We start from the raw sequence: 45,732 nt of genomic DNA on the forward strand, positions 1-45,732 counted from the left end.
TTTTACTAAAGAAACTTCGTTTTACTAAAGAAACTTCGTTTTACTAAAGAAACTTCGTTTTACTAAAGAAACTTCGTTTTACTAAAGAAACTTCGTTTTGTTATCTTAGCGTGGCTATTTTTGTTGTGTCTTAGCTCCACTTGTCATTCTTGAACCTGCTAAAGCCTCAGAATGATAAGAGCAAGACTCAATATAATAAAGTGAGTAAAAATATAATAGCTTTTAAATTCTACCATTTAGGTATTTAAGCACATTTAATAATCATTTAATGCCCTTGAAAATGCACTTTCAAGAACTTTTTATACATAATATAATATTTTATAAAGGAATGTGTAGGATTCTTTTTACAATATATAAAATACTATACAAATCAAAACTTTAGCTCTCGCTTTGATTTTATATAATACTTTATAATATCTACCCCACTTATTAAATCAATAAATATCTATCTATAAGAATATTTTGCTTGTAGAGTAGAAATAAATTTTGAATGTTGCATAAAATAGCCATTTATATCAACACTTTAATTTTAACTTCTATAAGTCTTAGATAGAACTAATATAAAATTAGTCAATAATCGCTAATCCTGTTGATGTCTATAATATGCTGGAGCATCTAAGTCATCTTCATTATAATCGGAGTTGCTTACTCTAATTGTGGAGCTATTGTATATATCTGGCTGATGAGAGAACAAATCTGCCTGCGATGAGATAATGTTGCTCTTGGCTTTAGGCTCTTGAACTGATGGTTCTGTTTGCGGACTGTGTGCTATTGGTGTTTGAGCCATTGTATTGTGTTGCTGTGCTGCTTGTTGAAAGCCTGTTGCTATAATGGATACTCTAACTCTCTTTTCTGTGAATTCCGGATTAGGAACTGTTCCAAATATAATATCTGCATTTTCATCTGCAACTTCTTCTAGATTCTCAACTACTTGAGTAATTTGGACAAAAGGAAACTTAGGATTTACTTCAAAACTTATTAATATTGCCATAGAACCCTTAATAGATATATCTTCAAAAAGAGGAGATTCTATAGCATTAGAAACTGCTTTTTGTGCTGCATCATCTCCCTCTGCCTCACCAATACTCATTAGTGCAAGTCCTTTGCCAGCGACAACAGTTCGCAAGTCAGCAAAGTCAAGGTTTATGCCATCTCCAGAATCAGTTAATATAATACTAGCAATTCCATTTACAGCTCTTGCTAATACATCATCCACATATGACATACTCTCTTCATAGCTAGTATTTTTATCTATCATATTTAAAAGGCGTTGGTTTGGAATGATGATTATAGAATCGCAAACCTCTTTTAGTAGCACAAGGCTTTCTTGTGCCAGCTTTGCTCTCTTTTTACCTTCCATTTTAAATGGAGTAGTAACTACGGCTATTGTTAAAGCTCCTACTTCTTTTGCAGCACTAGCAATAATTGGTGTAGCCCCTGTTCCTGTTCCGCCACCAAGTCCAGCAGATATTATTACTAGATCAGAGCCATTAAAGATTTCTTTTAGTTTGTCATAGCTTTCTTCTGCCGCCTTTCTTCCAATTTCGGGCCTCATTCCAGCACCCAAACCCTGGGTTGTTTTTTCTCCCAGTAGTATATGTGTTTGTGCTCGATTATTTTTCATATGCTGCGAGTCTGTGTTAGCAATAACTAGACGAATGTTTGGGAAAGTGCCTATTTCGCAAAGATGGTTTATCATATTACTGCCACCACCACCAACGCCAACTGCTGTTATTATGGCATTATCGGCTTTTTGTGTGATTGATTCTGTTTTCATTTCTTTTAAATCAATATCTGCTGATGTTAAATTTATATTTGCACTGCTATTCATAAATCTTCCCTTATCCAAATAATTTTTGTGCCACTTTAGCTACTTTCCCAAAAAATGAATCTTGCTTTATTGTGTCTTCTTGCTCTTTTTGGTCTAAATTTTCTTCCACTTTCAAATCCTCTAAGTTTATTTTATTAATTTCATTATTTTCATAAGTATCGTTTGTATAATCTGATTGTAACATATTTGCATTCTCATATTTACTCCTAATGACATTTTGTGAATCTTTTTCGTAGTTCGTAAAATGTCCAGCCCCATATAAAAGTAAACCTACTGCTACCGCGCTACTTGGATCTTTTAAAGTTGCAAATAATCCACCAACTTCTGCAGGTTGAGCTAAGCGGACAGATAGTGGATTAAAAAGCACTGCAGCAAAATCTCTAATTCCTTTTAGATTCACCATTCCACCAGTTAATACAACACCGTTAATTTTATCAGATAGCCCGCTTGCTTCAATAGATCGTTTTAAAATTACAAGTGTTTCGGAAACTCTAGCATAGACAATATTGTGCACTAAATCTAGTCCTACTTCGGTCTTTTCTCCAGTATTACCTATCTTTGGAATCTCAATAGATCCTTCTTCGTTTGGTATAAGATTGCCATATTCTTTTTTTATTGCTTCTGCAATCTCTATAGGAGTACTTAAGATCCTTGCTATATCATTTGAGATATGATTTGAACCAACTCCTAAGAAATCATTATATCGCATTGAATTACCTTTGTAAATCATTAGTTCGCAAGTATTAGCACCCATATCCACGCATGCTATTCCAAGCTGCCTTTCATCTTCATTTAGGACAGATATAGATGCAGCATAAGAAGATAGGACAATATTCTCTATCTTAATGCCTGCTAATATAATGGATTTCTTTAGATTATCCAAACTTGCTTTTTGAACAGTAACAATATGTGCATCAACCTGTAAGCTTCTGCCCGTCATACCAATTGGATCGTCTATATCATTGTCTTGTTCGTCGAGTTTAAATCGATAGGGTAGAACATGTACAACTTCATAGTCTCTAGGAATATTTGCACCGTGGACAGCATTGTCTAATACCATATTTATAGAATCGAGCTTAACTTCTTTATCAACTACATTTACAAGCCCTCTAGCATTAAAACTTTTTGTATGTGTACCAGAAAGAGAAATAATTGCACCAGGCAATGGCACACCTGTAATCCTCTTAGCATCTTCAACGCTTTCCCGAATAGCACGACTTGCTAGGTCAATATTGGTAACAGCACCTTTTTTTATTCCTCTTGATTTGGAATAACCAGTTCCTATGATTTGCACTGTAGAATCTTTTAATTCAGCAACAACGGAACAAATTTTACTTGAGCCAATATCAACTGCTAAAATAATCTTGCTCAATCTTTCCTCCTATAATCGATGATTCTATACTTCGAGGTAGCATATTCAAAAAGTGCATTTCGCATATCTCTTGTTTTGTATTGAGTTATTTCATCTATTGCATTATTAGACGCATTGAACAACTCATCAAGCTTTGGCATATTTTGCTGATTGATAACATATAGCAAGGTCTTTTCATCATTTAAAAATATTAATCCTTGTTTATTGTTATTCCTAAAAATTTGAGCTATAGCATTCTTTAGCTCGAAATCTTTCAATGAATGCACTTTTATATTATTTCTAGCAGGTATAATAGAATTTTGGTTTTGCTGTGTTGAATCTGCCAAGCTTACAAAGCCAAGATGCTGCATAGAACTGATATTGCTATTATTTTGAATAATTTCATTTAACTTTAATTGTGCAATATCATTAAACTTAGTTTGCATTTGATGCTCAAGTAAATCATTTTTAACCCTATCTTTGACTTCAGAAAATTCTAAAGGAATCCTACCTACTTTTGTTATAAAATGCGGGACAATTATAATATTATCCCCCTCTATTATATCCATATTAGATGTTTTGCTAGTTTTATGTTTATTTGTATTTGACATTGCTAAATTGTTTAATAATTGGATATATACATTTTTATTGTCTTCAGCAAGCTCTGCATATCTAATTGGAATCATGCCCTTTTCCATCTGAGCTCCACTAATAAATGATTCCCGGAGTTTATTTATAGATTCTAAATTTAATACACTAAAACTATTATTATCAACAATTTTATCCATATCTTGACTATTTGGATTTGAATCCAAGTAGTTATCTATAAAAGTAGATGCAAATTGAGCATAAATCTTTGCTTGCTCAATTTTATAATCATTCAATAGGCTTTCATCATTTTCATCAAACGCATTATCGGCATATTTTGTTTTATTGTCTTCAAAGAATTGTCTTAGATTCTTAGTGTCTATATCAATCATGCTAGGCTTTATTGCTACATATGCAATTTTATAAATAGACGGTTTGTAGTAATTGCCTCTATTTTGATTCCAAAAATCTTCAATACTAGAATCTGATATATCAAAATTCTCGTTCTTTAGTAATTCACTTCTTTTTAAGATTTTTATGTAAATGTCATCTGAAATGTTATTAGCACTTAAGAATGTGTTTAGTTCTAATGTGCTGGGAGAGAATAGGGGTAGATTTTGTATTTTTTCATTCAAAATCTCCTTACCCAAAAGCTTTTCAAAAAATTCTGCTTTTTGCCCACTTCTGCTTAAAAAATCAAAATATTGATTTTTATCAAAACGATTATTTACCTGAAATGCCGGGATAGACATTAAGGAATCTGCAATTTCATCTTGTGTTACAGTTACACCTATATCATCTGCCACAAGTTCAAGCAACTTTGTTCGAACTGTTTGTCTAAAAGCCTCATCATCTATTCCAAATATTTGGGCTTCGGAATCATCAGAAATCTGGTATAAATTTTTTAGGTAATTATAAGCACGCAGATATTCGGATCTATCTACATTTAGATTGCCTACTTTGGCAATAGTATCACTACTACCAGCTGAAAATCCACCTCCTCCCCACTCTACGAGCATAGCGAATATTAATGCTAAAGCACTAATCCATACTGTGGCAATTAAATATTTTCTGTGCTTTTGCATCCACTCTAACATAGAATAACCCCTAATATAACTAAAATTATAGAACCATGAATTATAACTAAAAATTATAGAAATAATCATCAATCACGCAATGAATCTAGACAATATAAAACAATCTCTAAATATCATTAATTTTAATAATATTTATTTTATATAGATAGATTGTCCATATAACATTAATTTTATATGTTAATCAAGTTTTATTATTTATTTTGGCGTTGTTTTTGCTAGCTTCTCTCCTTGCTCTACCTGCTTCAAAACGTCTTTTTTCCTCATCTGTAATCGGGATTAATTGTGGAATCTTAGTTGGTCTGCCATTGCTACCTATTGCTACCATAGTAAAGTATGAGCTATTACAATGCACGACAGAGCTCTCCTCTATATTTTCTGCTACAACTCTTATTCCAACTTCAACGCTTGTTTGTCCTGTGTAATTAATAGAGGCTAAGAAATGCACCAGATTTCCAATTTTGATTGGATTGCGAAATAGAACTCTATCGACACTCAATGTAACAACTCCTACTCCACAATATCTAGTAGCACAAGCATATGCCACTTGATCTAGTAACTTTAACAAATCTCCACCGTGCATTACACCATTAAAATTTGCATGCGCAGGCGTTGCAAGCACAGACATTGTAAGCGTTTTATTATCAAATATATCATCCATTGTTGATTCTCTCCTTAATATATTCAAATTGGTTATGTTTATGAAAATTGGTAAATTATAATGTTATAATTTTAGACTTTGTAAAACCACTTTAAGCCATTCGCATAATATTCTGTTATTTGGAGATTATCTATGAAGTTACTTTTTACAGGAGCATGTGGTTATATAGGTTCGCATTGCGCTTATAACTTTCTTGCTAACACAGATGTAGAGGTTATTATAGTTGATAATATTTCGACTGGATTCTTAAAAAACTATGAATATTTGAAGCATCAGTTTGGAGATAGAGTTCGACTAATACGAGAAGATATTGAAAATAGTGAGGAGATATTTAAGCAATACAAAATATGGGGTGTTTTACATTTTGCCGCATCTATTAGCATACAAGAATCTATGGAAAATCCAATCCTGTATTATCACAATAATACTTCAAAGACATTAAAACTTTTATCTTTATGTGTAAAATATAAAATAAAGAATTTCATATTATCAAGCACAGCTGCAGTCTATGGTGAACCAGATGCAGAGAAGATGCCAATTACAGAGAAGGAAATTCCAAATCCAATTAATCCTTATGGATATAGTAAATTTATGTCTGAAACCATGCTAGAGCATGTAGCAGAATCTGAAAAGATTAATTATGTTATTTTGCGTTATTTCAATGTTGCAGGTGCCAATACACAAAATGACTATACAGGCAACATATCACTTGGTCAAAGAGCCAAAAATGCTACACATTTAATCAAAGTTGCATGCGAGTGCGCAACAGGTAAGCGAGATGGCATGAGTATATATGGAACTAATTATCATACTAAAGATGGAACTTGTATTCGAGATTATATACATGTTGATGATTTAAGTTTTGCCCATATAGAAGCATTTAAGCTATTGCAGAATGCAGTAGGGCATTTTGGTGAAATTTTTAATGTTGGTTATGGTAGGGGTTTTAGTGTATATGAAGTTATTGAATGCGTTAAAGCTGTAAGTAAAAATAATTTTAAGACTTATGCCTCTGGTCGTAGAGTAGGGGATTCTGTTATGCTTATAGCAGATAATAGTAAGTTGCTTAAACTAACACAGTGGAAGCCTAGATTTGATGATTTGCGTCTTATTATAGAAAGTGCTTATAATTGGGAATTATTTTTAATGCGACAAGAAATGCAGTAACAGTTAAATGTTGTTATTAGGTTATGATTTAATATTTATATCGTTAGTTTATTTTGTTAAAATTTTACTCCTTATTGTTGGAGACTTTAACTTAAATACTGTATTTAAGGAAAGATATGAATATATATGCCAAGCGAATACACTCATTACGTTATTTAATGATGCAATCAAATATTCATGTATATATGGTTTTAACATCAGATCCACATTTATCAGAGTATTTGCCTAAATTTTATCAAAGTAGGCAATGGCTTAGTGGTTTTAGCGGTAGTTCTGGCATTCTTGTTGTTACGCAGGGTTATGCTGGGCTTTGGACAGATGGTAGATATTGGATACAAGCAGACAAGGAGTTGCAAGGCAGTACCATAGATTTGCAAAGACAGGATTCTGCAAATAATGTTATAAAATGGCTATGCGAGAATATAGACCAAAATCAAACATTAGCAACTGATTTTAAAGTCTTGTCACTATCTATGCAATTAGACCTAAAAAAAGCATTGAAAGATAAAAATATCTCGGTTTTACACAAAGATTTAATAACTACACTTTGGATTGATAGAGAGCCGCTTTGTCATAATAAAATTTATGAGCATATTCATTGTGTGCGTGATAGGCAAGAGAATCTAGTTCAACTTCGTGAAAAAATGCGACGTATTAATGCGGATTATCATATATTAGCCTCCCTAGATGATATTGCTTGGCTTTGCAATTTAAGAGGTAGTGATATAACATATAATCCAGTATTTATGTGTTTTTTCTTATTATCTATGCAGAAGGCCATTTTATTTGTAAAGCTAGATTCAATATCTATTGAATTGCAAGCAAAGTTGAAAAAAGATGGCATAGATACTATGGATTATGAAGATGTTGATAGCGTGTTAAATGATATTAGTAATTGTAGTATATTGCTTGATAGTAACAAAATTAGCGCGCATCTTGGTAACATCATAGAGCAAAACAACCATATAATAGATGATAATAATCCTAGCCAATTACTTAAGGCTTGCAAGAATGACTTAGAAATAGAAAATATCAAAGATGCAATGCGACACGATGGGATAGCACTTTGCAACTTTTTTGCATGGCTAGAAGATTCACTAGAAAATAATGAGAGAGTAAGCGAGCTTGATATAGCTAAGATGTTGAGTTATTTTAGAGCTAAAAATCCACTATATATATCTGATAGCTTTGCTACTATAGCCGGATTTAATGCTAATGGAGCGCAGCCACATTATTCTGCGAGTAGCGATTCTTTTGCATATATAGAATCACACGGATTATTGCTAATTGATTCTGGTGGGCAATATAGTAATGGCACTACTGATATTACGCGCGTGGTTCCTATTGGTAAGCCAAGTGTTGAGCAAGTTAAGGATTATACTTTGGTATTAAAGGCTCATATAGCTCTAGCCTCTGCATCATTTCCTATTGATATACCAATGCCATTTTTAGATTCCATTTGTAGAGCGATATTATGGAATAATCAAATAAACTATTTTCATGGCACAGGTCATGGTGTTGGATATTTCTTAAATGTGCATGAAGGACCACAAGTAATCTCTTGTTATGCCAATGCATTACCTAAAACACAGGCAAAAATTGGAATGTTAAGCTCAATTGAACCGGGTATTTATCGCACTGGTAAATGGGGTATAAGATTAGAGAATCTAGTAGTAAATACAAGGGTGTCTAATCCCAAGGAGAACGAATTTGGTGAATTTTTGTGCTTTGACGTGTTAACCTTATGTCCATTTGAGACGTCATGCATCGATACGTCGCTACTAAATCAAGATGAAAAAAAATGGCTTAATGATTATCATAAGAAAGTTAGACAAAATTTAGAATCTAGTTTGCAAGGTAGGGCAAGGGAATGGTTATTGCAAAGAACTAATGAGATTCTATAGTTAGAAACCAGTAATTCTTCATAATTATCTGATATTTTTTTGTTTCTGATATCTCTTTATGCCTAACGAATCATAGAGTCTTGTAAATCATTTTTAATTCTAGCTTTTGAAATAATTGAATTATAATAATATTTTATACTGAATTAATGCTATGCAAAAGTTTGACTGACTATATTCTTAAAGAACAAATCTCCATATAGAGTAGTTAAAAGCTAATAACCCTAGATGTTCTTTATTTATAATTCAATTGAGAATCATGTATAAAGCCAACAACAACTTTATTTGTATCATTGACATTTAATGAAAAGTAAATTATTTTTATTCAATTTGGGTTGCTTTTAGATTTAGATAATATTTGGTTGTCTTTATTCTTAAGACTGTTGTGCTCTTCAATTTCCCAGCCAACAGGATCAAGACTAAAGAGTAGAATCTCATCAATGTCTTTAACTTTTATTTGTGTTAAACTTTACATTTGGGGACTCTAGTAAATTTACATACTTATCTTTGTTATGAGTAGCAGCTCTCTTTGATACTCCAGTGTTTTTATGTGATTTTCTTTATTATACTTTTTCTCATCTGTTTTTTCTATAATCTTAATATTCTTAACTTTTAATTTATTATTACCGCCACATGGGCTAAGATCTATAACTAACAAGGAATCTTTTGTATTATCTATGGCTAGCTCGACTTTATAGCTAACTTCATCTGCTAAACCATTTTCAAGTCATTTCTGAATCATAAGTTTGGGATTCACAATTTGTATATTTTTTAAAAAGCTAGGAGAATTTGCATAATAAGGGGTAAATACATTGCTTAGTTTCTGTGGTGAATCTGGAATACCATAAGCACTAAATTGAAAATCTCTAGATATTATAATTTTGCCACTTATTTTTAATATGGTTTAGTAAATATATATTGGCAGAGGCTTTCATCATCGTTTATAATACATTCATCATATTTGAAAGGTTTCATATATTTTTGCGCAAATGCCATATCATTTTACAAATATTACTATTACAATCTTCCCAAATATAATTTATCCAAAAATTTTCATCTGTTTTTCGACATCGTAAGGACATAATGTTGTGCAAAATAGTAGAAGATAAGCAAAATAACGTATTAGCCTATCTGTAATTTTTTTCATTGTCTTTCTCTTTTATGTGCATTTATTGATTTTTTAAATAATCTTGATTTTCATAATAAATAATATAAATCGTTATTGTAACTAAATTTTGACTTGTGTTTTTCACACTTGTTAAGATAGAGCAATGTATAATTTATTATTAAAATATAATAAATATACTATAATTAAGCTTAAAACTGATTACAAAATATAAAATGAAATACAAAAAAAAATATAAATGAAGTTACAATTAAACATTTACCAACGTGATGGAATCCTAAAAACATGCCAAAGAGCAAATATAATAGTTCTTATCTGTCGATAAATTCTATGTAGCTCCCTTAGTGCTACAAACTTTTTATAGCGAATTTTGTCTTCTTTGCTTTGTATTTGATGTTCTGGCTTACCAATTGTAGAATTAGCGTCTAATTCATTTAGTATTACTAGCGGTCGCATGTATACCATTTCTACTACACCATGTATAAATGAGCTTGAAAGATAATAATCAAGAGCAATATATACTTCATTGGCATTTGCTATTAATTTTCTAGCACCACTTGGAGAAATATAGTATCCACCTGCACCAAGTATTAATGGATGAGCAAATGCAAATTTATCATTGACTAATAACATTCTACGAAATGTTCTCCAACAAAAGCGCACATATTCATAAGGACTTTGTGTTATATCCTCTGCACCACTGCCAAGATATGGGCTAAAATCTAAGTCGTCTTCTAGTATAAATATAGCTTCATTTAGTTCTACGCACTTCTCCCATAATGAGTAATGAGAATAAAAGCAAGCAATCTCTGTCTCTCTTACATCGCGCGCTTTCCATACCCATGCAAGAAAGCGATTATATCTAGCTATAAAGCCAGAATCTATTGCATCTTGTGGCGTTTTTGCTTTGAAAAAATGAAATGTGATTTTATCTTTGAAGTTAGGATTTTGTTTTTGCCAAGTAATAATGTTTTGCTGCATTCTTTCTTTTCTATGGGTGGATTTTTCTAGATTTATGATAAAGAATTTCATATACTAGCTCCTTAAGTCAGAGTTTCATTAGTTAACATACTAATTGATTGCAAGTTATTGCTAGAATTATGTCTAAACCATTTAGCCTTCTTGCTTTAATCCACAGGCGGAACTAATTGGAAATATAATCAGATAAATCCATTGCATAATTTAATAAACCCAAAAATCCTATACTAAAACCAATTCTACAAAGTGCACAATATAAACTAAGTGAAACTACATCGATGAATCCTAATGACTATTATTTCAACTCTTCAGGAGAAAGATCTTGTAAGAATCTTTCTTTATCTAAAGTTGCATTAAGATATGTAGTTATCTCTTCAGAATCAACAAGGGCATTATGCAAGCATGATGTAGCACCTGGAGATGGTGTCATATTAAATGTTAGCCCTTTGCCTGTGCGAATTCTTTTTTCGCCTAATTCTAGCTTTTTAGTTGTTCTATCTAAGACTTGTGGTCTTACTTCACCATACCCTTGTGCAAATGTAATATCATCTAGCTTTAATGATGGGATAATCTTTTGAGCGTCTTTAATGAATAATCTCTTGCCAATAAATGGTAGGTGAAAAGCCATATTTCGTAATATATAATTGCGTATCTCACTATCTTTAATTAAGTCGTAAGTTGCTTTGAATACATCTAGATGTAAATCAAGCTTTAATAGATCTGGGCTTAATACATGGAAAATATGCCTACTATTTTCCAATCGCAATGTAGCTAATGCTGTTGGTCCAAGCCTAGTCTTATTATCCACAAAAACATCTGGATCTCCATGAAGTGCAGCAAATGGAAGTTTAGGGTTTTGCACACCATATACTTTTCCTTTCAAAAGATTGGGAGTAAAGTAAAATTCTCCACCTACAGGCAAGCAGCCAAGATCAAGCCCATATCCAGCCTTTTGTGCTAAGGGCAATGAATATGAACCAGCATCTACTAGAACAAACTTAGCGTAAATTTCTCTATTGTCCTTTCCTAATATGGAGTAGCCTGTATTTTTTATATTAATTCTATCAACATGAAAATTTAAAAATATCTCATTTTGCGGTTGTTTTTGTTTTGCTTTTTGCACGAAGTATTCGCTTAGTAATTCATAATTTACAGCACACCAATCAGAATCAAATCCAGAGGCAACTACATTTTCTGGTCTATCTCTTCCATCATTTCCTTCTATAATTTTTGGTTCTATAATCTTTATTTGATCTTTATTATAGAATTTCATACCGGGAAATATTTCCTTAAATGCTTCATGTCGCTTTACCATAAAGTCGCATTCATAATCACCTACGCCAATTGCTATTTTTTGCATATTGAATATAATTTTGTTTTGCAGATTCTCTTTTAGGGCAAAGTTACGTAATTTATTTGCCGCGACTTTTACTTTGCTTGCTTTCTCTGCACTGTAGTTTGTTTCAATTGAGCCATCATGTATAGTTTGAGAGTTTGCTTTATGGCTTGAACCAATTTGGGCTAACTTTGATTCTTTTTCCACTATTGCTATTTTGTTAATATTGCTATATTCGCTTAATGTATAAAAAGTAGAGCATCCACTAACTCCACCGCCTATAATAACTACATCAAATTCATTCATTATTATTATCTCCTTCACATCAACCCATCTAGTTTGGATTATGAGAGTTGCTTATAAAATCTTGAAAAATATCTATTTCACAAATATGCCCATCTTTATTTAGAGTAATAGGTGGAATGTCGTGGCTATAAACAGCGCGATTAATATGCAAAATTCTTGTCGCATACTCTAAAGTGATAGGGATATCATGACTAATTGTAATTATAGTATGAATTTTGTTAATTGCTTTTAGCAGTTTATAGATTTCAGTTTGCGTTTTAGTGTCGATATTTGAAGTTGGTTCGTCCAAAATTAATAGTTTTGGGTTTCCATTTATGGCTCTTGCTATAAGCACTCTTTGAATCTGTCCACCGCTCAATTCCCCAATTTTTTTATAAGCAAGTTCTTTTATTCCTAACTTATCTAATATTTCTAATGCGGCTTGTCTTTGTTTCTTTTTTAGCCTGAATCCAAATATGCTGCTTTTTAGGATTCCCATCTCTACGACTTCTATCGCCATAATTGGGAAATTTAGATTAATCTGTGTATTTTGTGGCACATATCCTATATCTTTAGGGAAAGAAAATAAGCTTGGATTTGGGTAAGATAGTATACCTGTATAGCCTTTTAATAATCCCAATAAGATCTTTATAAATGTAGTTTTTCCACCACCATTTGGTCCTATGATTCCCAAAAATTCCTTATCAAAAATTGTAAAATTAATATTATTAAATATTTTTTCTTTGTTGTAACTAAAAGAAACATTTTCACCTTGAATAATAATATTTTTATCATTTGACTTAATCGATTCTGACATAATTTGACCTTAGATTTTAAAATGATCTTGGAAATTTATATAAATCTTATTTTTATTATTTGTAATTAGTTTTTTGTATTGATTCCTGTAATATTTTAATTTGTCTTTCCAAGTCATTAATCTTTCTATCGCTACCTGCAATCCCTCCAGCTACGGTAAATAGAATGCTAAGATTTAAAACCACGAAAAAAATACATATAAAACCTAATATAATAGAAACCTTGAAAGCATTTTTTACAATTTTTTTTTGAGATTCTAACTCTGCTTTATAAAATGATAAATCTTTATTATCATCGTTTATATCCATATTATCCCCTTAGCATTCTAATTTTATAGATGATTAATATTAGAATCATACTAAATACTGATACAAGAGTAATACTAGCCCCGGGCGAAATATTGTAGCGATATGCCACATATAGCCCAGCTAGCATAAATATGCAAGTAAGCAGGCTAGTAAAAAGCATTTGCGCCTTTAATGTGCATATAAATAAATTCGCAATATATGCAGGTATTGACAGTATTGCTAATACTAGGATTAGTCCTGAAATTTGCATACATAATATAATTCCAATGGCAATAAAAATAAAGATCATATTAGTAAATATTTGTGCCTTGATATTTTTGAGTAAACAAAATTCATAATCATAACTAATGCCTAAGATTTCTTTGTAGTATATGTATACAAAGCCAACCAGAAAACAATTGTAATAAAATATTAACCATAGCAAATCTTTATCAATACTAATAATAGATCCAAATAAATAAGATTCTACATCAACACCAACTTGTGGTGATAAATTTAAAAATAGCACGCCTAAAGCCATCCCAAAAGCCCATAACACTGAGTTAAACACATCTATATAGCGGCTATAATATTTTTTTACAAAACCTAGGCAAAATGCAACAAACAATGCACTAAGGCTAGCTCCTAATAGGACAGAGAAACCGCAAAAAATTGCAATACCAATACCACCATATGCGCAATGTGCTACTCCGCCACCAATAAAAACTATATTGTTTGACACTAGAAGTGAGCCAATAATTCCAGCAGCTATGCTAATTAGTATAATAGCTATAATGCTGTATTGCAAGAATGTGTTTTCAATGATTGCCGTAAAAAAAGTTTGTGTCATAACTTTAATCCAGTATTAATTTATCTAAATATGCTTAAGGTTTATGTAATATTCTTGTTTTTATACATAATATTCAACAATCTTTAATAATATTAATGTCTAAATCACTGCTGCTATCTATTTCACACCAGCCACCATGTATATCTATTGGGTAAGCATTGTTAAATTTGTCTATTAATATCTGTAGGAAGCTTGTCATATACATATTATTATAGTCTTTGCCATCATATATCTTTTCCTTATCTAATCCATCATATGCATTTATCACAGAATCTAAGAATTCCCAACCAATTTTGAATAGCCCTATATATTGCCCTTGTATTTCATCATAACCATTAGGTTTTTTGCCTATTTCAATTATTTTTCCATCATTTATCTTTAATGTCTCTGCATCGCTTAGAGGATTTTCAAAACGCTCTTTCCAAAGATTTTGCCAGTCTCTATCAATTACAATAGATAGTGGTTTGTTACTAGATGACAGCTTCTTGACTGTGTTGATGAAATATACAATATCACTATATGAAATGATTATATCGTGCTTATCTTGAAAACATTTAGATAGGAACTCTTTCGCGCAAAATAGAGTTGTTACCATATTTGTAGAATCAAATTTTGGATTCTTATAAAATGTTTGTAATAATGGATATGCTTGTCCTAGATAGTTTTTTAGCACATCAAATTTATATCCGCCAATAATTGCTATATCTGTTATCCCAGCACCTATTAGGGCTTGGATTTGGTATTCAATTAGTCTTTTATTTTTGTATTTTACCATGCACTTGGGCATATCTTTTGTTAGTGGCATAAGCCTAGAACCAAATCCAGCGGCTAAGATAATTGCCCTCATAATTGCTCCTTAGTTAAAATTTTTTATGATTGTTTTATTATCGCGCTGTGCGATTATATTGTAATTACGAAAGAAATCTTTATTTTCATTATATAGATAACTTGGCATGACTATTGTTTTGTGATTTACATTTGACTCTTTTATCAAGGCATTGCTTAGCTCTTGTATGTCTTTATAGAATGCAAAGTTACCATGTGAATAAAACTGCGCTGAATATGCTGGATAATCTTTTAGAAATATTAAATTAGATTTTCTATCCCATAAGTTTATTATATCTTTTTGATGTCTTGTAGCAACAGAATCTAGTTTTGGATATATTAAAAACAGTGAAAATACAATAATTATTACACTTGGTAGAATCCAGATTCTGACACTAAACTTAGTGCTAATACCAAATATAAGAATACTTAGTAAAATGCTAGAAGCAGGTAGACTTGGTAACACATAAGCTTCTAATGTATTTTTCGATAAAGAGAAAAATATCAAAGGAGATAGAATCCAGCATAATAAATACACAAGCCCATATTGCCTACTCGCAAATAAATCTAGTATTTTATTGTGCTCGTTTATATTTGACTTCTTAGCCTTTCGCATAAATATATATCCGACTACATAAAAAAATACTAAGCTCCAAGGAAGAAAAGCCCAAACCCAAAAAAGCCAAATCATACCAAGTGGACTTGAATGTGCATTGCCATACATATCTCCTTCCCAACCGCTAATTAGAAATCTATTAATATGTTCACCTATTATGAAATATTCTAAGAATCCAGGGGTAGCAATTTCACTTAATATATACCAAGGCAATGCTATGCATATGGCAAGCAATGTGCCCCAAATATATGGCAAATTTCTTAGATTCATTAATTTCACTTTATCTTTTCTAAAGATTCTATCTATAAAGTAAAATAGGCAAAAAGCAAATATGGGTAATCCAGTTAAAACGATAATAATAGGACCCTTAGCTAATAATCCAAGTGCTAGCCCAACAAAAAACATATATCCCCAAAATGTTTTAAGCCAACTATAGTTTGTAGAATTTGCAAATACGCATTTCCAAAACCCAATCATGCATAGGCAAATGCAAACAAGTAAAAACATATCTGTCATTACGGCTCCAGAGGCTACAAAACCTAATCCAGATGAGAAAAATATAATGCAGCTACCAAGGGCGTAGTTTAAGTAGTAAAGAAACTTCTTGACTTTTTTTTCATTGTTGTTTGAGTAGCTCCAAGCAAATAGCAATATTCCAACTAATAGTGAAGCAATAAATGGTGCCAATCTCGCACCAAACTCATCGATACCGAAGAATTTCATACTCAAAGCACTAGCCCAGAACGATAGCGGCGGCTTACCCCAAAATGGCACACCATAATCGTAGTATATTGTTATCCAATTTCCTGTTTCGAGGATTTTTCTGGACATTTCAGCATAGCGAGCTTCTGTTGTATCCATGAGAGCATAGAGATCAAGCGATGCCATTCGAATAGCAATGATAAATATAAGCAAGAGTAATAAAAATAAAGTAAAACTTTTTTTAATTTTTATCATAAAGATTCCTTAGATAGCGTTAAGGCAAATCTATAAATTGTAGCATATTTGCTTTAGAATCTAGCGTTATGTATACAGTAATCCTATGTAATGATAACTTTATTGACAAAGTAAATTACCTTTAAGTATAATTCTTAACAATTAGCATTAAGGCTATCAATAAGGAAGTAATAATGACTATGCGGTTAAAATGTCTAGGTTTAATATTGTTTTTTGCAATTTCGTATGCATTAGATCAAGATGATTCCTTACCTGTTCATCAAGAGTTAAAGATTAAGTTATATGAAATGCTATATCAGGATAAAATGGGAAATCTGGAGAATCCAAAAGAAAAACAAGATTTTATTCGTCCATTTATACAATCTCATGATGGAGAGGAAATATATAGATTTCCAAATAAGAATATAGATGATGTTTATAGGGCATATAATTTTATCCATGAGCATGATAACTTTGGTCCAAGCATTTTGCATAAGGAATTGCCAAAGACAAATAAAGCTTTTAGAAAAGATTCTACTTCTAATATTCCGGGATATGTATTGATATATACATGGAAGGGTGATAACTATTTGGAGATTACAAATGTAAGATTGCAAGGAGATGAGCTTTGCGGAAAGGAGATTTTGGAATTTCGATCTGATGATAAGCAAACAACTCTTACAACAAGCCTTGAACAATATTGCTTTTAGTGTTGTACATTAAGTTATTATGCTTAGCTTTTTTAGAATCTATGTTTTGTTTAATTTATGATTTGAACTAATCATAATTAATTACAGTTTTTTAGCATATTAACTTTTTAGAACTAGAATAGTCTAGAATTAAATTCCAATTTTAAGGAGTTGTACATGGTATATTTACAGTTACTTTTTACTTTTATTGCGTTAGCAGCGATATCTGTAATTTTATTTGCAGTTTTAATGTTTTTGTTACCTATATTGATGTGGATAATTTTTATATGTGTTCTTATAGGTCTTACTGTATCATTTGTAACAATGATTTGTCAGGAAATTTTATCTTAAGAGATTCTTTTGTTTTAAGATCTAATTGCTACTTAGCATAATGTTTGTGGCTTCTTATGGTTTTTAAAAAAATCTTAAAATGAGAATCACTTTAGATTCTTTATAAGCCTATATATTCATATTTAAACAAACTGAGCTACAAACTTAATATAGAGTTATTTTGAATTGCTCATCTAATTTTTCATAACTTTTAGCAATCTCCGTAAAAATAGATTCCATATTATTCAAGTAATCTTCATGGATAGGATTGATAATTACTACTCTAGCATTTATCTCACGAGCTAGCGTTTGGATATCTTTATTATTATGCTCGCTAAAGACTCGTTTAATTTGGAGTTTCTTTCCCTTTTTAATTAAGTTTAACATATCTGAGATTCCATATTTTTTGCCATGTTGTTGCAATGAGAGTTCATCTAATCCATATTCATCAGCGAAGCTATCTAGTATCGGGTGATATACAATAAATTGTTTATGTGGCATTTGTTTTATTGTATCTAATATAGATATTTGTGTAGATTCTATTTTTTTTAGTAACAGCCCTAAGTTTTGCTTATAGAATTTTTCATTTTCATAATCAAGCTCATAAAGGCTTTCAGCAATAATCTTAGCAATTTCCTTTGCATTTTCAAGGCTTGCCCAAATATGCATAGAATCTTTCCCTAACTTTTCTTGTATTAAAAGTATTTTTAGATTTGTATTAGCACTTTGTATTTTAGGTAGCCATATCTTTTCAAATGGCATTCCAATTCCAATAAACATATCTGATTTTGTTATAAGATTCATGATATTAAAGCTTGGCTCATAGCTTTCTGCATCTTTGTTTTTTGGAATAATATTTGTCGCTATCGCATTATCTTTCGCGATTTCTTGTATAAAGAAATTTATACTAGCAATGCTTGTAATGATTTTGATAGGAGATGTTTGTTTACTTGTTGATTGTTGTGCAAAAGCAATATTACAATTTATAATAATATATATCAAACATTTAAGTAATGCAGATGATAGTGCATATTTGTATAATGGGTTGATTTCAAAATTATTATTCACGGCTATCCTTTTTACAACAAAATCCATCAAGTATTTTAGCAATTTTTTGCACGTTTCATTTCTAAAGTGCTAATGCTACTTATTATAAAATTGCATTTGGATTATTTATTTTAAGATAGAATTTTAGAATCTAAGCAATTTGGAATTTGATATTGTAAGGAGATGACATGGTTTTAGATGTTGTTCGTTATCCAAATAAAATATTAAGACAGGTTTCTAGTAAAGTGGTTGATTTTGATTCTGGTTTACATAATTTCCTAGATGACATGTATGATACTATGATAGAACTTAATGGAGTTGGGATTGCTGCTATTCAAGTGGCAAATCCTATTCGCGCCTTGCTTGTTAATATTCCTAGGGAAGATGAGATTCAATATAAAGATGATTTATTAGAGATTATTAATCCTGAAATTATTCAAGCAAATGGCATTATCATGTGGAATGAGGGTTGTTTATCTGTCCCTGGATTTTATGAAGAGATACAGAGATTTCAAAAAATTACTTTGCGCTATCAAAATCGATTTGGAAAGGTGAATGAAGAAGTATTCGAAGATTTTTTTGCTGTTGCTTTGCAGCATGAAATAGACCATTTGAATGGTATTTTGTTCGTAGATAAACTACCTCTACTGAAGCGTAAGAAGTTTGAAAAGGAGCTTAAAAAGAGGGAACGAGAGCATGCTGGTGTGTGATTAGATTATAGGCTTAAGTATATTGTAAGTATATATTAAATATAATACGAAGTTTATATTAGTTTCAGGAGATTGATATGTCAAGAAGATGCGATATTACTGGAAAAGGCGTTATGATAGGTAACAATGTAAGTCATGCTAATAATAAGACCAAGAGGAAATTAAAACCAAATCTTCGATCTATTAGAATTAAGCTTGAAAATGGAGAGACTTGCAAGATAAAAGTTGCTGCTTCTACACTTAGAACTCTCAAGAAATCTAAAAATAAATCCTAGTTCTTAGCTTATATTGCTGTTTTGTTGTTATGATTTTGCATCTTGTGGGATTAACTCACTTTGTAAGTATTTAGTATGTTTGCTTTTTATCTTTAGTTTTAGAAGTTAGATTTCTTATGTTGTTGTCTATGTTATATCAATCTAATAGGTAAGATGATGAAATTTCATATATAATTTATAGATGAATTTTATATTTATTCTATTCATAGTATTATTTGTTTCTCTTAAATATTTGAGAGCCTATACGTATGCAGTTGCTTCCTTCTGCTATAGCAATTTCATAATCATTGCTCATACCCATAGATAATACATTAGCTCCATATTTTTTTAGATTGTCAAATAATTTCCAAGTAGTATGAAAACTATTAGCAATAAACTTTGATTGTTGTCTATCCTCTATGTGTGCTCCTATACACATGAGCCCGCGAAGCTTAATATTAGGACATTCTTGCTGTATTTGTAAATATGACTGTATGGCATCTTCAGGATAAAAACCTTGCTTGCTATCTTCTTTTGCGCTATTAATTTGTAATAATGCTTCAAGTCTTATATTTCGTATTTGTAGCCTTTTTTGCAATTCTTTAGCAAGTTTAATAGAGTGCAAAGATTGAATCATTGCAGGCATTGAATCAATCAACATGTTAATCTTATTAGTCTGCAATCTACCTATAAAGTGCCATGCAATTCTATAAAATGCTTCATTATTGTATATGTTAGATTCTTCTAATAAGTGTTGCAAATTTTTCTTTTTATTTACTAAATCTTGCACTTTATTTTCTCCAAAATCCATTAAGCCAGTTTTATAGGCTTCATATATGTCTAACTCTGTGCTATATTTGCTTACTGCTATAAGTTTTATTGTTTCTTTTATGTTGTGAACTTGCTTTATATGGTCAATAGATTCTAAGATATATGCCAAATTTGTTGCGATGTGGTTTTTTGTCATTTATTTCCTTGATTAAGGTATATGCTATGATTATAACAGAACTATAATATTTTTAATCCTAATTTAAGTGAGCAGTCAATGAATACAGTTCCATTTATCGTTGCAGAGCTAAGTGCTAATCATAATCAAGTGCTAGATCTAGCCTTAAAAACAGTTGAAGCTGCAGCAAAGAGTGGAGCACATGCAATCAAGTTGCAAACCTATAAGTCTAGCTGTTTAACTTTGCCATATCGTAATGAATCTTTTCGTATAAAAAATGGGATATGGAAGGATAAATATCTATGTGATCTTTATAATGATGCGCAAATGCCATGGCATTGGCATAAGGAAATATTTAGTTTTGCAAAATCTCTAGGCATGGTTGCTTTTAGCTCGCCCTTTAGCATTGAAGGCGTAGAATTTCTAGAAATGCTTGATTGTCCTATCTATAAGATTGCTAGTTTTGAAGTAATGCATGTTCCTCTATTAAGAGCTATTGCACAAACAAAAAAGCCTGTGATTCTCTCGCTTGGAGTTGCTAGTGATATAGAGATAGAATATGCCTTAGAGATTCTAAGTGAAAATGCATCTAAGACAATTTTATATTGTATATCTGATTATCCAACTAAGATTCAAGATGTTGATTTGTCTAATATATTTTGTTTGCAAAAAAAGTGGGAAAAATATGACGTAAGAGTTGGATTATCAGATCATACATTGGGCATAACAGTGCCTATTGTAGCAACTATGTGTGGTATTAGTATGATAGAAAAACATTTTATACTAGATAGAAAACTAGGCGGAGTTGATAGTCAATTTAGTTTAAATACAGATGAATTTAAACAAATCGTTGAAAGTGTTTATGAGACATGTATTTTATCTGAAAAACTAAAGCAAAATCCATATATCTTTCAATCTATAGGAGTTGACTTTAAGCAAAATAATTATGTACATACAGATTTTAAGGCTGATTGTAGCTTTGAATCTAATCAAAATTCCATACAGGATTTAAGATCTAGTTTAAATATTAATGATAAAGCAAAAAGCTATTATCCACATAAAGATCCAACATTGCAAGGCAAGAAAGGTAGAGAATTTGCTAGAAGTCTATTTGTTTTACATGATGTCAAAAAAGGAGATATATTAACTATGGATAATATAGCCTGCGTAAGACCATCAAATGGTCTATCACCATTAAGAATAGATTCTATATTGGGTAAAAGTTTTAGCCAAGATGTAAAGGGTGGAACAGCCTTAAATGATTCTTATATAGCTTTGTAGGCAATTTATTAAAACCTTACGAAATAGTAATATAATAATATTATATACGATATTATGTAAAACATTTTTATCTATTTTTAAAAAAATATAGCTAAAATATATGCTTAATCTCTGAAATGGGGGTAAACAATGCGGGGTAAATATTCTGATTCTAATGAGATGTCTCTTGAAGCCTCTAACGAAGTAGAGTTGGCAACTCCTAAAATGCAAGAAATCACTATATTAAATGATGACTATACTAGTATGGGTTTTGTGATCAGGTTGCTCATGCATATTTTCGATAAAAGCATGATAGATGCTCAAAATATAGCTCAATATGTTCATAATACAGGTGAGGGAAGTTGCGGAATCTATCCATACGACATAGCAGAACTTAAGTATGCAATGGCAACTAATTTTGTGCGAGATAATGGCATGCCATTGAGATTGATTCTTCGCGATGTCTAGTATGTTGATGTGTTAATATTTTAAGGAGTTTCTATGGGTAGCACAAGTAAAATAAATGAAAATTTGGGATTCATTTTGCAAAAGGCATTAGGCTTAGTGGAGGAATTACATCAAGATATAATGACTGTTGAACATGTATTTTATTCTCTATTAGAGCATCCTTTAGGTGGTGAAATGGTAATGGCTATTGGCGGAAATGTTCCAAATCTAATGGAATCTACTGTTACATATTTGGATAAATATATTCCCAAGGCAAAACAACTTAAGCAATTAGAGGGACCAAGTCAAACGTTGGCATTTTCTCGTGTATTTGATCAAATGATAATTCATGCCCAATCTGCTAATAAATCCATTATTGGCATTGGTGATTTTCTTGTTGCGTTAATGAAAGAAACAGATTGTTATGCTTCCCAGCTATTAAGATCGCAGGGTATAGAGATTGATGATGTTATGCGTATTGCTGTAGAATTTGATGAGGACAAAAGAGAGCGAGAGAAGCATTCTAAAGGCTCTCTTAGCAATCTTGAGAAATATGCCAAAAATCTTAACAAGATAGCAAAAGAAGGAAAAATTGACCCGCTTATAGGTAGAGAATATGAAATTAATCAAATAGCTCAAGTACTTTGTAGAAGGAAGAAAAACAATCCTATACTTCTTGGTGAGGCTGGAGTAGGAAAGAGTGCCATAGTTGAAGGATTGGCATTAAGGATTGTAGAAGGCAATGTGCCTAAAAAATTGCTTGATAGTGTTATTTATGCTATTGATGTTAGTTCTGTTATAGCAGGGACAAAGTATCGTGGAGAATTTGAAACTAGAATCAAGAAGATTCTTGCAGAGATTGAAAATGATGAAAACACTATAATTTTCTTTGATGAAATTCATATGATTGTTGGGGCTGGACAATCCCATAATGGTAGTATGGATTTTTCGAATTTGCTAAAGCCTATGCTAAGCTCTGGTAAATTGCGTTGTATAGGAGCAACAACTATAAGCGAATACAAAACATCATTTGATAAAGATAAAGCATTGGCGCGTAGATTCACACAGATCAAAATTGATGAACCAAGTGAAGAAGAATGCTTGAAAATCATACAAAAGATTGCACCTATTTATGAAAGATTCCATAATGTAACCTATGAAGAAGATGCCCTAAAGGCTTGTGTAACTTTATCTGCAAAATATATTAGCGAGAAGCATTTGCCTGATAAAGCAATAGATTTGTTAGATGAAGCTGGTGCAAAGGCGCAGTTAAATGAATATACTTTAAAGCAACAGATAAACCTAAGTCAAACCTTTATGAGTGGTGTAAAAAATGATGCGAAAGATGCAAGTAATGCAAGGAGTTCTAATGATGATTTGCCATCAAAATCAGATTTTGAGCTAGATAGAGAGCAATCTAGTGATGGCATTGCAAATGGTTTATCTAAAGATTATGCTTTGACTCCATTGGAGTTAAAAGAAATCGATTCGGAGAAGAAGCAAGATTCAAAGATTTATCGCTACGAGCCTGTCAAGGGTATAGTTGGCAATAGTGCGAAAGCTGAATCTAATCATAAACCACAGATTGATTTTATGAAAAATACGCATAAGGTAATTACTCAAAATCATATAGAATTGCTTATGTCTGATATTACTAACATTCCTAAATCTACGATTAACGCAAATGAAAGCAGTTTATTGAAGAATCTAGATAAATTATTGAAGAAGCGCATATTTTCTCAAGATGCTGCCATTGAAAAAATTGTAGAAAAAATTACCATTAACAAGGCTGGGCTAAGTGAACTTAATCGTCCAATTGCTAGCTTTCTTTTCACTGGTCCATCTGGTGTTGGCAAGACGGAGTTAAGTAAAGAATTGGCAAGAATACTTGGTATAAAGTTTGAACGTATTGATATGAGTGAATATATGGAGCCTCATAGTATTAGTAAACTAATTGGATCTCCTGCTGGTTATGTTGGCTATGATGAGGGTGGTTTGCTTGTCAATAAAATTCGTGTGAATCCGCATTGCGTTTTATTGCTTGATGAAATTGAGAAAGCTCATAGTGATGTTTATAATATATTATTACAAATTATGGATTCTGCTACGCTTACAGATAATCAAAACAATAAGGCTGATTTTAAAAATGTTATACTCATAATGACTACTAATGCTGGAAGTAAAGAAGGAAATTCTATGGGATTTCTTGATACTACTCCTAACCGTTCAGATAAGGCAATAAAGGATACATTTAGCCCAGAGTTTCGGAGTAGGCTTGATGCCGTGATTGTATTTAAGCAACTTGGCATTTATGACATGCAAAGAATTGCTGATAAATATATTTCAGATCTTAATGCTACATTAAAAGAGAGATGTGTTACACTTAAGTTACTTCCTAAAGCAGCAAAATTTATAGCACAAAGCTCCATTGATGCTGCTCTTGGTGCTAGAGAGATTAAAAAGATTATTGATAGCGTAATTAAATTACCATTAGGTAAAGAAATATTATTTGGCAAATTGCGCAAGGGTGGAGCTGTAAATATTACAGTAAAAAAGAATGAATTAGCTTTGGAGATTATTGAGGATAAAGTTTTAGTTTAATAGGCTTATCTATTATATTTTTTGTGTTGTATATTAGGTGTTTTTGGGATATTTTATAATAAACAATAAATCTATATTTTCTTGTCATTTATGATATAAAGTAATAAAGCATTTATTGCTTTATATCTTTTTATTATGGTTTATTGCATATTAAAATATGTGGATATATTTTATCTTTATCAAATGTTCAACATAATAATCAAATATTCAGATATTATTTTTGAATAAAGCAAATTACTTCTCATTATTTACTAATGTTATCAAAATATTCATTTATAGAATTTATTAGTAAGCAAAAGTATAATGTTGTTTGGGTTTTTTGTAATGCATTGTGTTTTATCAAGGATTGTTATGCAGCTTTTTTATTCTCATGGATTTCATTCTTCTCGTAATTGTCTTAGCTATTTACGTATTTGTGAGGGATTAAAAGTATCACCAATTCAGCTTATTTATGACAATGGAGCAGACTTTAGGGAAAATCTATTTATGCTTAAGAATCAACTACTAGATTCCAATCCTAGTAAACATTTTGGCTTTATCGGTAATTCTTTGGGGGCATTTTATCTTTGGCAACTTATGCTTTATTCTAGTGAGTTAAAAATCCCTATGCCTAGTACCTTTATATTCTTTAATCCAGTCTTTGAGCCATTAGCACAGCTTAAAAAATATATTGATATTCCGCAGATAAACACAACTACACAGGACACCTTTACGCTTACTCGAGCTAATTGGGAAAGTTATGCACATTATTTATGTATGCCATTGTCAAGAAATGCTAATAGACAAGATAATCATATAAGTAAATCTATAGAGAACAATATAGATAAATTTAGTGAATATGGGGGAATTGTTTGTTTTAGTTATGGAGATAAGCTTATTGATTGGCATGTTTCGCAAGCATATTGGAAAAATCATGCAAATATTTTGCATATACAAGGTGATCATGTAATTGTTGATTTTACTCCTCTTTTGGAATCTATTAGACCATTTTTATTTAATAAGTGAAATTTAATCTATTCTATTTATTTTTGCATTCTAAAAATTGTTGTATTTTTATTGCTTACACTATCTATTTGTTATTATCATTTTGGCTTGTTTTATACTAAGGGTTATATATGATGAGAAATGCTCTGTTTTGTGTTTTTCTATGCTTGTTCTGTGTTAGGGCTAATTCTGTATCCACAAAGCTAACATCAAGTCAAGAGAAAGAAGCAATAGTTAGATGTGCCAATTATCATTTATATTACTGTGAATTACTGATCAATCAAGGCGTCCAAAGTGTAAAATCTTGCAATGCGCGCACAGAGTGCGAATTTATAGGTTGGCTGTACTTGCAAACGCAAGAATATGAGCTATCCATACCATATTTATATAAAGCTTGTATGGCAAATAACTTTGAGTCATGCAACAATCTTGGAATTAGCTATCAGAGGTTAAATAACTATAAAAAGACTAAGAAATTCTATAAGTTTGGTTGTGATAATGGGTATATCATTTCCTGCTATAACCTAGCCACGTTATATTATGAGGGGCTTGGTGTGAGACGTAATTATAAATATGCTAATGAGTTGTATAAAAAAGTTTGCAATTTTAATCAGGGGATAGGTTGCTTACATCTGGCTATATCATATGCCAATGGGCATGGAGTAACAAAGGATATTGACAATGCTCGTTCATTATTTAATATGGCTTGTATACTTGGAAATAATGAAGGTTGTAATTTTTATGATGAATATAAGGAAGAGGAGCTACAATAGTGATAATTTTATCTTTAATAATTATTTATTTTAACTATTCTTTGCAAAAATATTTTTAAGAGTTTATTCTATCTAAAGTTAGAATTTAGCGATTGCTTTTAATTCTAAATGAAGACATCTCCAATAATAGCTATTTGTTTATTATTTTGTGGGGCTTAAGCCCCTTAGTTGCTGTATTAACAAAATCATAGTTGATCTATATATTCTCTTTTGAGTTTTTATGATTGAATCAAACTTTTATGCTTAGAATATATAGGCAAATGTGGCAAATATATGACTTCTATCATCTGTTCTATTAGCCTTGAGCGCACTACTACCACTTATGTTAAAGCCCGGATTAAATCCAGCTTTAGTAGTATCTCTTAGCCATTCTATTTTAAATCCTAGAGATATATTATTTTTAAATGAATGGTTAAGATTTAGAGCAATACTTTCCTCATTGCTTCGAGGGCTTCTTGTGATTCGGCCTAGCAAGTCCCAGCTAAATGTTCCAAGTTTAGTTTCATACCAACCCCCTCCAGATAGATATACAGAGGTAGAGTTTCTACTAATTATATCGCTAATTGATGCGCCTATATCATATACGCTTGCAGTCCAATAATCAAGCCCCATTGGATTCCCATAAGTTGCAAAATGGGAATTTGCGCTACCGAAGTTCTTATAGAAGCCAATTCTTACATTATAGTCATATATAAATGCTTGCACAATAATGTTTAGATTCTCTGACAATTTATCTACTTGCTGATCATATCTTTTTCCCCCAGCACCATCTGAAAATTTATCTGACTTATTATGGACGTTCAACACGAATCCCTGTAATGTAGCTTTTATCCCATAACCATTACCAAAGTGATTCTCATAGACTATCTTCATGCCCGGTGCTTCATATAGTCCCGGATAAAACCAAAAGAATGGACGCACCATTAGATTATATCCAGCTTTAAATCCATCATTTTGTGTGAATCCTCCGTAATTTATATCAACACCAAATGAATGTATACCATGATTGATATGTTTACCGTTGATGTTAGTTGCCTTTACAAAGTAGTAGTCTAAAAACCATTGTGAGTATGCAAAAGCTCGTCCAAATCCACTAAACCACCATATCTTTATATCATTATTGGGATTTGCATTTTTATCACCATAGCCAAAATGCGTGTCTATATTAAAGCCTTGAACATATCCAGTGTAGTAATCCATGCTTGATTCATAACGACCTGCTTTTATGTTGAAATATTTTGTTTGTAAATCCATGTATGCATTATGCACCATGAAGTACCTGCTATCTTCAAATGCACCACTACTATATTGCCCCTTACTGTTTGGACCAAAATATGCACCAATATAGTTATTATTCAATCCGCTACCTGTAGTAAGCCCGCTGGATTTATTTGCAGCTGAATCTCTAATATCATGTCGGGTAGAATCCCAAGTAAGTCCAGCAGCTGCTACACCCAAGCCAAATTTCAGATTTGTAATAAAATCTGATTGCATTATATTTAACACATTATATTCTGTATCAAACTTACCAAAGATAGTAGAAAAGCTTTCTGTAGGATATGCGCCTTCATTAAGATTAATACTCTGCTGGTTAAAGCCAGCTTTAGTAAAGCTCTCTAGAGAACCACTAAAGCTAAAAACTTTATTATCCTCTTGCGCTAAGACATAATTGCAGCATGCAGTTGTGCCACTAAGGACAAGTATTAAGAAACCATTTTTCAATACTTTGAATTTATCTAAAACACCTATCATCTTTGAATCCTTTAGTAATTTTTTATGTAAACCTATATTATAATAGAATGTAAATAAAATGCATTTTTTATTTTATTTTTATATAAATAGAATATCATATTTGTCTTGAACTATGTAAAAATTAGGTTATATATTACTTTTTTGCCAAAATCTAAATATATGTAATAAATCGTATTTAATGGTATTTTGGGATATTTTTCGTGTAAATGTGCAATATATATATTAATTGTTCATTTTGATTAGTAAAGTAACACATATGTAAAATATATACAAAATCTTGCGTTAAATGATAATTTTTAATATTTTCCCTTTTGCTTTATTTTAAGAGCAATGCATATTAAATTAAGATTGTGCTAAGAATAAATGCAGTGAATGCGAAATATTGCTTAAGTATTTATTTAACAAGATATATCTTTCACCAAAGATTTCGTTATAGTTGTGAAATTATGCTTTTACAAAACATGAAAGACTTTTATCTAAAATAAGTCTTTAGAAGATATTACATAATTAATCTAATAAATAGTATGTATTTATCCATTTATAATAACTAGATTCTTAATCTAAATATTTAGAATGAATTTTCTCAAATAAGGTGTGTTGTGTTATTATATATTATTCTTAATTTTTGACTTTTCTAGTCTCTTTGCTCTTTCATCTTCTTGTTCTTTATAGCACGTAGCACAATGCTTTGCTAATTGCCTAATCTTAAGTATATATTCTTGTCTTTGTGAAACTGATATTGCTCCTCTTGCATCAAGAATGTTGAAGAAATGGCTACATAACACAGTGTAGTCATAGGCTGGCAATGGGAGATTTGATTCTAGGCAGCGTCTTGCTTCACTTTGAAAATTTTCAAATGTTTGGAATAAAAATTCCGTGCATGCTACTTCAAAGTTATATTTGGAGAACTCATATTCGGCTTGTAAATGCACATCAGCGTATGTATTTAATTTTTTACTAGTATTGGAATCATTCTTGTTCCACACGATATCAAATATAGATTCTACTTCTTGTATATACATTGCCAATCTCTCAATGCCATAAGTAATCTCTACGCTAATACTTTCGCAAGGAATACCACCTACTTGTTGAAAATATGTAAATTGTGTTATCTCCATGCCATCAAGCCACACTTCCCAGCCTAATCCCCATGCACCAAGTGTCGGAGATTCCCAATTATCTTCTACAAATCTAATATCATGGGCGTAAATATCAAGACCAAGCGCGCTAAGGCTTTGCAGATAAAGATCTTGAATATTATTTGGAGATGGTTTAATAAGAACTTGGAATTGATAATAGCTACCTAGTCTATTTGGATTTTCACCATATCTTCCATCTGTGGGTCTGCGAGATGGGGCAACATAAGCTACTGCCCAAGGCGTCTTATCAAGACTTCGCAACAATGTAGCAGGATGGAATGTCCCAGCTCCGGCAGGTAAGTCATAGGGCTGCAAGATAATGCAACCTTGTGTTGAATTTGGTATTGTTTCATTAAATTTTGCATTAGCCCAGAAAGACTGTAATCGCAAAATAATTTCTGAAAAAGAAAGCATAGTAACCTCAATATTGGAATAGCTTATAATTATACAATGTAATATGTTATACATTAATCTTTGTGCATTTGGATTTTGTTTCTTATAGCATTTGGTCTAAGATATTGGGTTATTAAAGTAAGTATAATATTTTAACTAAATCATTAGAAGGATTAAGTATGGAATTGATCATTGTTGGTTATGGAAATATGGCAAAGGCAATTTTGCAAGGATTACTTCGCAATAACGAAATGTGCTCATATATAAAAAAGATATATATTGTAGGGCGCAATCCCTATAAGATTGAATCATGGCTTGAATCCATACTAGCTGGTGGTAAATACAAGCTGATGAATGGTAAGGATATTATATTGCAAAAGACTATGCAAATACATTGTAATAAGAAGTCTGTTTTATTGGCATGTAAACCATATAATCTTAAGAATTTTTCATTTAGCGGCAATGCTGAAGTGGTTTATAGTATATTAGCAGGTATAGGGCTATATAGTTTAAAACCTATCATTTCTGGAAGTCATTATGTTATGATTATGCCAAATATATGCGCTGAGCTAGGTTTTAGTTCGAATGCAGTGTTATGGTATAATAGTAGTCAAGCTAACAGTATTAAAAAGGCTGGAGAGACGATTGATGCTTTGCTTGAAGAGAATAGGGAATCTCTATATATTGATACTATGCAAGACCCTAAGATGAGAGATGTTATTGAGAATTTTGTATCTAGCTTTGGTAATTGTGTATTTGTTCAAAATGAACAAGAGTTACATGCAAGTATTGCTACTAATGGTAGTAGCCCAGCTGTGTTAGCACTAGTGGCACAAGCATTAATTAATGCTGGTGTGCATAGCGGATTAGGTCTTGATACTAGCAAAAAATTAGTCCAAAAGACTTTTGAGGGATTAGCACAACTTCTGCTCACAAAAACACCTCAAGAAATAAAAGATTCTATAACAACTCCTGGTGGCACAACTGCTAGGGCATTATTGCATTGCGATGAGAGTGCTGTTCAGGGCAATATTACTAGGGCATTGATAAAGGCAGTTGAAAGGGTGCAAAAGTAAAGTTAAAGCTTAATCATAGTTAATATTGTTGCAATAATATAAATTTATTTTAATTGATTTTTGTATTTAAATGAAAAATCAATTAGCCTAGCCAATACTACTTAAGAATAATTGATACATAGTTTATAAACATGTTCAAGTATCTTTTTCATTAATTTAACAAACTTTTATTATGTTTATCAAGTATTTGTATGTATAATCATTAAAACATCGTGCTTTTGTTGTTTGATGTGTTTTGATACTGTAATTGGAGTTTATATAATGAGAAGGATTATAGATATATGTTCGTATGTAGTAAATTTTGTCATTGCTAGTATATTGATCTTAAGTTTTGTTGCTTGTGGCGATAGTAAGGATTCCAAACAAGGATTAGCAAATCAAAGCGGCAACGATAATAAAGTATATGTTGTTAAATTTGCCCATGTAGTAAGTAGTGGTACTCCTAAGGGAAAGGCTGCAGACTTTTTTGCAAAACGAGCAGAGGAGCTTAGCAATGGCAGGCTAAAGGTTGAGGTTTTTCCTTCGGCTCAACTTGTAGATGATGATAAGGTTTTTACAGAACTCAAGAGAAATAACGTGCAAATGGCAGCACCAAGCTTTTCTAAATTTACTCCTATTGTGAAAGAATTTAATATATGGGATATTCCATTCTTGTTTAGAGATAATGAACATTTACATAAGATTATGGATGGAGACATTGGTGAATTTCTTAAGAGCAAAGTTACAGAGAAAGGATTTGTAGCTCTTGATTATTGGGATTCTGGCTTCAAACACTTTAGCACTAATAAAAAACCCATTGTTGTTCCCGATGATGCAAAAGGACAAAAGATGCGCATAATGAGCTCTAAAATATTAGAAGAGCAAACAAAAGCCGTAGGTGCTACACCGCAGGTTATGAATTTTGGAGAAGTTTATTCTGCTTTGCAAACTGGCGTTGTAGATTCAGCAGAAAACCCTCTATCTAATCTATACAATTCAAAATTTTATGAAGTGCAAAACTCCATAACGCTTAGTAATCATGGCTATTTGGGTTATCTTGTTATTGTTAGTGAAAAATTTTGGAAAGAATTACCTGATAATTTAAAGGATATTTTTAAGCAAGCATTGCATGAGGCTACTTTGTTTGAGAGAGAAGAAACACAAAGAGATGAAGTTTTATTGCTAAAAAACTTAGAGGATTATGCGCAGAAAAGTGGTAAGTTGCAAATTGTTTTATTAACTCCTGAGCAAAAGGAGCAATGGAGAGATGTTATGTTTGCTATATATCCAAAGTTTTATGATGTTGTTAGTGAGGATTTGATAACAAAGATACAAAATGTCGAATAGTATTGCTATTTAATGATACATTTAAGGAGGTTAATAGTGCCTTTTCAAAAGTTTTCATTGTTTAATATAATATTTGATTCTTTGGACAGATTTATTGCATTTGTGAATAAAAATGTAGCAGTGTTTGGATTACTTTTTGGCGTTTTGATTGTCGCGATTAATGTGATTTTACGCACTATTAGCTCTTGGTATCCACAAGTTAGCTCTATAACATGGGGTGAAGATGTAGCAAGGTATTGTTTTATATGGAGTGCTCTTTTTGGAGCAGCATATGGATTTAGAAAAGGCGTGCATATTTCTGTTATGATAATAGTTGAGAAGTTCCCGCCATTTATTGCGAAAACCTGCATACTCTTCTCTTATTTGCTTTGTGCTATTTATCTAGGATTTATGTGTTATGCAGGTATTGATGTATTGTTGTTGAATTATGAGCTTGGGGTTAATAGCGAAGCATTCTATGACGTTCCATTATGGTATTTTTTATTATGCTTACCTATTGCGTTTTTAGGTGCTACATATAGGGTTATTGAAAAGTTTTATGAAGTTCTTTGGTTAGATGCAAATGCTGTAATAAAAATTCTACAAGAAGAAATTGTTCATGATTCCATGGTTAAGGAATAATTTATGAGCATCTTATGTCTATTTGTGATTTTATTTGGGCTTATTTTGATTGGTGTGCCTGTCGCCGTATCGCTTGGCATTAGCTCTTTGCTTACATTGGTTTTCTTTACAGATTTTGATATTCTAGCAATACCTGATATTTTTGTGTCTGGATTCAAATCTACTCTTATGGCAATTCCTATGTTTATTTTGGCTGGTTTGTTGCTTAGCAAGGGTAGTTCAGCGCAACGTATTGTAGACTTTGCAAAATCATTAGTTGGGCATTTACCAGGTGGCTTAACTATGAGTGCTATTCTTGCTTGTATTATTTTTGCTGCTGTAAGCGGCAGTTCACCTGCTACTGTTGTTGCTATTGGTTCTGTAATGTTTGTGGCTTTAAAAAATGCTGGTTATCCACAAAGCTATGCTATTGGTGCTATCACTTCTGCTGGTAGTCTTGGTATTTTAATTCCCCCTTCTGTTGTTATGATTGTATATGGTGTTACTGCTAGCGGTTTGAGCGATTTAAATGGGAAAACCATAACAGTGTCTATTGAGGAATTATTTAAAGCCGGAATTATACCTGGTCTATTGATTGGCTTTGCTATGATGCTCTATGCCTATATTGGTGCAAAGAGACTCGGATTTAAGGCTAGTAAACCTGAAAAAATTCAAGTGCGTGTAAAAAAATTTTTTGAAGCTTTTTGGGCTTTATTTATTATTTTTGTTGTAATTGGTGGGATTTATGGCGGGTTTTTTACTGCTACTGAAGCCGCTGGTATAGCATGTGTATATGCTTTTTTTGTATCTGTATTTGTATATAAAGATATTAGACTAAAGGATATGTATTCTGTCTTACTTGATGCTGCTATTACAACTGCAATGATATTTTTGATTATAGGTTCTGCTGTTGTTTTTGCCCATGTTTTGACAAGTGAGCGTATACCTCATATGATTGCTGAGTTTCTTATTGAGCAAAATATGAGCTGGTGGATGTTTTTAATTGTTGTCAATATAGTTTTATTTGTTATGGGGCAGTTTATGGAGCCTAGCTCCGTGGTGATGATTATGACTCCATTATTATTGCCAATTGCTGTAAGCCTGGATATTGATCCAATTCACTTTGGCATTATCATGGTTGTTAACATGGAGCTTGGAATGATTACTCCGCCTGTAGGGCTAAATCTATTTGTAGCTAGCTCGCTTACTGGAATTAATCTTAAAGATATAACATTATCTGTGTTGCCTTGGCTTATTATCATGTTGCTTGGACTTATTGCTATTACTTATGTTGAGGATATTTCTTTATGGTTGCCATTACTTAGTAGGATTAATTAATATTTCTTATACTTGTTCATATTCAATGTAAAATTATTTTTATAAGGAGATGTTAGTGATTCGGGTTAATAAGCCTTATTTGCCAAGTAATAAAAAATATCAAAAGTATTGTGAAAAGATATATAAAACTAATTATCTTACCAATTTTGGACCACTAAGCATAGAGTTAGAACAAAGGCTTTCTGAATATTTGAATGTGCCTTTTATATTACTAGTTAGTAATGGAACGCTTGCGTTGCAGATTGCATATAGACTAGCGGGATTGCAAGCAGGAGATAAGGTTATTACTACCCCATTTAGTTTTGTTGCTACTACTAATACTCTTATTTGGGAGAATTTAGATCCTGTTTTTTGTGATATAGAACAAGGTAGTTTTTGCATAGATACTTCAATTTTATCTAATTTAGTGACAGAAGATATAAAAGCTATTTTGCCTGTTCATGTCTTTGGCAATCCTTGCGATGTTGAATACTTGGAATCATTTTCTATTAAGCATAATATCAAACTAATTTACGATGCAGCACATGCTTTTGGTGTTAATTATGATAAAAGAAGTGTTTTGGGTTTTGGAGATATTTCCACGTTAAGCTTCCATGCTACTAAGCTTTTTCACACTGTTGAGGGTGGCGGACTTATTCTAAAGGATTTCTCTTTGCTTGAGGCAGGAAGAGAGATGATTAATTTTGGATTGAAAAATAATTTACCGCATTCATTAGGCATTAATGCAAAACTTAGTGAGTTTCATGCTGCTATGGGTTTGTGTGTGTTAGATGATATGTCATTTATTCTAGAAGATAGACAGCGCATTTGGTATTATTATTTTGAGAAACTACGTGATTACTTTGATATGCAAGTTTTGCGTAACAAAGCAACAAATAATTATCATTACTTTAGCATTCTATTTAAAAATACAAATCTATTATATGATGCGGTTTGTGCATTAGAAGATGAATGTATATTCCCTAGACGCTATTTTTATCCAAGTTTACATTCTTTGCCTTTTGTATCTTCATATTCAAAATGTCCTGTATCAAGCGATATTGCAAGCAGAATTTTATGTTTACCTATATTTGTGGGGTTGCAAAAAGAAGAACAAGACAAAATCATAAATATTATTATTCCATTTGCTAGTTAGTTTCATTGGTTTTATATTGTTATATATTGATTACAAGGCAATACTTTATGCCCCATGAAAGTATAGAATCTAATAGTAGTTATTTTAATGGATAAGAAAAATATGGATTTTTGCAAGGACTGGCGGATGGATTCTTAGAGACACTATGATTATGAAAATCCATACTCTATTAATTAATAATATAGCAAATTAAATATTTAGGTAGCATTTGTATTTGCTGTAGCATCTTCAATACGTTTTGTATCAGATAACCCATATATATGGTTTGTTGCACTAATTAGCTCTTTTGTTACGCTGTGAACGAATGATAGATCATTAAGTAAAGATGTGCCATTTGCAGCTTGAATGGCATTATCTTGAATAAGTTTTTCAACAATTACAAAGGCATTTTTATCTTGCTTTTTAAAAAACTTCTTTTGTTTTTGTAATTGTTCTTTTACATTTATAAGGCTATCTTCTGGAGTTGTTTTTATACTCTCTATTGTTCTTAATAACTCCCCTAACTCAAGTCTCATATTATCATATTCGTTTTGTAACGCCTTATTGTTACCGGTTGAATATTTCTTTATATTTTTTTGCAACATACCTATATTCTTGATTGCTTCTGCTATCTTTCTAGCCGCGATTCGAAGAGATATGATTCTTTCTATATATTCTCCATTTGTAACATATGTTTGAAGCTTTGTAGAAAAATCCATAATAGCATTGAATAGAATCTTTACTTTTGTATTATAGAGTTCTGTTACTTGAAATTCTTTCTTGAATAATTGTTTATTTTGTATTAAACTATCTAGCTTTTTATCCGATCTAATATCCTTGTCTGATAGTCCTATTGTGTTAGATATAATTTCAAAAGCATTATCATATAAATGTTTCACTTCGTTATTTAAGGCTGTTATTGCTGTGTCTTGATATGGGAGTAGAGTATCATTAATGAATAGCGGAGCAGTTTCTGCTGAGTTTTTGCTAAACATTTTATCTAGCATGCTTGCAATTTTTGGTATAAATAAAAACATTAAGATTATTCCAAATGAGTTAAATAATGTGTGAAACACAGCTAAACGCAATATAGAATCAGACTCAAGACCAATCATATCTGAAATAATGTCATTTAAATCCCGGAAATAGTAGAATAATAATGCCACAGCAAAAACTGTGGTAAAGTTGAATATACAATTAGCAATAGCTAATTTCTTCCCCTCTGAATTTGTGCTTAATGATGCTATTAGGGCAGTAACAACACCTCCAACACTAGTTCCTAAAACTGCACCAAGTGCTTGATTATATCCTATTTGTTGCTCTAGGAATGCAGTTATTATGATTGCTAATGTTGCATGTGAGCTTTGTATGATTCCAGTTATCAAAGCTCCAATTAGTATAAAGATTATAACACCTTTATATCCATCTAATTGATATTGAGATAAGTCCATGACATCTTTTAGATTTTCAAATCCAGCCTTGATATAAAACACTCCAAGGAAAAAGAATCCAAGTCCAGCCAAAACTTTGCCCAATCCCTTATAAACTACACCTTTTTGAAAATTAAATAGCAGTCCGCCAACGATTAAGGGTAGAGCTAATGACGAGATATTAATAGAAGATGCTCCAGCAATAAGCCATGAGCCAGCAGTATTCCCAAGATTTGCTCCGAATATTACACCTATACCTTGGGTTAGAGATATAAGAGATGCGCTTACAAATGAAATTGATATTACAGATACTAGAGTAGATGATTGCATAATAGTTGTAGCGACTGTTCCAAATATAATGCTTCTTAGTGAAGTTTTGGTTGAGGACGCTAATATTTTTTCTAGAAAGCCTCCAGAAAATGCTTTAAATCCTTCGCTTAAAAATATCATTCCAAACAAAAGTATAGCCACCCCTGCACAAAGTTTACCGACTTGTTCGTTAACTGCTAAGGCATATATAATCAATATAGTTATTATAGATAGGGAGTATTGCTTTATTATTGAATACATTGCCATCGTTTACACCACCATTTAATATTTGAGAAGGTTAGAATAATACTTTAACTACAAATTGAATTAAGTAATTATAACCCAAAATTTGAATTTTATTCTTTGTTATTGATATTGTTAGGTTTTTTAATTTTTTATGCTATAGACTATCTAGCTTTGTTTTTTTGCTATAATTTCTAATATATGCCGATTTGTTTATAGTATTCAAGATAGCGGAAAATTATGCAGGTTTAAGAGGTTGTAATGATTTCTTGTAGTGATAAATATGTCCAGATTAAATTATTTCAGGACACTAAAATCCTCTCTAAGGTTCTGCTTTATGCGAATAAGCATTTTAGCAAGCATTACCGGCTCTCAAGCTCGATATTGATTCTTGATGATGGGGAGATTCTCAAAAAAAATTACCTTATAAATTGGTGTTATCATGCTATATCTTATGATGTAGATTCTTCCGAACAAACAAGTGAAGAAAGTCTTAAGTATGCCTTACAGCATAGTCATTTACCAATAAGAATCAAGATAGTTAAACCAACAGAGATGTTAGAAAGGATTAAGGTAAAAGTAGAGATGCTAGGTTCATCGCGTATTATTCTTACTCTTAGTAAGAAAAGCAAAGTTGCAGAAAGGTATATCAAAGGTGTATTTATAAATCATTACATAGGTATGAGTGGCAATGAGATCTATTTGCAATCAAATAGTGAACATTTTTGGGAAAGGGTAGTAGATTTCTTAGGGAATAAAGTAATTCATAATATTGTTTTGTCCTTTGAATATAAGGATTTTAACGCCAATGAGTTTTCCTTTCTTACTGCCGAGGAAAAGGCACTTAGGCAATGTTATGTTACTCTTGATTCTCAATTTGGAGACGATTTTGAGTTGGTTAAGAAAAGATATTTAAAACTAGCTAAGGAATATCACCCTGATAATTTTTATGGAGTAGATGAAAGCGAGGTTATTAATCATATAACAAGGTTTAGGCAGATTAATGAAGCTTATAAAAAAATTAAGTTGCAAGTGCAATGTTAATTTAATAAATCCTTGAGGGTTGTTATGAAATCAAAAGAAGTGCGAAAGGTTGGCATTATATTACGTCCTCATAGCACTCATATTAAGCCTATTTTTCTTGATATTAAGGAAAAGCTAGATGAGGCTGGGATAGAAATTATGCTTGAGCATTCAGGTATAAAGATGTTGGAACTTGATTCTCATAACATACAAAGCTATGACATACGTTATATTTGTGAAGAGTCTGATATGCTCTTTAGTATTGGTGGCGATGGAACTCTTTTATCTGTTGCAAGGCGAGCCTATGGTTATAATATTTCAATTTTAGGAATAAACTCTGGTAGACTGGGCTATCTAACAGTTGCTACTCCAAATGAGATAGCAGATATTATCCCAAGGCTAAAGAGAGGAGAATATACTATTAGAAATCATCTAATGCTAGAGGGATATGTTGAGGAGAGCCCAAGCCTTGAAATGATACAGCCCCTGTTTGCTTTAAATGAGTTTTTATTGTCTCGAGCGGGATTTAGTGGTATGCTTGAGCTGGAGGCATATATTGATGGTATGCTTTTTAACTATTATCGTCTAGATGCTTTAGTGGTAGCTACTCCAACGGGCTCTAGTGCGTATAATATTTCTGCGGGTGGTAGCGTGGTTTATCCATATTGTAGAAATGTGTTATTGACACCAATATGTGCCCATTCGCTTAGCCAAAGACCACTTATATTAAATGATGAATTTTGCATTGCATTTCGCTTTAAAACTGCTGGTTCTCTTATTTGCGATGGTCAACAGAGAATATCTGTTCCACAGGGCAGTCTTATTTGTATTAAAGTGGCAAAACATAGTGCTGTTCTTACAGAATTACAACCAAATTTTTACTTTATTCGCTTACGTGAAAAATTTGGTTGGGGGCAATACGAGTAGTTTTGATTGATTATATTTAGTTTTTCTTACTAGTTAATTAATAGGTATATTTTGTTATTATTAATTAGTTCCAATACAATTAATCTAATATGTTGCAATCATAAATATGCTTGTTAATGTTTAGCTTTGTATGTTTACGTATCCAAAAACCTTAAAGCTTCGTAAACTACATATATTTTATATATTTAATAAAATATATTATTTCATTATTGCAATGTAGTTTATATTAACTTTTTATTTTATGCTGCTATTTATACATGTGGTTATGTATATAACTGCATATAGTTAACTTCGTTTTTTCTTGATTTAAAATTTGCAATATCAACAGATTATTAAATCACGAAAATTTATCACGTCGCTTTATGTAATACTCATCTTAAGCAATATTTGTTTGTTTTCAAGTATCTCTTGCTAATATTGATATTTTTTATTGTTAAATTATGCTCTAGTAGCCAATACTTCATTTTTATGATTGCCAATTGCCGTCTAAATCCATATTTTATATTTTTGCTGAATGTGTTGTTCAGGATTATAGTATAGTTTTAACTTGGCTTAAATAGCCTTTTAATGTTAAAATACGAATATTATTTTTATTATATTTTAAAAATAATCTTTTTTCTTGTATTGTCTACACCTTATGCTCCGTTATATATTTAATATTAGTTGTGCAACTAGGGCATTTATGTGTGGCCTCTCCGCTTTGAATCTTTTGATGAACATTATTGGGAATATTATATATAGTCCCACATAAGCATGAATATATATACATGTTCCCACCTTTATTCTTTACATCTGTTTTTATTGCTGATTTTTTTATCATATCCTCGTCATTATTACTTTGTGTTACTCCATCTTTTTGCCTGCTAGACTTGTTCCTCATTTCTTCTTTCATTTTTTCAGCATACTGATGGTATCTAGTATCATGCTCAAGTATATGGCCTAATAACCACTGTTCCATAATTATTACTAATTGTTTTTTAAAATCCTTTTTGATGTCTTTTACTAACGAAGTCATCTCTACGATAATATTCTTATGTCTTTCCTTATGATCTTCTATATATGGATACCTTATTGTTGTCATGTATGCTTCCTCATCACGAAAGTGAGTTTTCATATATCCAAATAATGCCGCTATTATTTTTTTTATCTCTGATGGATCTGTTTGTTTGTCAGCCATATTGTCAGCCATATTTGCTAACTCAAATAATTTTTTGTGCTGTTCATCGATAAGGTAATTTCCGATACTGTATCTGTCTTCCCATTTTATCATAAACAACTCCTCATTATATAATTAATAAAGATTTATTGCAATATTATAATAAAAGTTTAGAAAATACTATTATTATTTGGACACATAATTTTTTCTTAATTTTAGTTTATGTTACAATAAGTAATATATTTGTTCAATATCAATACGTATTTTTATGCTAAAATCTAAATTTAGCTATTTAAATATACAAAGGCAATGCTAATGAATTATCATAGGTTATTTATTGTTATGTTTGTTTTTATACTTTCTTTTATTTATGCGCAAGAAAGTAGCAAATCAGATTCAGACTTGTCGGGTTTAGAACAAGTTAATTTAACCAAAGATTCTGCTATAAATTTCTCTTCTTCGAACCAGCATGAAAATATGGATTTTGTTTCTAAAACAACCAAAGAAGAATCTACGAAGTCAAGCATAAATAATAGAAAAAAAGAAAATATAGTAGGTGGTATCGCGCTTTTTGTTAATGGAGAGCCAATTACACTTTATGCTATTTCCAAAGCTGAAAAAATGCTTAATACAGATAGATTAAGAGCAGCAGACTTTCTTATTATGGAACAGTTACGTAAAGAGGAGGTTAAACGTTTAAAAATAGATATAACAGATGAACAATTAGATTCTCAAATTAACTTTATAGCAGAGCAAAATAATATGAATTTAAGTCAATTCTATAATGCAGTAATGCAACAAGGCATGTCGCTTAGCGATTATAGATCAAAGCTTAAGGAGCAAATGTTAGCCCAAGAGTTGATGCGTAAGATTTTATTCTCAAGTAATGTTGGTCAAGAAGATGCCTTGCGTAAGTATTACAGCGAGAATCCAGAAGAATTTGTGATTCCAAAAAAAATAAAAAGTATTAAGTTTGTTAGCAAATCTAAGCAGAGCTTAGAATCATTTGTAAGCAATGGCTTAGAGTCTAGCTTGCCTAATAATATAGTAAGAGCAGAAGAGGAATTGGAGCTAGAGAATATTCCATCTCAAATTGCAGATGTATTTTTAATTACCCCTAAAGATTCATTTACTCCTATTTTGGAATCTGGAGATGGAAACTATGTAACTTTTTTTGTAAAAGATAAGATTGATATAAATCAAGTAGACTTTGATAAAGCAAAGGGATATATAGTCCAGAAACTGATGGCAAATAATCAAGAAAAAATACTATCTGATTACTTCGAACGTGTTCGAACTCGCTCTAAGATTGTCTTTGTGCGTTAGAGATTTGGGCTTGCGAAATCTATTTAATATTAATATATGGAAAAGGATTATTACAAATCAAGAGACTTTATACCTCGTAGCGTAGGATTAATGTCAAATAGAATCTATCTTTGCGGTTCACCCTGTAGTGGCAAAACTACATTGGCATTGAGCCTGGATATAGCTTCATTTATTTGCTATATCAATCTTTCTTTAATTCCTAGCAAGAGGCTTATAAATGAGGCAAAAGAGAGGTTGCTAAATTTAGATTCTACGATTAGGCTTATTGTAATTGATGATTATAGGCATGGTTTCCTAGATAATATCTTGCTATCCAAACTTCATAAAGTAAAGATTATTCTTATAGGTAAGCATTCTACCTATAAACAAGATTTGATTCTTCGTGGTTTTTCATATATTGCTTTGCATAATCTTAGTTTTGAGGAATATTTAGCTGGAGATAGGAAAAATCTGGGCATAGAATCATTATTCGCAAATTTTATTGAATTTGGCAATTCTCCAGATATAAATCAACTTAAAAGATTCCAAAGAGAACAAAGAAGATGGCAGATTATGAAATTAGGCTTAGAGGAAAATTTCTCAATATTTCAGGCAATGCTTTCTTTTCAATCTATAAAGATAACTACTAATAATCTTTATACTCAACTAAAATCACATGTTCAAATATCTAAAGATAGACTTTACCCGCTTATTGAGAATTTAAGAGATGAGCATATAATTTTTGTTTGTGAACATAGCAATAATTTAAATTCTAAATCCAAAAAATACAAGTTGTATTTCTATGATTTTTCATTATATATGCTTGCTGATAGCAGGCATTTTTTACGTATGTATGAGAATATGGTCTATTTGGAGCTTATTGCTAGGGGGTTTATTTTGTCTTATAATGATGATTTTGACTTCCTAGATGAGAGAAAAGATATATTTTTTATTTGTATGCCATTTGCTAGTATTGAGAATATAGAACTAAGAATAGCTAGTTTAAGTCCAATTTCTAATATAACAAAAAAGCAAATAGTCGTCATATCTATGAATCTAAATAAGATACTAAGCGATAATATTATGATTATGGACTTTACAAGTCTGTATAGCCTTAGTTTCTAGCTTTATTTGCTATAATGAGAGAAAAGCTTCAAGGAAATCTTTATGGTATCTGTTATTATTTTAGCGGCTGGATTAGGAACAAGAATGAACTCTAAGATTCCTAAGGTATTGCATAAGATTTGTGGTAAAAGTATGATTGAATATGTCATTGATGTAACACTTGGTATAAGCTCGGATATTCATATTGTTTTGTTTCATCAAAATCAAAATATTAGAGATTATATTAACCAAATATATCCTAATTATTTACTTGATAAGTTTCATTTCCATATACAAATGCACGATAAGTATCCTGGTACAGGTGGTGCGCTTATTGTAGAAAAGTGGCATGGGCAGATGGAGCAAGCCAATTTGCAATTATGCTCTACTTTGATTCCAAATAATGAAAACACAGAACAAGACCAATACAAAACGCTACTTCCTTGTCAAGGAGATAAGATTGTTGTCATAAATGGAGATACGCCATTTGTTGCTATAAGTGATTTAGAGACTCTGTTGCAAGATAGTTCAGATATTTCTCTTGGAATCTTTCATGCCAAAAATCCCAAAGGATATGGGCGTATTATTCAATCAAACACAAGTAAAGATAAGATTTACATTAGTAGAATTATTGAAGATAAGGATTGTAGCCTAGAGCAAAGAGAAATATCCCTTGTTAATGGTGGGATATATTGCTTTAGCAAGGAAATCCTAGATAGATATATTCCAAGTCTAAAGCCAAGTAATGCGCAAAATGAATATTATCTCACAGATATAATAGCACTTGCTTGCCGTGATGGTGCGCTTGTATCTGGGCATATTATGGAAGCCGGCAATCTATTAGGGATAAACTCAAGAGTTGAATTAGCAAATGCAGAGAATATAATGCTAGATAGATTGAGGTTAAAAGCCATGCAACAAGGCGTAACTATGCGCATACCAAATAGTATTTATATCGATAGTAGCGTTATTTTCGAGGGAGAATGTGTTATTGAGAATGGTGCTTGCATTACAGGTAGGAGTTTGATTAAAAACTCTCATATTAAGGCACACACAGTAGTAGAGGATAGTCAAGTAATTAATAGTGATATAGGTCCAAGTGCGCATATTAGACCTAATTGCAAGATTATAGATTCTCATATTGGTAATTTTGTTGAATGCAAAAAGGCAAATTTATCAGGTGTAAAAGCTGGACACTTAAGCTATCTTGGAGATTGTACAATAGGTGAGGGGAGCAATATTGGAGCTGGTGTTATTACATGTAACTATGACGGAAAGGAAAAACATCAAACAATAATAGGTAAAAATGTCTTTGTCGGCAGTGATTGCCAATTAGTAGCACCTATAGAGATAGAGGATAATGTATTAATTGCAGCAGGCAGCACAGTTACTAAGAATGTCAAGTTGGGATCCCTTGTGATTGCTAGACAAAAGCAGGTCAATCATGAAAATGGATTCTTTCGATTTTTTTCACAGGAATAGCATTAAGTGATATTAAATTTTTTTTGAAAGGTAGTAGCTTAATTATTTTATGATTTGATAGAGCTAGAACAAAGATTACAATTATTTATTTTGTCTTTGCAACAAATGAATAATTTAACTCATAGTTAAGTCTTATGCTTATAAAATATCCATAGTCCTTAATATTTTTCGCAAAGCCTATGTATACGGCTACGATGATGTAAGTGTAGAATATCAGAGCATATTGTTTTGATGTTGTTATGCTTAAGAGAATGGGCTTTGAACTGTGATGTTGTAATAGTTTGTGGCGATAGCATGAAGGGCATAATTAGTGATGGAATCTTGTGCTTCATTGATGCCAATGAAAAAAGTATAAAAAATGGAAAAGTATATGTTATAAGCACAATGGTTGGTGTGTTTGTAAAGCAATGCTGAATACAGATTCTAAAATCATGGCAGATACTTTTATAGATTTTATAGGCTATTTTTTGTTGGTATTGATTTTATAGAGTTTTCACTATTTGCTTTGTTCTGTTTTTTTTTTTTTGATAATAGTTTTGTAAAATTTATTCTTTTCTTGTGTTTTATAGTTATTAAATTTAGATTTTCAAATCCATTACCATGTAAATTTATATCTTTTTCTTCATCATTGATGATTTTAAAATAATGATTGTTTTATTTTTTATCTGTTTGTGGATTATAAAGCATAATACCTATGTTGCACCTCACAAAACTCTATATAGCACCCTGTAGAGATTCTAAAATTACTGTAAAATAGAAAATTTAAAAATTATGTTAGGATATAAAAACAAAAATCTAAGGAAACATTATGCCTTTTGTCAATATTAGAATCACAAAAGAAAATGGCGAGCCTACACTTAAGCAAAAGCAAGAGTTGATTGAGGGTGTTACAGATTTGCTTGCTAATGTTTTAAATAAAAACAAAGCTTCTACTGTTGTAATTATCGATGAAATTGAAATGGATAATTATGGTTTAGGTGGAAAAACTATCACTGAAGTAAGAAAAGAGCAGGGAAAAAATTAGATTTTCTTTACAATCCTATCCTACTTTTAAGTGCTTTTGCCTGAAATTAATTGTGCAAAGCAGTTATTTTTATAGGCAAAAGCACAAGAAAGCTAAATATTAAACAAATTCCACAAAAGATAAATATCCAAAAATATACGTCTAAAAAGCTTAATAAATAAGCAAAAAAGAAAAGAAAAAATGGCTTGAAAGATTCCAAAAGCAAGAGTTAAAAAACTTGAGCTTGTGGTAAAATGCTCTTTAGAAACAATTTTTAATGCTAAGGAATTAGTGAGTGTTACATTACCGTTGTTGTAAAACCC

The 45,732-nt window shown here is 31.4% G+C and carries 39 protein-coding genes and 1 pseudogene; 22 read left to right on the plus strand and 18 right to left on the minus strand.

Going from position 1 to position 45,732, the window contains the following annotated elements; genetic code table 11:
* Nucleotides 1-580 precede the first annotated feature (580 nt).
* The 4 genes from ftsZ to LS73_RS06915 all read right to left on the minus strand — a co-directional run bounded on the left by ftsZ (nt 581) and on the right by LS73_RS06915 (nt 5,525).
* Nucleotides 581-1,831 (minus strand): cell division protein FtsZ, encoded by a 1,251-nt coding sequence (gene ftsZ / locus LS73_RS06900; RefSeq protein ID WP_052089595.1) that lies wholly within the window; start codon nt 1,829-1,831, stop codon nt 581-583.
* A gap of 10 nt (nt 1,832-1,841) precedes the next feature.
* A complete protein-coding gene (gene ftsA, locus LS73_RS06905) occupies nt 1,842-3,203 on the minus strand; it encodes a cell division protein FtsA (RefSeq protein ID WP_034557906.1) in 1,362 nt (453 codons plus the stop codon).
* Entirely contained in the window at nt 3,200-4,867 is a 1,668-nt protein-coding gene (locus LS73_RS06910; protein ID WP_158654968.1) for a SurA N-terminal domain-containing protein, read from the minus strand. The genes ftsA and LS73_RS06910 overlap by 4 nt, the downstream gene beginning before the upstream one ends.
* Before the next feature lie 181 nt (nt 4,868-5,048).
* A complete protein-coding gene (locus LS73_RS06915) occupies nt 5,049-5,525 on the minus strand; it encodes an acyl-CoA thioesterase (RefSeq protein WP_034558329.1) in 477 nt (158 codons plus the stop codon).
* Nucleotides 5,526-5,657: 132 nt separating this feature from the next.
* Here LS73_RS06915 and galE point away from each other — a divergent pair, with 132 nt between their 5' ends.
* Both galE and LS73_RS06925 read left to right on the plus strand, forming a co-directional pair.
* On the plus strand, nt 5,658-6,692 hold the full coding sequence (gene galE, locus LS73_RS06920) for a UDP-glucose 4-epimerase GalE (RefSeq protein WP_034558332.1): 1,035 nt from the start codon (nt 5,658-5,660) through the stop codon (nt 6,690-6,692).
* 116 nt (nt 6,693-6,808) lie between these two features.
* Nucleotides 6,809-8,596 (plus strand): aminopeptidase P family protein, encoded by a 1,788-nt coding sequence (locus tag LS73_RS06925; protein ID WP_104692149.1) that lies wholly within the window; start codon nt 6,809-6,811, stop codon nt 8,594-8,596.
* Between the two features lie 1,381 nt (nt 8,597-9,977).
* On the opposite strand, the gene LS73_RS06930 is transcribed toward LS73_RS06925, so the two are convergent.
* The 7 genes from LS73_RS06930 to LS73_RS06960 all read right to left on the minus strand — a co-directional run bounded on the left by LS73_RS06930 (nt 9,978) and on the right by LS73_RS06960 (nt 16,669).
* Nucleotides 9,978-10,751: a glycosyltransferase family 25 protein gene (locus LS73_RS06930; protein WP_052089764.1), complete on the minus strand. Its 774-nt coding sequence runs from the start codon at nt 10,749-10,751 to the stop codon at nt 9,978-9,980.
* A gap of 241 nt (nt 10,752-10,992) precedes the next feature.
* On the minus strand, nt 10,993-12,342 hold the full coding sequence (locus LS73_RS06935) for an FAD-dependent oxidoreductase (protein ID WP_172458496.1): 1,350 nt from the start codon (nt 12,340-12,342) through the stop codon (nt 10,993-10,995).
* A gap of 25 nt (nt 12,343-12,367) precedes the next feature.
* On the minus strand, nt 12,368-13,135 hold the full coding sequence (locus LS73_RS06940) for a metal ABC transporter ATP-binding protein (protein ID WP_052089763.1): 768 nt from the start codon (nt 13,133-13,135) through the stop codon (nt 12,368-12,370).
* Nucleotides 13,136-13,190: 55 nt separating this feature from the next.
* The gene (locus tag LS73_RS06945; RefSeq protein ID WP_052089762.1) at nt 13,191-13,442 is read right to left on the minus strand and encodes a hypothetical protein; all 252 of its coding nucleotides are present in this window, start codon (nt 13,440-13,442) and stop codon (nt 13,191-13,193) included.
* Nucleotide 13,443: 1 nt separating this feature from the next.
* Nucleotides 13,444-14,271: a metal ABC transporter permease gene (locus LS73_RS06950; RefSeq protein WP_052089761.1), complete on the minus strand. Its 828-nt coding sequence runs from the start codon at nt 14,269-14,271 to the stop codon at nt 13,444-13,446.
* Nucleotides 14,272-14,344: 73 nt separating this feature from the next.
* Entirely contained in the window at nt 14,345-15,118 is a 774-nt protein-coding gene (locus tag LS73_RS06955; protein ID WP_034558398.1) for a phosphocholine cytidylyltransferase family protein, read from the minus strand.
* 9 nt (nt 15,119-15,127) lie between these two features.
* Entirely contained in the window at nt 15,128-16,669 is a 1,542-nt protein-coding gene (locus tag LS73_RS06960) for an ArnT family glycosyltransferase (RefSeq protein ID WP_052089760.1), read from the minus strand.
* A 173-nt stretch (nt 16,670-16,842) separates the two neighbouring features.
* Between LS73_RS06960 and LS73_RS06965 the strand changes: the two genes are divergently transcribed.
* Nucleotides 16,843-17,358 carry a hypothetical protein gene (locus tag LS73_RS06965; RefSeq protein WP_052089758.1) on the plus strand — a complete coding sequence of 172 codons (516 nt, stop codon included), beginning with the start codon at nt 16,843-16,845 and terminating at the stop codon, nt 17,356-17,358.
* A gap of 474 nt (nt 17,359-17,832) precedes the next feature.
* On the opposite strand, the gene LS73_RS06970 is transcribed toward LS73_RS06965, so the two are convergent.
* A complete protein-coding gene (locus LS73_RS06970) occupies nt 17,833-18,735 on the minus strand; it encodes a metal ABC transporter solute-binding protein, Zn/Mn family (protein WP_052089756.1) in 903 nt (300 codons plus the stop codon).
* 167 nt (nt 18,736-18,902) lie between these two features.
* On the opposite strand from LS73_RS06970, the gene def reads away from it, so the two are divergent.
* Both def and rpmB read left to right on the plus strand, forming a co-directional pair.
* Nucleotides 18,903-19,424 carry a peptide deformylase gene (gene def, locus LS73_RS06975; protein ID WP_034558396.1) on the plus strand — a complete coding sequence of 174 codons (522 nt, stop codon included), beginning with the start codon at nt 18,903-18,905 and terminating at the stop codon, nt 19,422-19,424.
* A gap of 77 nt (nt 19,425-19,501) precedes the next feature.
* Nucleotides 19,502-19,699, plus strand: coding sequence for a 50S ribosomal protein L28 (rpmB, locus tag LS73_RS06980; RefSeq protein ID WP_034558394.1), 198 nt, complete (start codon nt 19,502-19,504; stop codon nt 19,697-19,699).
* A gap of 211 nt (nt 19,700-19,910) precedes the next feature.
* On the opposite strand, the gene LS73_RS06985 is transcribed toward rpmB, so the two are convergent.
* Nucleotides 19,911-20,645: a YggS family pyridoxal phosphate-dependent enzyme gene (locus tag LS73_RS06985; protein WP_034558392.1), complete on the minus strand. Its 735-nt coding sequence runs from the start codon at nt 20,643-20,645 to the stop codon at nt 19,911-19,913.
* Between the two features lie 78 nt (nt 20,646-20,723).
* Here LS73_RS06985 and pseI point away from each other — a divergent pair, with 78 nt between their 5' ends.
* The 5 genes from pseI to LS73_RS07010 all read left to right on the plus strand — a co-directional run bounded on the left by pseI (nt 20,724) and on the right by LS73_RS07010 (nt 26,689).
* A complete protein-coding gene (pseI, locus tag LS73_RS06990) occupies nt 20,724-21,905 on the plus strand; it encodes a pseudaminic acid synthase (RefSeq protein WP_034558390.1) in 1,182 nt (393 codons plus the stop codon).
* Between the two features lie 129 nt (nt 21,906-22,034).
* Complete coding sequence (locus LS73_RS06995; RefSeq protein ID WP_034558388.1) at nt 22,035-22,352, plus strand: ATP-dependent Clp protease adaptor ClpS; 318 nt, start codon at nt 22,035-22,037, stop codon at nt 22,350-22,352.
* A 33-nt stretch (nt 22,353-22,385) separates the two neighbouring features.
* Entirely contained in the window at nt 22,386-24,932 is a 2,547-nt protein-coding gene (locus tag LS73_RS07000; RefSeq protein ID WP_104692148.1) for an AAA family ATPase, read from the plus strand.
* A gap of 351 nt (nt 24,933-25,283) precedes the next feature.
* Nucleotides 25,284-25,937 (plus strand): YqiA/YcfP family alpha/beta fold hydrolase, encoded by a 654-nt coding sequence (locus tag LS73_RS07005; RefSeq protein WP_034558385.1) that lies wholly within the window; start codon nt 25,284-25,286, stop codon nt 25,935-25,937.
* A gap of 110 nt (nt 25,938-26,047) precedes the next feature.
* Nucleotides 26,048-26,689, plus strand: coding sequence for a tetratricopeptide repeat protein (locus tag LS73_RS07010; protein WP_052089749.1), 642 nt, complete (start codon nt 26,048-26,050; stop codon nt 26,687-26,689).
* A gap of 243 nt (nt 26,690-26,932) precedes the next feature.
* Here LS73_RS07010 and LS73_RS07015 read toward each other — a convergent pair whose 3' ends face one another.
* A complete protein-coding gene (locus LS73_RS07015; protein ID WP_052089748.1) occupies nt 26,933-28,441 on the minus strand; it encodes an outer membrane family protein in 1,509 nt (502 codons plus the stop codon).
* A 605-nt stretch (nt 28,442-29,046) separates the two neighbouring features.
* Entirely contained in the window at nt 29,047-29,994 is a 948-nt protein-coding gene (glyQ, locus tag LS73_RS07020; protein WP_034558825.1) for a glycine--tRNA ligase subunit alpha, read from the minus strand.
* A gap of 158 nt (nt 29,995-30,152) precedes the next feature.
* Between glyQ and LS73_RS07025 the strand changes: the two genes are divergently transcribed.
* From LS73_RS07025 to LS73_RS07045, 5 genes are all read left to right on the plus strand, one after another.
* Nucleotides 30,153-31,049: a pyrroline-5-carboxylate reductase dimerization domain-containing protein gene (locus tag LS73_RS07025; protein WP_034558383.1), complete on the plus strand. Its 897-nt coding sequence runs from the start codon at nt 30,153-30,155 to the stop codon at nt 31,047-31,049.
* 261 nt (nt 31,050-31,310) lie between these two features.
* A complete protein-coding gene (locus LS73_RS07030) occupies nt 31,311-32,375 on the plus strand; it encodes a DctP family TRAP transporter solute-binding subunit (RefSeq protein ID WP_052089746.1) in 1,065 nt (354 codons plus the stop codon).
* Between the two features lie 36 nt (nt 32,376-32,411).
* Nucleotides 32,412-32,996: a TRAP transporter small permease gene (locus LS73_RS07035; RefSeq protein WP_233708903.1), complete on the plus strand. Its 585-nt coding sequence runs from the start codon at nt 32,412-32,414 to the stop codon at nt 32,994-32,996.
* A gap of 3 nt (nt 32,997-32,999) precedes the next feature.
* On the plus strand, nt 33,000-34,313 hold the full coding sequence (locus LS73_RS07040) for a TRAP transporter large permease (protein ID WP_034558381.1): 1,314 nt from the start codon (nt 33,000-33,002) through the stop codon (nt 34,311-34,313).
* A gap of 49 nt (nt 34,314-34,362) precedes the next feature.
* Nucleotides 34,363-35,448, plus strand: a complete 1,086-nt coding sequence (locus LS73_RS07045) for a DegT/DnrJ/EryC1/StrS family aminotransferase (protein WP_199768444.1) — start codon at nt 34,363-34,365, stop codon at nt 35,446-35,448.
* Between the two features lie 197 nt (nt 35,449-35,645).
* Here the strand turns inward: LS73_RS07045 and LS73_RS07050 are convergent, their stop codons facing one another.
* A complete protein-coding gene (locus tag LS73_RS07050; protein WP_172458482.1) occupies nt 35,646-37,433 on the minus strand; it encodes a Na/Pi cotransporter family protein in 1,788 nt (595 codons plus the stop codon).
* A 237-nt stretch (nt 37,434-37,670) separates the two neighbouring features.
* On the opposite strand from LS73_RS07050, the gene LS73_RS07055 reads away from it, so the two are divergent.
* Together LS73_RS07055 and LS73_RS07060 are read left to right on the plus strand one after the other, a co-directional pair.
* Complete coding sequence (locus LS73_RS07055) at nt 37,671-38,453, plus strand: J domain-containing protein (RefSeq protein WP_034558376.1); 783 nt, start codon at nt 37,671-37,673, stop codon at nt 38,451-38,453.
* 24 nt (nt 38,454-38,477) lie between these two features.
* On the plus strand, nt 38,478-39,359 hold the full coding sequence (locus LS73_RS07060; RefSeq protein ID WP_034558374.1) for an NAD(+)/NADH kinase: 882 nt from the start codon (nt 38,478-38,480) through the stop codon (nt 39,357-39,359).
* 628 nt (nt 39,360-39,987) lie between these two features.
* On the opposite strand, the gene LS73_RS07065 is transcribed toward LS73_RS07060, so the two are convergent.
* A complete protein-coding gene (locus LS73_RS07065) occupies nt 39,988-40,629 on the minus strand; it encodes a bacteriohemerythrin (protein ID WP_034558372.1) in 642 nt (213 codons plus the stop codon).
* Nucleotides 40,630-40,830: 201 nt separating this feature from the next.
* Here LS73_RS07065 and LS73_RS07070 point away from each other — a divergent pair, with 201 nt between their 5' ends.
* The 5 genes from LS73_RS07070 to LS73_RS07085 all read left to right on the plus strand — a co-directional run bounded on the left by LS73_RS07070 (nt 40,831) and on the right by LS73_RS07085 (nt 45,430).
* Nucleotides 40,831-41,841: a peptidylprolyl isomerase gene (locus LS73_RS07070; protein WP_052089742.1), complete on the plus strand. Its 1,011-nt coding sequence runs from the start codon at nt 40,831-40,833 to the stop codon at nt 41,839-41,841.
* 36 nt (nt 41,842-41,877) lie between these two features.
* Nucleotides 41,878-42,945: an ATP-binding protein gene (locus LS73_RS07075; protein WP_138070009.1), complete on the plus strand. Its 1,068-nt coding sequence runs from the start codon at nt 41,878-41,880 to the stop codon at nt 42,943-42,945.
* Nucleotides 42,946-42,987: 42 nt separating this feature from the next.
* The gene (glmU, locus tag LS73_RS07080) at nt 42,988-44,406 is read left to right on the plus strand and encodes a bifunctional UDP-N-acetylglucosamine diphosphorylase/glucosamine-1-phosphate N-acetyltransferase GlmU (RefSeq protein ID WP_034558371.1); all 1,419 of its coding nucleotides are present in this window, start codon (nt 42,988-42,990) and stop codon (nt 44,404-44,406) included.
* A 231-nt stretch (nt 44,407-44,637) separates the two neighbouring features.
* The gene (locus tag LS73_RS10280; RefSeq protein ID WP_034558370.1) at nt 44,638-44,820 is read left to right on the plus strand and encodes a S24 family peptidase; all 183 of its coding nucleotides are present in this window, start codon (nt 44,638-44,640) and stop codon (nt 44,818-44,820) included.
* A 394-nt stretch (nt 44,821-45,214) separates the two neighbouring features.
* Complete coding sequence (locus LS73_RS07085; RefSeq protein WP_034558064.1) at nt 45,215-45,430, plus strand: 2-hydroxymuconate tautomerase family protein; 216 nt, start codon at nt 45,215-45,217, stop codon at nt 45,428-45,430.
* Nucleotides 45,431-45,522: 92 nt separating this feature from the next.
* Here the strand turns inward: LS73_RS07085 and LS73_RS10285 are convergent.
* Nucleotides 45,523-45,732, minus strand: a pseudogene (locus LS73_RS10285) (hypothetical protein); the annotation flags it as partial.

Source organism: Helicobacter muridarum (genome assembly GCF_000765805.2).
GTDB classification, from domain to species: domain Bacteria; phylum Campylobacterota; class Campylobacteria; order Campylobacterales; family Helicobacteraceae; genus Helicobacter_A; species Helicobacter_A muridarum.

Coding starts and splice junctions, on each gene's coding strand:
- ftsZ (WP_052089595.1), bottom strand. CDS start 1,831: ATGAATAGCAGTGCAAATATAAATTTAACATCAGCAGATATTGATTTA.
- LS73_RS06910 (WP_158654968.1), bottom strand. CDS start 4,867: ATGTTAGAGTGGATGCAAAAGCACAGAAAATATTTAATTGCCACAGTA.
- LS73_RS06915 (WP_034558329.1), bottom strand. CDS start 5,525: ATGGATGATATATTTGATAATAAAACGCTTACAATGTCTGTGCTTGCA.
- galE (WP_034558332.1), top strand. CDS start 5,658: ATGAAGTTACTTTTTACAGGAGCATGTGGTTATATAGGTTCGCATTGC.
- LS73_RS06925 (WP_104692149.1), top strand. CDS start 6,809: ATGAATATATATGCCAAGCGAATACACTCATTACGTTATTTAATGATG.
- LS73_RS06930 (WP_052089764.1), bottom strand. CDS start 10,751: ATGAAATTCTTTATCATAAATCTAGAAAAATCCACCCATAGAAAAGAA.
- LS73_RS06940 (WP_052089763.1), bottom strand. CDS start 13,135: ATGTCAGAATCGATTAAGTCAAATGATAAAAATATTATTATTCAAGGT.
- LS73_RS06945 (WP_052089762.1), bottom strand. CDS start 13,442: ATGGATATAAACGATGATAATAAAGATTTATCATTTTATAAAGCAGAG.
- LS73_RS06950 (WP_052089761.1), bottom strand. CDS start 14,271: ATGACACAAACTTTTTTTACGGCAATCATTGAAAACACATTCTTGCAA.
- LS73_RS06955 (WP_034558398.1), bottom strand. CDS start 15,118: ATGAGGGCAATTATCTTAGCCGCTGGATTTGGTTCTAGGCTTATGCCA.
- LS73_RS06960 (WP_052089760.1), bottom strand. CDS start 16,669: ATGATAAAAATTAAAAAAAGTTTTACTTTATTTTTATTACTCTTGCTT.
- LS73_RS06965 (WP_052089758.1), top strand. CDS start 16,843: ATGACTATGCGGTTAAAATGTCTAGGTTTAATATTGTTTTTTGCAATT.
- def (WP_034558396.1), top strand. CDS start 18,903: ATGGTTTTAGATGTTGTTCGTTATCCAAATAAAATATTAAGACAGGTT.
- rpmB (WP_034558394.1), top strand. CDS start 19,502: ATGTCAAGAAGATGCGATATTACTGGAAAAGGCGTTATGATAGGTAAC.
- LS73_RS06985 (WP_034558392.1), bottom strand. CDS start 20,645: ATGACAAAAAACCACATCGCAACAAATTTGGCATATATCTTAGAATCT.
- pseI (WP_034558390.1), top strand. CDS start 20,724: ATGAATACAGTTCCATTTATCGTTGCAGAGCTAAGTGCTAATCATAAT.
- LS73_RS06995 (WP_034558388.1), top strand. CDS start 22,035: ATGCGGGGTAAATATTCTGATTCTAATGAGATGTCTCTTGAAGCCTCT.
- LS73_RS07000 (WP_104692148.1), top strand. CDS start 22,386: ATGGGTAGCACAAGTAAAATAAATGAAAATTTGGGATTCATTTTGCAA.
- LS73_RS07005 (WP_034558385.1), top strand. CDS start 25,284: ATGCAGCTTTTTTATTCTCATGGATTTCATTCTTCTCGTAATTGTCTT.
- LS73_RS07010 (WP_052089749.1), top strand. CDS start 26,048: ATGATGAGAAATGCTCTGTTTTGTGTTTTTCTATGCTTGTTCTGTGTT.
- LS73_RS07015 (WP_052089748.1), bottom strand. CDS start 28,441: ATGATAGGTGTTTTAGATAAATTCAAAGTATTGAAAAATGGTTTCTTA.
- glyQ (WP_034558825.1), bottom strand. CDS start 29,994: ATGCTTTCTTTTTCAGAAATTATTTTGCGATTACAGTCTTTCTGGGCT.
- LS73_RS07025 (WP_034558383.1), top strand. CDS start 30,153: ATGGAATTGATCATTGTTGGTTATGGAAATATGGCAAAGGCAATTTTG.
- LS73_RS07030 (WP_052089746.1), top strand. CDS start 31,311: ATGAGAAGGATTATAGATATATGTTCGTATGTAGTAAATTTTGTCATT.
- LS73_RS07040 (WP_034558381.1), top strand. CDS start 33,000: ATGAGCATCTTATGTCTATTTGTGATTTTATTTGGGCTTATTTTGATT.
- LS73_RS07045 (WP_199768444.1), top strand. CDS start 34,363: ATGTTAGTGATTCGGGTTAATAAGCCTTATTTGCCAAGTAATAAAAAA.
- LS73_RS07050 (WP_172458482.1), bottom strand. CDS start 37,433: ATGGCAATGTATTCAATAATAAAGCAATACTCCCTATCTATAATAACT.
- LS73_RS07055 (WP_034558376.1), top strand. CDS start 37,671: ATGATTTCTTGTAGTGATAAATATGTCCAGATTAAATTATTTCAGGAC.
- LS73_RS07060 (WP_034558374.1), top strand. CDS start 38,478: ATGAAATCAAAAGAAGTGCGAAAGGTTGGCATTATATTACGTCCTCAT.
- LS73_RS07065 (WP_034558372.1), bottom strand. CDS start 40,629: ATGATAAAATGGGAAGACAGATACAGTATCGGAAATTACCTTATCGAT.
- LS73_RS07070 (WP_052089742.1), top strand. CDS start 40,831: ATGAATTATCATAGGTTATTTATTGTTATGTTTGTTTTTATACTTTCT.
- LS73_RS07075 (WP_138070009.1), top strand. CDS start 41,878: ATGGAAAAGGATTATTACAAATCAAGAGACTTTATACCTCGTAGCGTA.
- glmU (WP_034558371.1), top strand. CDS start 42,988: ATGGTATCTGTTATTATTTTAGCGGCTGGATTAGGAACAAGAATGAAC.
- LS73_RS10280 (WP_034558370.1), top strand. CDS start 44,638: ATGTTGTTATGCTTAAGAGAATGGGCTTTGAACTGTGATGTTGTAATA.
- LS73_RS07085 (WP_034558064.1), top strand. CDS start 45,215: ATGCCTTTTGTCAATATTAGAATCACAAAAGAAAATGGCGAGCCTACA.